At 61.9% G+C, this 43,046-nt stretch carries 39 protein-coding genes, 1 other RNA gene and 1 riboswitch; of the genes, 26 read left to right on the plus strand and 14 right to left on the minus strand.

The window, feature by feature from the left end; genetic code table 11:
- Positions 1-197 precede the first annotated feature (197 nt).
- Complete coding sequence (locus tag GE027_RS18675; protein ID WP_153558742.1) at positions 198-956, plus strand: hypothetical protein; 759 nt, start codon at positions 198-200, stop codon at positions 954-956.
- Positions 957-1,055: 99 nt separating this feature from the next.
- Here the strand turns inward: GE027_RS18675 and GE027_RS18680 are convergent, their stop codons facing one another.
- Positions 1,056-1,556, minus strand: a complete 501-nt coding sequence (locus tag GE027_RS18680; protein WP_153558743.1) for an acetolactate synthase — start codon at positions 1,554-1,556, stop codon at positions 1,056-1,058.
- Between the two features lie 96 nt (positions 1,557-1,652).
- Between GE027_RS18680 and GE027_RS18685 the strand changes: the two genes are divergently transcribed.
- Positions 1,653-2,045, plus strand: a complete 393-nt coding sequence (locus GE027_RS18685) for an acyl-CoA thioesterase (protein ID WP_153558744.1) — start codon at positions 1,653-1,655, stop codon at positions 2,043-2,045.
- 61 nt (positions 2,046-2,106) lie between these two features.
- Here GE027_RS18685 and GE027_RS18690 read toward each other — a convergent pair whose 3' ends face one another.
- Genes GE027_RS18690 through GE027_RS18700 form a run of 3 tightly spaced genes read right to left on the minus strand, consistent with a single transcriptional unit; the run spans position 2,107 to position 4,891 of the window.
- Positions 2,107-2,682, minus strand: a complete 576-nt coding sequence (locus GE027_RS18690) for a hypothetical protein (RefSeq protein WP_153558745.1) — start codon at positions 2,680-2,682, stop codon at positions 2,107-2,109.
- Entirely contained in the window at positions 2,679-4,634 is a 1,956-nt protein-coding gene (locus GE027_RS18695) for a sodium/solute symporter (RefSeq protein ID WP_153558746.1), read from the minus strand. Before GE027_RS18695 ends, GE027_RS18690 begins: the two co-directional genes overlap by 4 nt.
- Positions 4,631-4,891, minus strand: a complete 261-nt coding sequence (locus GE027_RS18700) for a DUF485 domain-containing protein (protein ID WP_153558747.1) — start codon at positions 4,889-4,891, stop codon at positions 4,631-4,633. Before GE027_RS18700 ends, GE027_RS18695 begins: the two co-directional genes overlap by 4 nt.
- Positions 4,892-5,086: 195 nt before the next feature.
- On the opposite strand from GE027_RS18700, the gene GE027_RS18705 reads away from it, so the two are divergent.
- The gene (locus GE027_RS18705) at positions 5,087-6,121 is read left to right on the plus strand and encodes a ThiF family adenylyltransferase (protein WP_153558748.1); all 1,035 of its coding nucleotides are present in this window, start codon (positions 5,087-5,089) and stop codon (positions 6,119-6,121) included.
- Positions 6,122-6,125: 4 nt separating this feature from the next.
- On the plus strand, positions 6,126-6,605 hold the full coding sequence (gene moaC / locus GE027_RS18710) for a cyclic pyranopterin monophosphate synthase MoaC (protein ID WP_261344069.1): 480 nt from the start codon (positions 6,126-6,128) through the stop codon (positions 6,603-6,605).
- On the opposite strand, the gene GE027_RS18715 is transcribed toward moaC, so the two are convergent.
- Complete coding sequence (locus GE027_RS18715; protein WP_153558750.1) at positions 6,602-8,116, minus strand: Gfo/Idh/MocA family protein; 1,515 nt, start codon at positions 8,114-8,116, stop codon at positions 6,602-6,604. The two genes, moaC and GE027_RS18715, sit on opposite strands and share 4 nt — an antisense overlap.
- A 179-nt stretch (positions 8,117-8,295) precedes the next feature.
- Between GE027_RS18715 and acpS the strand changes: the two genes are divergently transcribed.
- The 5 genes from acpS to GE027_RS18740 all read left to right on the plus strand — a co-directional run bounded on the left by acpS (position 8,296) and on the right by GE027_RS18740 (position 14,007).
- The gene (acpS, locus tag GE027_RS18720) at positions 8,296-8,679 is read left to right on the plus strand and encodes a holo-ACP synthase (protein WP_153558751.1); all 384 of its coding nucleotides are present in this window, start codon (positions 8,296-8,298) and stop codon (positions 8,677-8,679) included.
- Between the two features lie 60 nt (positions 8,680-8,739).
- Entirely contained in the window at positions 8,740-9,366 is a 627-nt protein-coding gene (locus GE027_RS18725) for an amino acid kinase family protein (RefSeq protein WP_153558752.1), read from the plus strand.
- A 113-nt stretch (positions 9,367-9,479) separates the two neighbouring features.
- Positions 9,480-11,771, plus strand: a complete 2,292-nt coding sequence (locus GE027_RS18730; protein WP_153558753.1) for an LTA synthase family protein — start codon at positions 9,480-9,482, stop codon at positions 11,769-11,771.
- 242 nt (positions 11,772-12,013) lie between these two features.
- On the plus strand, positions 12,014-12,949 hold the full coding sequence (locus tag GE027_RS18735; RefSeq protein ID WP_153558777.1) for a sugar phosphate isomerase/epimerase family protein: 936 nt from the start codon (positions 12,014-12,016) through the stop codon (positions 12,947-12,949).
- A 14-nt stretch (positions 12,950-12,963) separates the two neighbouring features.
- On the plus strand, positions 12,964-14,007 hold the full coding sequence (locus GE027_RS18740; RefSeq protein WP_153558754.1) for a peptidase M42: 1,044 nt from the start codon (positions 12,964-12,966) through the stop codon (positions 14,005-14,007).
- A 113-nt stretch (positions 14,008-14,120) separates the two neighbouring features.
- Here the strand turns inward: GE027_RS18740 and GE027_RS18745 are convergent, their stop codons facing one another.
- Entirely contained in the window at positions 14,121-15,074 is a 954-nt protein-coding gene (locus GE027_RS18745; RefSeq protein ID WP_153558755.1) for a sugar phosphate isomerase/epimerase family protein, read from the minus strand.
- A 261-nt stretch (positions 15,075-15,335) separates the two neighbouring features.
- On the opposite strand from GE027_RS18745, the gene GE027_RS18750 reads away from it, so the two are divergent.
- The 5 genes from GE027_RS18750 to GE027_RS18770 all read left to right on the plus strand — a co-directional run bounded on the left by GE027_RS18750 (position 15,336) and on the right by GE027_RS18770 (position 20,045).
- Entirely contained in the window at positions 15,336-16,013 is a 678-nt protein-coding gene (locus tag GE027_RS18750) for a zinc metallopeptidase (RefSeq protein WP_153558756.1), read from the plus strand.
- A gap of 82 nt (positions 16,014-16,095) precedes the next feature.
- Positions 16,096-16,935: an MBL fold metallo-hydrolase gene (locus GE027_RS18755; RefSeq protein ID WP_153558757.1), complete on the plus strand. Its 840-nt coding sequence runs from the start codon at positions 16,096-16,098 to the stop codon at positions 16,933-16,935.
- Positions 16,935-18,098 (plus strand): radical SAM family heme chaperone HemW, encoded by a 1,164-nt coding sequence (hemW, locus tag GE027_RS18760; RefSeq protein ID WP_202617468.1) that lies wholly within the window; start codon positions 16,935-16,937, stop codon positions 18,096-18,098. The genes GE027_RS18755 and hemW overlap by 1 nt, the downstream gene beginning before the upstream one ends.
- 135 nt (positions 18,099-18,233) lie before the next feature.
- A complete protein-coding gene (locus GE027_RS18765) occupies positions 18,234-19,196 on the plus strand; it encodes an alpha/beta hydrolase (protein WP_162006815.1) in 963 nt (320 codons plus the stop codon).
- 18 nt (positions 19,197-19,214) lie between these two features.
- On the plus strand, positions 19,215-20,045 hold the full coding sequence (locus tag GE027_RS18770; protein ID WP_153558759.1) for a biotin--[acetyl-CoA-carboxylase] ligase: 831 nt from the start codon (positions 19,215-19,217) through the stop codon (positions 20,043-20,045).
- A gap of 148 nt (positions 20,046-20,193) precedes the next feature.
- On the opposite strand, the gene GE027_RS18775 is transcribed toward GE027_RS18770, so the two are convergent.
- The 3 genes from GE027_RS18775 to GE027_RS18785 are packed head-to-tail and all read right to left on the minus strand — an operon-like array spanning position 20,194 to position 22,492.
- Positions 20,194-20,631, minus strand: coding sequence for a 6-pyruvoyl trahydropterin synthase family protein (locus tag GE027_RS18775; RefSeq protein ID WP_153558760.1), 438 nt, complete (start codon positions 20,629-20,631; stop codon positions 20,194-20,196).
- 19 nt (positions 20,632-20,650) lie between these two features.
- Positions 20,651-20,998, minus strand: a complete 348-nt coding sequence (locus GE027_RS18780; RefSeq protein ID WP_153558761.1) for a nucleotide pyrophosphohydrolase — start codon at positions 20,996-20,998, stop codon at positions 20,651-20,653.
- Positions 20,999-22,492 carry a coiled-coil domain-containing protein gene (locus GE027_RS18785; RefSeq protein WP_153558762.1) on the minus strand — a complete coding sequence of 498 codons (1,494 nt, stop codon included), beginning with the start codon at positions 22,490-22,492 and terminating at the stop codon, positions 20,999-21,001.
- Between the two features lie 141 nt (positions 22,493-22,633).
- Between GE027_RS18785 and GE027_RS18790 the strand changes: the two genes are divergently transcribed.
- Entirely contained in the window at positions 22,634-23,308 is a 675-nt protein-coding gene (locus GE027_RS18790) for a sigma-70 family RNA polymerase sigma factor (RefSeq protein WP_153558763.1), read from the plus strand.
- 134 nt (positions 23,309-23,442) lie between these two features.
- Positions 23,443-25,047: a serine/threonine-protein kinase gene (locus GE027_RS18795; protein WP_153558779.1), complete on the plus strand. Its 1,605-nt coding sequence runs from the start codon at positions 23,443-23,445 to the stop codon at positions 25,045-25,047.
- An 838-nt stretch (positions 25,048-25,885) separates the two neighbouring features.
- Here the strand turns inward: GE027_RS18795 and GE027_RS18800 are convergent.
- Positions 25,886-27,004, minus strand: a complete 1,119-nt coding sequence (locus GE027_RS18800) for a hypothetical protein (RefSeq protein WP_153558764.1) — start codon at positions 27,002-27,004, stop codon at positions 25,886-25,888.
- Positions 27,005-27,243: 239 nt separating this feature from the next.
- Between GE027_RS18800 and GE027_RS18805 the strand changes: the two genes are divergently transcribed.
- From GE027_RS18805 to GE027_RS18815, 3 genes are all read left to right on the plus strand, one after another.
- Complete coding sequence (locus tag GE027_RS18805) at positions 27,244-27,711, plus strand: VanZ family protein (RefSeq protein ID WP_153558765.1); 468 nt, start codon at positions 27,244-27,246, stop codon at positions 27,709-27,711.
- Between the two features lie 59 nt (positions 27,712-27,770).
- An RNA gene (gene rnpB, locus GE027_RS18810) (RNase P RNA component class A) lies at positions 27,771-28,210 on the plus strand.
- A 115-nt stretch (positions 28,211-28,325) separates the two neighbouring features.
- Entirely contained in the window at positions 28,326-28,790 is a 465-nt protein-coding gene (locus GE027_RS18815; RefSeq protein WP_153558766.1) for a PA2169 family four-helix-bundle protein, read from the plus strand.
- A gap of 503 nt (positions 28,791-29,293) precedes the next feature.
- Here GE027_RS18815 and GE027_RS18820 read toward each other — a convergent pair.
- The 3 genes from GE027_RS18820 to GE027_RS18830 all read right to left on the minus strand — a co-directional run bounded on the left by GE027_RS18820 (position 29,294) and on the right by GE027_RS18830 (position 34,006).
- Positions 29,294-30,784, minus strand: a complete 1,491-nt coding sequence (locus GE027_RS18820) for a nicotinate phosphoribosyltransferase (protein ID WP_153558767.1) — start codon at positions 30,782-30,784, stop codon at positions 29,294-29,296.
- 124 nt (positions 30,785-30,908) lie between these two features.
- Complete coding sequence (locus GE027_RS18825) at positions 30,909-33,554, minus strand: prolyl oligopeptidase family serine peptidase (protein ID WP_153558768.1); 2,646 nt, start codon at positions 33,552-33,554, stop codon at positions 30,909-30,911.
- Positions 33,461-34,006 (minus strand): NUDIX hydrolase, encoded by a 546-nt coding sequence (locus tag GE027_RS18830; RefSeq protein ID WP_153558769.1) that lies wholly within the window; start codon positions 34,004-34,006, stop codon positions 33,461-33,463. The genes GE027_RS18825 and GE027_RS18830 overlap by 94 nt, the downstream gene beginning before the upstream one ends.
- Positions 34,007-34,196: 190 nt before the next feature.
- On the opposite strand from GE027_RS18830, the gene GE027_RS18835 reads away from it, so the two are divergent.
- The 6 genes from GE027_RS18835 (at position 34,197) to GE027_RS18860 (ending at position 39,726) form a co-directional block, all read left to right on the plus strand.
- Entirely contained in the window at positions 34,197-34,925 is a 729-nt protein-coding gene (locus GE027_RS18835) for a zinc ribbon domain-containing protein (protein ID WP_153558770.1), read from the plus strand.
- Positions 34,926-35,026: 101 nt separating this feature from the next.
- Positions 35,027-35,650: a PAQR family membrane homeostasis protein TrhA gene (gene trhA, locus GE027_RS18840; RefSeq protein ID WP_153558771.1), complete on the plus strand. Its 624-nt coding sequence runs from the start codon at positions 35,027-35,029 to the stop codon at positions 35,648-35,650.
- A gap of 84 nt (positions 35,651-35,734) precedes the next feature.
- On the plus strand, positions 35,735-36,940 hold the full coding sequence (locus tag GE027_RS18845) for a 2,3-bisphosphoglycerate-independent phosphoglycerate mutase (protein ID WP_153558772.1): 1,206 nt from the start codon (positions 35,735-35,737) through the stop codon (positions 36,938-36,940).
- Between the two features lie 323 nt (positions 36,941-37,263).
- Positions 37,264-38,973 (plus strand): tetratricopeptide repeat protein, encoded by a 1,710-nt coding sequence (locus tag GE027_RS18850; RefSeq protein WP_153558773.1) that lies wholly within the window; start codon positions 37,264-37,266, stop codon positions 38,971-38,973.
- Positions 38,974-38,977: 4 nt separating this feature from the next.
- Positions 38,978-39,145: a hypothetical protein gene (locus GE027_RS18855; protein ID WP_153558774.1), complete on the plus strand. Its 168-nt coding sequence runs from the start codon at positions 38,978-38,980 to the stop codon at positions 39,143-39,145.
- A gap of 122 nt (positions 39,146-39,267) precedes the next feature.
- A riboswitch (guanidine-III (ykkC-III) riboswitch) is annotated at positions 39,268-39,331 on the plus strand.
- A gap of 68 nt (positions 39,332-39,399) precedes the next feature.
- A complete protein-coding gene (locus GE027_RS18860; RefSeq protein WP_153558775.1) occupies positions 39,400-39,726 on the plus strand; it encodes a DMT family transporter in 327 nt (108 codons plus the stop codon).
- Here the strand turns inward: GE027_RS18860 and GE027_RS18865 are convergent.
- On the minus strand, positions 39,685-40,398 hold the full coding sequence (locus GE027_RS18865; protein WP_237607653.1) for an RluA family pseudouridine synthase: 714 nt from the start codon (positions 40,396-40,398) through the stop codon (positions 39,685-39,687). The genes GE027_RS18860 and GE027_RS18865 overlap by 42 nt on opposite strands.
- A gap of 181 nt (positions 40,399-40,579) precedes the next feature.
- Between GE027_RS18865 and GE027_RS18870 the strand changes: the two genes are divergently transcribed.
- Complete coding sequence (locus GE027_RS18870; protein WP_153558776.1) at positions 40,580-42,907, plus strand: M1 family metallopeptidase; 2,328 nt, start codon at positions 40,580-40,582, stop codon at positions 42,905-42,907.
- The last annotated feature ends 139 nt before the right edge of the window (positions 42,908-43,046 follow it).

Consider the following 43,046-nt stretch of genomic DNA (forward strand, 5'->3'; position numbering starts at 1 on the left):
ACCACTGATCACAGGCTGGAAGCCTATGCCACTGTTTAGAGGCTGGAAGCCTATGCCACTGTTCACAGGCTGGAAGCCTATGCCACTGCCCGACTGGGCTGGACCGCGGGTGGCGAGATCTGCTAGACCCGTTCATTTGCGGTCCAGGCCCCGTGTTGCCCGGGTTTCCCCACCTACCGACCTTCGAATCCATGACCATGAGACGAATCCGTCAGTTGTCTACGGCGACCCTGCTGTTTGGTGTCTTCGCTACCGTCGCTCCGGCGATCGAACCGGCTTCGCTGCCCTCCGGGCCCTCGTTTCGCTTGGAAACCGAGATCTACCAGAACAAAGCCAACGAACCATCGGCGCGGCATAAGATCCTGTTCGACTCCGGCGTCATGTACGACCTGCAGGAACAGGGAGGCAACGTGCACACCGTGTTCGATCCGGCGCGAGGCCGGGTCATCCTGCTGCACACCACACAACAGGTTCAGACGGAGATCTCCACACAGCACCTGATCGACATCACCGCCCAGCTGAAGGTGGCCGCCCAGCAACACGGTAAGAGCGAGTCGTTCGGGATCGATGCCGAGGTGAAGCAGACCGGCGAGGAGTACACAGTCGCCTTTGGCAATTGCCGCTACCACACGACGACGCAGCCGGCACCACGAGCGGAACTGGCGGCGGCCTACCATGAATTGACCATCTGGGCGGCTCGGCTGAACGCCCTGCGCCGCGTCGGCACACCGCCCTTCGGCCGCTTGGCCCTAGGGCACAAACTCGCCGCCGATGGCCGTCTGCCGCTGGACATGACGCTTTCGATCGATCGCGGCGTCAGCCAACAACACTACCGCGCCCATCACCTGTTGCTGGAACAGCTGTCGGAGCTGGATCGACGCGCGATCGCGGCCGTCGGCGAACAACTAGCCAGCTTCCAAAAGGTCTCGCTGGAAGCCTTCCCCAGCGACGATTAGTGGTTGGTCCCGATATAACGTTCGAGGAGCCGACCTCGTCAGAGATTGGATCGAAGTAGCGGGCCGGTCCAAAGTCTGGCGACTTCAGCTACGGGCGGCCTACTCGATCGTGTCGTCGTGCAGGTCATCTTCGGTGACGATGCGGAAGCCCTTGTTGTTCAGGGTTTCCATCGCCAGGTCGATGTTGTCGACCATCAGGGCGACGGCCGGTTCGCCGGTGGGTCGAGACAGCAGCGGGTAGGCCTGAATGATATTGATCTCGGCGGCCAACAGGGCCGTGCACACACGCAGCAGCGGTTGGGGCCCGTCGGGCAATTCGACTCCCAGCAAGTCCGTTTCGATGATCGCCAACCCGGCCCGCTCGAGCAATTCGCGGCCCCGCTCACAATCGCTCAACACCAACCGCACGAAGGCGCATTCGGCCGAATCGTTGATCGACAAAGCGACCACGCGGATCCCGGTTCCCTCAAAGCGGCGAACCACTTCTAATAGTTGCCCGACGCGGTTCTCCAAAAACACGGTGAACTGCCGGATCGCTGGAAAATCCCGTCCGCGCATGGTGCTCAGGTTGCTGTTGTCCGATCCTTCGCCAATGTTCATCGCCTACTCGGTCTTTGGGGGTGGTGCGGAAGGTGGCGGACAGTTTAGGCGCCGCACCGGGTGCTGGCAAATCCCATTTCTCATTGTCCTCGTCGCATGCTTACCGAATTTACACTGCAGTTCCGAGTCGAATACTTCGAAACCGACGGCCAACAGCGCGTCCATCACGGCATCTATCTGAATTACTTCGAACGGGGACGGGTCGAGATGTTGCGAGCGGCCGGGATGAGTTACAAGGCGCTCGAAGCGACCGGGTTGATGTTGGTCGTCACCGAGATGAACGTGCGTTATCACGCGGCGGCGGAGTTTGACGATCTGCTGCGACTGACGACTCGCGTGCTGGCGGCCAAAGGCGTACGAATGCGGTTCGACTACCGCCTCCAGCGCGACGACGAATTGATCGTCACCGGCGACTCGACAATCGCCTGCATCGACCGCAGCGGTCGGCCTCGCCCCTTGCCCCGCGAGCTCCGCCTGCCCCGCGGGTAAGGTGCCAGGACTCTTTTTCGCCAGCGGGCCCCCAGAAACCGTCCCGACACCTTAAACCACCCTAAAATTCGGGGGAGTGGGCGCGTAGGTAGTTGACCACGTGGGGGCGGGTCATGAAGTACCACAGCAGCGCCGGATAGATCAGTCCGATACAACCCCCGATCGTTCCGCCGACCATGCCGCCCACCGCCGCGGCCATCTGCTCTCCACCGCCCATCTGCTGCATCATAGGCACCATGATTAAGACCACGTTGAGTACCGTCCCAATCAGCCCAGACACGATCGCATAGATCGCGTAGCCGATCGAGAACTTGCGTCCCCAGTCCTTGTCATTCAACAGGCCAACTCCCGCGGCGACCAGAACGATCGTGGCCACCAGGCCCAGCGGAATCGTGACGATCGTAAAGACGCGGTAGGCGGGACTGTTCATCGGATTGTCTTCGGGCATTTCCATCCCGGCGGCCATCGGCGCAAATAAGCCGACCACCGCAACGCTCAGTCCGCAGATCCCCAAGGCACCGAAAATGATATTCAGGATGCCAAACACCGTAATCGACGTGGGCTTGGCGGATCCAGCCGGCGGTAGGGGCGCACCGGCGACATTGGACTGATAAGGATTAGGGGGCACCTGGCTCATGGCTGCGTCTCCGCTTCAGGACGATCCGACGCGGTCCACAACGAGACCACGATCAGGGTAAGAAAGGCCAGCGGGATGGTCACGATTCCCGGCTGTGTGAACGGAGCGATTGCCAGTTCCGGATCCAGCCCGTAGACCTGCTTGTAGGTGTCGCTGCTGAGCAGGATCCAGCCCAGTGAGCTGACCATTCCGACGATCACGCTGGCGATCACGCCCTGGCGCGTTGTGCGTTTCCAGAACAGCAGCATCACTAGGGCCGGCAGATTGGCGCTGGCCGCCACACTGAACGCCCAGCCCACCAAATAGCTGACATTCATCTTCTGAAACGCAATCCCTAGGGCGATCGCGATGGCTCCGACGACGATGGCCGCGGTCTTGGCGACTCGCACCTGCTGGGCGTCGGTCATCTTCAGCCCCCAGTAACCGCTGAGCAGGTCGTGGGCCACCGCGCCACTGGACGCCAGAATCAGCCCGCTGACCGTCCCCAGCACGGTCGTAAACGCGATGGCCGAGATCACCGCGAACAACCACTGGCTGATACTGCGTGCCAACAGCGGCGCGGCGAGGTTATTCGATTGGACATCCAGCGCGCCGCTGGTCATCGCCCCCAGTCCCAGATACAGCGTCAGCACATAGAAGATGCCGATGCTGGCGATCCCCACGATCGTGCTCTTGCGGGCCGCGGCTCCATCCTTGACGGTGTAGTAGCGGATCAGGATATGAGGCAGCGAGGCGGTGCCACAGAACAAGGCCAGCATCAGGGACAAAAAGTTCACGCGGTCGCGTATTAATTTCCCTGGATCGTCGGTGGATTCGCCTCGGATGCCCGCGAACTTCGGGTGCTCGCCAGGTCGCAGCACCCGGCTGCCGTCGGTGGGCTTCTGATAATAGATCGTCGTCGACGTGCCGTCGCCGTGCCACACGGTCCAGTCACCCCACAGCACCAGTTTGCTGTCCTGCAGGACGTGAAAGAATTCCAGCGGGCCGACCGAACCGGTCGCCTGCTGGCCATCGGGCAATTCGGTGACGTGTCCGACCGGATGCAGCACGCGTTGACCCTCCTCTTCGCCCAGGGGCAGGCCGCCGATCAACGTCGCTCCGTCCAGGTCGGTCACGCTTTGGGCTTCGTGCAGGATGGTTCCCTGATCGGTCGAGTGCAGGGAGTACACCGTGTAACCGCCGTCTTCGTCGCGGAGCCGGACCACGGGGAATTCCTGCCAGCCATCGTCGGCCGGCAATACGGCTCGACCATCGATCGATTCGGCCTCCAGCTCCGCATCGCTCAGCGGTCCGATCACTTGCAGGGCGTGGCCATCGACGCCGCCGGGTTGGACCTCGAAACCGCGTGAGAGCACCATCACGGTCAGCACCAAACTGAACACCACCAGCAGCGAGCCCTTTAGAAACTGGACCCAGGTGGTCGAAACCATGCCGGCGGTGATCACGATCAAGATAACCACCGCGCCGACCATGACCACACCCGCCCAGTACGGCAGCCCCATCAGCGGCTGGATCAACGTACCGGCGCCGACCATCTGTGGGATCAGATAGAAGATGCTGACCGCCAGGGTACTGATGCCAGCGGCCAGCTTGATCCCCGGCGAATTGAATCTGCTGTCCAGAGCATCGGCGAAGGTAAATTTCCCCAAACGCTTCATCGGCTCGGCGATCACGAACAGGGCGACGACCCAGCCGGCCAGGTAACCGATCGAGTACAGGAAACCGTCGTAGCCGTAGGCGGCGATCATCCCGCAGATGCCCAGGAAGGACGCGGCGGACAGGTAATCGCCGGCGAAGGCGATGCCATTGACCGCCCAGGGAATCTGGCCGTGAGCGGCGAAGAACCCGGCCGAGGAAGTGGCTTTGCGGCCCAGATAGAAACTCAGCCCCACGGTGCCCAGCACGAAAACGACGAAGATCGCCACCGTCTCGAAGGAATACTCGTAGATCATACTCGCTCCTCCGGTTCAGCCGCTTCGCGGCGGCACATCACGCCGTACAACATGGCCAGCACGAACGCGGCGATGATCAAGCCAAAGCCGTACAGGATCGCCAGGTTCAATCCGCCCAGCGGACGCCATTCCATCACCGTCGGCGAGAAAGCGCACAGCATCATGAAGCCCACATACAGAACCAGGTAGACGGCAAACAGCCACCATCCCAGGCGTTGGTTATAGGTCCGGTTATCGTTTGCCACCATCTTTGCCATTCGCCAAGCCACCTGGGGCCACCACGACGACTCCGGGCGTTCCCAAGACAAGTCATTCGCGGTACTGTGCTTCAGTGGTTCTCTCTGGCGTCCCTGTTCACGAGTGTTGAAAGTTTATGAGGATCGAAAGTTGCGAGCCCTTATTGTGTTTGCCCGAGTGTAACAAGTAAACGAGCCCAGGTTGATCTTCGGAACATGTCTTCTTCTTCTCGATACGATCGCCAACGTCGTTTTGCACCGATTGGCGAAGCTGGACAGGCGCGTCTGAGCAAGAGCCACGTGGCTGTGCTGGGCTGTGGAGCCCTGGGCAGCGTGGCCGCGGAGATTTTGGCGCGGGCCGGCGTGGGCACGCTGACGTTGATCGACCGCGACACCGTCGAATGGTCCAACCTCCAGCGACAAGCCCTGTACACCGAAGCGGACGCGGAGGCGGGCCGCGCCAAAGCCGACGCGGCGTGCGAGCACCTGAAAACGATCAACAGTTCGATCACCTACCACGCCCACGCCGTGGACGTGACAGCGGAGAACATCGCCGAGCTGCTGAGGGATGCAGATTTTGTGGTCGACGGCAGCGACAACTTCGGCATCCGCTTCCTCCTGAACGACTACTCCTTGGAGCGTTCGCTGCCTTGGGTGCATGGCGGCTGTCTGGGGGCGACCGGCCAAGTGGCGTTGTTCAGCGGCATGGGCCAGCCCTGTTTCCGTTGTCTGGTCCCGGCTCCGCCGGATGCCGCTTCGGTGGAAACCTGCGAGACGGCTGGCGTCGTCGGCGCCGCGACGCACTCGATCGCCAGTCTCGAAGCGATGGAAGCGATCCGGCACCTGACGATGCCGGAAAAACCCGCCGCTCCTCCGCCGGTCTTGTCGCTGGACTTTTGGAACCACCGGGTTCGCCAAATCAAAATCCCGCGATCCCGCTGCCCGGCCTGCAGCGACGGACATCGCGATTTTCTGTACGGCGATCTGGCCGCTGCCGCCGACCGCAGCGCCGTGCTGTGCGGCAGGAATGCCGTCCAGGTGCAGGGCGAGAACCGCAACAAATTGGATCTGGTGCACATGGCGGAGCGTTGGCAGACGCTGGGTGCTGTCGACCAGAACGCCTTCTTCGTGCGTTTGCATCTGCCCGATCAATACAGCGTAACGCTGTTTCGCGATGGGCGGGCGATCATCACCGGAACCGAAGACTTGAGCGCCGCCCGCAGCTTGTACGCACGCTACGTAGGAGGGTAACCCCATCAGTTCGACGCATTTCAATTCCGACGGCGAAGCCCGCATGGTGGACGTCAGCCAAAAACCCACGACCACCCGCGCGGCCACGGCCGAAGCCTGCATCGTGATGCTGGCCGGCACGCTGGAGATGATCCAGCGGGGCACGCACAAGAAAGGCGACGTCCTGGCCGTCGCGAGGTTGGCGGCGATCATGGCCACCAAACAGACGCAGCAATTAATTCCGCTGTGTCACGCGATCCCGATCGAAGCGGTCGAGGTGACCTTTACGCCCGACACGGAAACCGCTCTCTTGGCCTGCCGGGTCACCGTTCGCACCACTGCCAAAACGGGCGTGGAGATGGAAGCGATGACCGGAGCCGCCATGGCCGCCTTGACGGTCTATGACATGTGCAAATCCGTGGACCGAGACATGGAAGTCCGAGCCGTGCGGTTGCTTGCCAAGACCGGCGGCAAGAGCGGCGATTACCAACGAGACAGCGATTAGACCTTGTCGCCGGTGGGGCAAACGAACGGCGCACGATACTCCCGCGTCAGCATTTCGTTGGCCGCATCGTTGTTGGTAAAGCGTTCGCTGTCCGGATCGAACTCCAACATCGGGCCCAGCGACAGCGGCGTCGCTTCCAGATCCACGCCGTTGTCACGCAGATGCTGGACGGTTCGTTTCAGCGTTGCTTCGTCATCATCCAGACTGGGGATCGTGTTCAGGGCGGCCGAAATTTCATCGGGCGATGCCGCGTTGGATTCACCCAAGTAGTAGGAAATATTGCCCAGGTGGCTCAGTCCTGCCGACAGGTGTCCGCACAGCGCGTCCGAGGAAAGGCTGCTCGCATCGCGGGAGAAGCAACCGTCGACAAAGTTGTCGAAGTGATCCGCACCGCCACCGAACGTTTTGATCTCGTTCAGGTCCTTGTCATAAGCCACACAGCGATTGTAGCTCAGCTGGGCCAGATAGCCTTCGGTGCCATAGAAGACGACGCCGATCTTGTTTCCACGCGTGCTCTGGAACAACCGGTTCAGCAGTTCGTCGGCCGAATTATCGACGCTCAGGCCGCGGGTTTCAAAGACCATGCACTTGTCGCCATAGTCGAAGACGGTGACTTCGGTGTTGGGCGTATCGCCGGCATCGACGTAATTGGGGTCTTTGCGTTCGGCCTTGTAACCCAGGCGTCCGCCGTAGGTCAGGATCCGATTGGGATGGCGTTCGACACCCAGCCCCCAGCGGGCGATGTCGGTTTGGTGGGGACCTTGGTTGCCCGAGTCGCCATTGCCGTACAAGCGTTGCCAGTGCCAATCGTAATGGAACCGCTGGCGCGTCAGCTTGGGATCGGTGTACGGTGCCGGGCCGCTCCAGAGGTTAAAGTCGACATTGTCCGGGATCTTGTAATCTCCCAGCGGGCCAATGGACTTACGGCGTTTGTAGCACAGACCGCGGGCGAAGCGGACATCGCCGATGCCGCCCTCGTGCAACCATTTCATCGCCTTGGCGACCGCCGGTTGGCTGCGGCACTGGGTGCCGACCTGACAAATGCGGTTGTATTTCTTAGCCGCTTCGACCAGGGCCCGGCCTTCGGCGATGTTGTGGCAAATCGGTTTTTCGATGTAGGCGTCTTTGCCCGCCTGCATCGCCCACACGCCACACAGGGCGTGCCAGTGATTGGGCGTCGCGGTGCTGATCGCGTCGACGCTTTTGTCGTCGAAGACGCGCCGCATGTCCGCAACCACTTCGGGACGGCTGCCCTGAACCTTCTCGATCTGGTCGGCGCGGTTCTTGGAGTGCGCCGGATCGATGTCAACGACGTAGGTGATTCGCGTATTGGGGTTCTTCAGGAATGCGTTCACGTGGGACCCCGCGCGGCCGCCCGCGCCGATGATCGCGACACTCATCTGTTCATTGGCCGACTGAGCCCAACCACGAACGGGAGCCGCCGCGAGGGCAGCGGTTGCCGACGAGGCCATCAGGAAGTGACGCCGATTCAAATGCTTGGCAGAAGCCATACTCAACTCCGGAGGGAAATTTGGTGGGAAGGCGGGTTCGGGCAAGCCAAACCGAATTCGGATAGATTAAGAAGCGGCTATTCTAACACAGAACCGCCGGCAAGGGACCACAACCGCCCGTAATCAGCACGCGGCACCGGCCCCCGCTCCGGTTCGCTTCTCCTCGTTATGGGTACCGGATGACCATTCATCGGCTGGGAACACATATCGTCGAATGCGCACGCATCGCCAACATGATTCGGCAACACGGTGAATTGTTCTTGGAACGCGTCTACACGGCTGACGAAATCGAATACTGCCACGGTCACGGCGCACCGCACTACCTGTACGCATCCCGCTGGGCGGCCAAGGAAGCCGTCCTAAAATGCTTGCTGACGCGGACCGCCGCCGGCATCCGCTGGACCGATATCGAGGTCGTGATCGACTGCGACGGAGAGCCTCGCGTCCTGCTGGCGGGCCAGGCCAAAATGGCGGCCGAGGCCATCGGGATCGTAGACATTCTGCTGACGATGGCTCACTGCCGCACCTATGCCACCGCGACGGCCATCTCCCTGCTGGATTGAACCACTTGCTGGAATGAACCGCATGCCGCTCCCACGCCCCCCGATCAGAAAAACGCCAGCATGATTCGCGTGATCAAACTGGGAGGCAGTCTGTTGTTGCGACGAAGTCTTCCCAGCGATTTTTCCTCCTGGTTGGCCGGCCAGGCCCCGGCGGAGGCAAACCTGTTGGTCGTCGGCGGCGGGGAGGCGATCGACAGTCTGCGGCGGTTGGATTCGGTTCATGCTCTGGATCCAGTTGCCATGCATTGGCGGTGCGTTCGAATGCTGCGGTCCAGCTTTGAGGTGCTGGGCGAGTTGCTGCCGGAGTGGCAACGCATCGAAACCGCGGCGAGTTTCCAGCGATCTTCGCGTGACCGGGCGTTCGCAGGTAACACGCTGGTGGCAATCGATTCTTTCTTCACACCGGCGTCGGAGGCGGCCGAGCCCGAAGGTGGGCTGGCGGCGGACTGGAGCACGACGTCCGACGCGATCGCCGCGGTGCTGGCCAGGCGAGTGGGAGCGGGCGAGCTGGTGCTGCTGAAGGCGTGCCGGATCGAGCCGGAGAAGACACTCGCCCAGCACGTTCGCGATGGCGTTGTGGATCCCCAGTTTCCGCGAGCAGCACGGACGATTCCCAGCGTCCGGATCACGATGTTGAAAGAACCCAAAGAACCCAAAGAATCAATTTCTTCCAATCTATCCCTTTAATTGGCCTGCCCCCCACTTGATGCCGATACCTCAAAGGGCTTAGCCCTGCGAGGGGGCTTGCGCTCTCGCCATTCGGGCAGGATCGGAAGCGGACAGGTAAAGGGACGCGGAGCATGGACGGACATCGGGACAATCGCCAGCAGCAACAGCGTTTTCTTCGAGGTCTAGAAGAGCATCTTTGTACCGCCCTCACATGGTTGTTCCTCGTGGGCCTGTTCATGCTCGGCCGCGTGCTCTGGATCCTCATGCTGCGAGGCTATCTGACCGGCGATGCACCGGTATCCGACATCCCACTAGCCCTGCTGCAAGGATTCCGCGTCGACGCCGTCGTCGCAACCTATTTATTGCTACCGACCATCGTCGTCGTGTTCGTGGGCTTTCCATTCGCCTGGAGCCATCGAGTGGCCGCGGTGCTTCGAGCTGTGCCGGTCGCATTTGTTTGCCTTACTTTTCCGTTGCTTGCCGTCGGCAGCGTTCGCTACTTCGAGACCTTCGGAGACACTTTTAACATTCGCGTCTTCGATGTCCTTGCGGGAAACGTTCACCACGTGTTCGACATCGCCGTGAAACAGTACCAACTGGCGACGTACTTGCCGCTTTCGCTGGTCGTTTCGGGGATGCTCTGGAGCCTATATCGGCGGGCGACGAGGTCGCGGCCGGCGCTACCAGGATGGGTACGCGCCCGGCGTTGGAACCGCACGGCTCAGATCGGCCTTGGAACCTGCCTCGCCCTGCTTACGGCAATGTCCTTGCGAGGATCGATCGGGCTGAGGCCGCTGATGCATCGCGACTCGTGTGTGACCTCGCAATGGGTGCTGAACCAAGGCGTGCTGAATCCGTATTTCGCGATCAAATGTGCGTGGAAGCAGCATCGCCGGGCGGTCCGATTCGAAGTCGGTCAAGACTACCTTCAGCGTATCGATCTGCCGACCGCTAGCCGTCTCGTCTCGCAGTACACGGCGACCTCCCAGCCTGACTGGTCGCCGGGAACCGACTGGTCGCCGGGAACCGCACCGGAAACCGGCGGTGATTCGTCGCAAACCTTTATCACCGCGCAAGCGCCGATCCCCCAGCGCCCCGTACCGCTTGCGGGGCGGTCCGCACCGCTTGCCGGACGCGACCAACATCCCATCAATTTCCGGCACCCAGTCGTGGCAAGACAGGCCGCCGGGCCCAAAAATGGGCCTCCCAGTCATGTATTTATTCTCTTCATCGAAAGCTACGATGCCTGGCCGTTCTTGGACGAGTACCGACCGCTGCACCTGGTCGAAGAAGGTCGGCGTCTTGCTCGGCACGGGTTGCATCTAGCGAGTTTTCTTCCAGGGTCCGACAATTCGGTCGATTCTTTCATGGTGGCGGTGCAGGGGCTGCACGACACCCATAAATACAAGCAGCAAAAACTACCCACCTCGTTCCCGACCACCTTCCAGCGTTTGGGATACCGAACGCGGAGCATCAACGCCTTTGGCATTCACGCCGATACCGGCAAGCAGATGATTGAGCAACAGGGCTTCGAGGAAGCGTATTTTTGTCACGACATCCAGCCCGGTGGCGAGACGAATCACAATACGGTCCACGACCGTACCCTGTATCGATTCGTGGAAAGCCTGGCGTTCGACCGGCCGACTCTGAACGTCATCTACCCGCAGTCCTACCACGCGCCGTTCGACCTGGACCTAGCCGCCGAGGGTTGTATCCTGCCGCCCTATCCGGCTGAACTCCGCTCGCCCAACAATCATGACGAGCGACAACGGCGTCTCGCCTACGGACACCTCAAGTACAGCGACCGCTGCATGGGCGAGTTTGTGGCGAAAATGATTCGGCGATTCCCGCGGGCATTGTTCGTAATCACAGGAGATCACTTCTGCCGCAATCCGATTTCCAAGGACATGGGGATCTACGAGCAGTACGCCGTACCGCTGATCCTATACGGGCCGCAGATTCTGCAGGGTCATCGCTTTCCCGAGCGCGCTGCGGGCAGTCACCTCGATCTCGTCGCTACGGTCACCGAACTGACCGCGCCGGCTGGGTTTCGCTACCATGCGCTCGGTCACAATTTGCTGAAACCGCGGCAGCATTCGGTTGCTGTCGGGACCGACCACGTCATCCTCGGCCGTTCGATCTTTTGTCTCAAAGGCAGTGGGCGGCGGGAGAATTTGCCGTGGAACGCTTCGCCCCCCGGTTCCAGCCCATCGTCGGTCATCACGCTTGGCCAAGCCAGGCGGGTCCACGATGCATTTCATGGCTTGAGCTATGCATTGGCCAAAGACGCGCTTACCAACGGCGTGCCGGCAACCGCCGAAGCGCCGACGACGGACGCGATGCCTTCGCCAATCGAAGGGGGCCCCTGGTCCATGGACCGATTCGCCACAGAGACCGGGTCGCCGGCGACCACACGGCGGTAACAGCTCATCAGGTGCGGGCATCGGGCCGTGGCCGAACGCTGCAGCGTGGCCGCCGCCCCCCTCCTGCGTCCCCGCGGCGGCTACCACCCCGGGCTCCAGTCCGAGTACACTGGTTGCGTGCATTACGAGGACGAAGGGCGTTCGATTAACATAACGGCCCTGCGCAGCTCGAGACCGCGAGTGTTGCCGCGGTGACGCATCCTACCTACGTACGACGTAAAACCTTCCTGTGGAGTGACGCAATGACCTCTCGCCGTTCGTTTCTAAAAGCCGCGACCGCCGCGTCTGTCGCCGCCGGCCTAGCTCCTCGCTGGAGCTTCGCCGAGGACAAGCAACCCAGCCTGACCGCTCGCAGCGTTCAAGCCGCCAGCGACAAATGGCTGCTGAAGACGCTGAAGATCGGCATGGTCGGCGTGCCGGGATCGTTGACCGACAAGTTCAAAGCCGCCAAACAAGCCGGATTCGATGGGATCGAATTGAGTGCTCCCGGTATCGACCTGGATGCCGCGCGGCGCGCGATCGACGAAGCCCAGCTGCCGGTCGACGGCACGGTCAACGGCACCCACTGGCAGATTCATCACACGGACCCCGATCCCAAGGTTCGCCAGCGAGCGCTCGAGAGCCTCAAGAACGGCATTCGTGAAACGGCGGCTCTGGGCGGCGATACGATCCTGTTGGTTCCCGGCGTCGGCGGCGACGGACCGGCCGACGAGATCTTCGATCGTGCGGTCAAAAACATTCGCGAAGCGCTCGAGGACGCGGACAAATACAACGTTAAAATCGCGATCGAGAACGTCTGGAACCAGATGCTGTACGATCACGACGGCGACGCCACACAGACGGCCGACCAGTACGTCCGCTTTGTCGATGCCTTTGATTCGCCGCTGGTCGGCATGCAGTTCGACATCGGCAACCACTGGAAGTACGGCGACATGGCGGCTTGGATCCGTCAGCTGGACCACCGCATCATCAAACTGGATGCCAAGGGATTTTCTCGCGAGCAGAATAAATTCACCAAGATCGGCGAAGGTGACCTGGATTGGGTTTCGGTCCGCCAGGCGCTCAAGGATATCCAGTTCACCGGCTGGGTGGCTGCCGAGGTCGGCGGTGGCAATATGCAGCGGTTGAAGGAAATCAGTCAGAACCTTGACGACCACTTGGTCAACGAACCGGCGTAAGGTCCCTGGGTTCTTTGGACGACTTCCTGCACCTGTTGCGGTCCCTGATTCGCGAACCCTCGGTCGTCGGCATCGAAGACAGCTTCTTCCGCGTGCTGCGGCGGGAGCTGGAGGAATTCGACGTCTCGATCCGTCGCTACCATGGTCTGTTGGTGGTCCAGGGTTCCGATCCCGCCAGTTTGTACCTATCGGCACACGTCGACCGACATGGGCTGCTGTGCACCGGCCCCAACGAGTTTCAGTATGCGGCGTTCATCGCCGCAAACCGAGGTGAATTGACGGGCGATTCGATCTCCGAACAGTTCATGGAGACGGTCGCCGGCCGGTTTCGTGACCAACGCGTCCAGGCCCACGTGCCGTTCGTGGGGTCCTACCTCGGCCAGGGACTGATCAAAGAATCCTACGTCTGTCCCCGGCGGCGGAACCTGATTTTTGAGATCGACGGTTTGGAGTTCCTCCAGCCCGGCATCCCGGTGTCCTTTGTCGATCGCTTGCAAGTCGATTCGACATATCTTTCGGCCCAGCTGGACAACGTGGTTTCGGTGGCCATGCTGATCGAATTGATCCGTCGCGGCTTTCGCGGCACGGCCTTGTTCACCGCCGGTGAAGAATGCGGCCGCAGTTGGCGGTACGTCGTGGAATGGTTCCAGCGTCAGGACCTACGAACCGACCGCTTGGTGGTCCTGGACACCAGTCCGTTTCCCACGCTGGAGGACTTATCCAATCAAGCGGTGGTGCTGCGCAGCAAGGATGCGACCGCGTCATTCGACGCCGCGATGACCCAGCGGCTCCGTCAGCTCTGCGACCGGCTCGGCATCCCCTACTGCTTCAAAGATCAGTACGTTGAAACGCTGAATCGCACTCGCGAGAAACCGTCGTCGCTGGGCCGCACCGAACTGGGCCGCGTGATCGCCGCGACCGACGGCCAGCTGCAGGGCACCACGCTGCAGTTGCCCACGTCCGCCTACCACACGGCCAGGGAGACGGCCGAAGTGGCCAGCGTGCGAGCGATGCTACGGCTGCTGGGCGAGTTATGCGAACTGCCAGTGGCATCGTAGCCGCAGTCGCCAGACTTTGGAGGGTCTGTGTGGCGGGCCGGCCAACAATTGCTTCGTCCAAACTCTGGCGAGTTCAGCTACCTGTTTGTCCGAACTCTGGCGAGTTCAGCTGCCTACGGTGCGGGCAACACGGCACGCATCTTTTCCAGGCCCGTCTTGGCGACCTCCAACGCGTCCTGCTGCCAGTACTGGGGGTTGAACAGTTCCAGCGAGAACACGCCCGCGAAACCGTGCTGGATGAGCTGCGTGATGGATTCCCGCAGCGGACAGACGCCGTCGCCGGGATACACGCGATCCTTGTCGCTGATCGTTTCTCGCGGTGGGTCGGCCGGATAATCGTTGATGTGAAAGACGTGCATTCGCGACGCTTCGATCATCAGCAACCCGGCAAAGTCGCTGCCGCCTTTGTAGATGTGATAGAAATCCGGCAGCACGCAGGCATCGCGGTGGCCGGCTTCGACCGCCACGTAGGCCAATTCTCCCAGTCGGCTGAGCGTCGGCGAGAACCCCCACAGTTCCAGCTGCGGCACCACGCCTTCGGCCGCCCCCACTTCCAGCAGCGCCCGGTAGCGCCGCGCGATCGTGGGCAGATCGGGCCGGTCGTCGTTCGGGCCGTGAGCGCCGACGGGCGGAGCCGCGATTCGCTTGCCTCCGATTTCGGCCAGCAGCCCCATATCGCGCCGCGCCGTTTCTAATCCCGCGGCCCGTTGCTCGGGATCGTCGACAATCCAACGGGCAAACCCGATCGCGCTCTCGACCGTCAGACCGCTGTCCTCCAGCTGTTTTCGCAGGTCGCTGGTTTGGCCTCCGTCTTCGACGTACTTCTGCAGGTCGCCCAGCCACGGTTCGATCGCATCGTAGCCGGCTTGGGCCGCGATCCGGATCTGTTCGGGGACCGTCAACTTCTGTCCCCGCAGCGTACTGGTATTGAGACACAAGCGGAGGGGCGGGACGGCCAGCGACTGCGTCGACGCGCTCCTGTCGGGCGAGGGGTCTGCGGCAGACGACAGGGCGGTTCCAGCGACGCCCGCGGCGACGGCGGCGGCCAAGAGATCACGGCGTTTCATAAGCGTTGGGTCGAACAAAGGGATTTCAGATCCGGTTGGGGGGGCGGCGGGTTCGGAGGGTTGGTACGAAGGGTACGGCGGGTACGGCGGGTTCGGAGGGTTCGAAAATTCGCAGGCGAAGGGACGGCAAAGCCAGGAATCGCCTCCGAGTATATTCGCGTTTGCCCGGTTCGGCACGCCAATTGCCTTATTGCAACCGCGGTGCCTCTTGACTGTCAGGAAGGCAGCCCTGTTCTTGCCGGATGCATTTTCGACGCGATTATGTTCTTTTTCGACATTCAGTATCTTCTGTTCATCGGGCCATTCTTTCTGCTGGGCTTGTACGCCCAGTGGAAGGTCAAGTCGACGTTTGCCAAGATGGCCGAGGTGCCGGCCAAAATGTCCGGTGCCCAGGCCGCCCGTGTGATGTTGGATTCGGCCGGCTTGCACTCGGTGCAGATCGAACCGGTCAGCGGCCACCTGTCGGACCATTATGATCCGCGTGGCAAAGTGCTGCGGCTGAGTCCCGAAGTCTACAACGGTCGTTCGATGTCGGCCGTGGGGGTCGCTTGCCACGAAGCCGGCCATGCCATGCAGGACGCCCAGCAATACGTTCCCCTGGTGATTCGCAACGCCGCGGTCCCGACCGCCAATATCGGCTCCAACCTGGGGATCTGGATGTTCTTTGGCGGGATGCTGTTGGGCCAGCCGTGGTTGGTCTACCTGGGCATCCTGGCGTTTGCCGCCGTGGTGTTCTTTCAGTTAATCAATCTGCCGGTGGAGTTTAACGCCAGCACGCGAGCCAAACGCCAGTTGGTGGCCCAGGGAATCATTTCCGACTACGAGTCGCAGTATGTCGCCCAGGTGCTGAACGCCGCGGCGCTGACCTATGTGGCCGCCACGCTGCAAGCTGTTGCGACCCTGGTTTACCTGATTTTCCGCGCCTCCGAACGCCGCTAGGCTGCGTCTGGTTTTTCGCTTCCGGTCCGGCGGTTATCTTGACGCGTTTGCACTCGAAACAGGTAGCCGGTCCGGACGATAGATGGTCGAAAACATCCCGCTGAAATCCCATGTCGCCCATGGAATGACGATCGAAGGATACTCGCGGGCGGCGGTCCAGAGTTGTTGGCGAATCCCGGAACTGAAACTGGGCTTCGACCTGGGGGTCCAGCCCTGGGACTTCATGGGTACCGCCACATGGTTCGTCTCCCACACCCACCTCGATCACATCGCCGCGCTGCCGGTCTACGTTTCCCGGCGGCGGATGATGAAGATGGATCCGCCGACGATCTACATGCCAGCGGCGAACGTGGACGGTTGCCTGCAGATGCTGCGCACCTTCGGCCGCCTGGATCGCGGGTCGATGCCCTGCGAGATCATCGGCGTCCGCGACGGTGACGAGATCGAATTGAGCCGCGAGCTGGTCGTCCAAGTGGTCCGTACCTATCACACCGTACCGTCGGTCGGTTACGTGGTGCTCGAACGCCGCAAAAAACTGAAACCGGAATACCGCGATCTGGAGGGTCCACAGATCCGCGACCTGCGCTTGCAGGGCGTGGAAGTTTCGGCGGAAACACGGATTCCCATCCTGGGTTACACCGGCGATACCTCGCCGCCGGGTTTGGACAAGAATCCGATCTTCTATCAGGTCCGTACGTTGATCACCGAGATGACGTTCCTGGCCCCGGATCATCGCAAGGAGAAGATCCACAAGCACGGCCACATGCACCTGGATGATTTCGTCAACCGACGCGACCGCTTTGAGAACGAATTGATCATCGCGGCTCACCTCAGCACGCGATACACCCAGCGGCAAGCCGAACATTACCTTCGGCAATCCTGTGCGGACATGCTCGACGGTCGCTTGATGCTGTGGCTTTGATGATGTCCACGGCCTCGGAAACCAGCCGTCCCCCATCGTGGCCCTCGCCCACGGCCGCCTACATCCACATTCCGTTCTGCCGGCACCGTTGCGGGTACTGCAACTTTTCGGTCCTGGCCGGCCGGGATGATTTGGCGGATCGTTTTCTCGAGGCGCTGCGGTGGGAACTGTCGCGGCTGGAGCAACCGCAGACGGTCGACACCCTGTTCATCGGCGGTGGGACGCCGACGCATCTTCCGCCGGCTTGGTTGGAACGTCTGCTGCAGTTGCTGGCCGACTGGTTACCGCTGGCCGACGACGGCGAGTTTTCCGTAGAAGCCAACCCCGGCGACATCGACCGTCCGCGGCTGGAACGGCTCCGCGCCGCCGGCGTCAACCGCATCAGTCTAGGCGTCCAATCCTTTGCGGCCGACAAACTGCGAATCCTGCAGCGAGACCACGACGAAGCTCAGGCGCGGACGGCGGTGGAACAGGCTGCCGAGGCGCTTGGCAACGTCTCGATCGACCTGATTTTTGCCGCCCCCGAAGAAACGCTGGAAGGTTGGCAGCGAGACCTGGCGATCGCAGCCGAACTGCCGATCACGCACCTTTCGACCTATGCCCTGACGTTCGAGAAAGGCACCGAGTTTTGGACGCGGCGAGCTCGCGGCGGGCTGCGTCAGGCGGATGAAGACCTGGAGCTGCAGATGTATCAATACGCCCGGCAGGCGGGCGCCGCAGCCGGACTAGCACAGTACGAGATCTCCAATTTCGCCCGGCCCGGGCGGCAGTGCCGCCATAATTTGGGCTACTGGCGGGGCCGCCCCTGGTACGGATTCGGCCCCGGCGCTACCGGCTTTCTCGCTGGCCAGCGACGGACCAATCATCGCAGCCCGACCACCTACATCCGGCGCTGCCTGGACGGTTCGGACCCCGCCCAGGAATGCGAAACCATAACCGTCGAACATTGGGCCTATGAACGAGCCGCGTTCGGCGTGCGGATGATCGAGGGCGTCGATCTAGAAGCGATCCGGCTCGATACCGAAGTGGACCTCCGCAAGACGCGTTCTCAGGAAATCGCCGACTGCCGACGCTGGGGATTAGTGCGATTAGAGGGCGAACATTTGCAACTTACCGAAAAAGGAATCGCCGTCGCCGATACGGTTTCGGCCGCTTTGTTGTAAAATGGGGGTTGTTCGAGTGTCGCCTTTCGCTCCGCGAAAGTTGCGAAGGACAACTACTTTCGCGGAGCGAAAGGCAACACTCGCGATGGACTCGAACGATTCGATACCCGCGCACCCCCCCCGATGAGGACAACGATGCAAACCAACATCCTGGCGGTCGCGGCTGGGCTGCGACGCTGCGTAGCTCTGCCCGTGCTGTGCGTGGTCGCGTTTGTCGGCTTGCTGTGTTTCACGCCCCAGGCTCAAGCACAGCGGCCGCCGCGCCGGGCCGCCGAAAAGAAAGAGCCGCCCTTTGAGGTGGTCGCCATCGAGACCAAGGATGGTGTCCGCTTGCGAGCCGCGTACTTTCCATCGGACAAAGGCAAAGATGCCGTGCCGGTGATGATTGTACATGAATGGGGCGGCCAAGCCGGGACGTACCTGCCGCTGGGGTTGGCCCTCAAGAAGGCCGGCTGTGCGGTGCTGATCCCCGACCTCCGCGGCCACGGTGGCAGCATGACCTATCCCGGTCGCGCAGGTCAGGACGAGACCTTTGATCTCGGCAAGATGGGGCCTGCCGACGTCAGGCGGATGCTGACGATGGACCTGGAGTCCTGCAAAGCGTTCCTGAAAGAAAAGAACGACAAAGAAGAATTGAACTTGAACGCGCTGACCTTGATCGGCGTTAAAGAAGGCTGCGTCCTGGCACTGGAGTGGGCCGTGACCGACTGGAACTTTCCCAGCATCGGGGCCCGCAAACAGGGGCAGGACGTCAAGGGATTCGTGCTGATTTCGCCTGAGCAGATCCACAAGGGACTGCGTGTGGAAACCGCCTTCCGTGATCGCTTCGTCTGGCGTCTGCCCACCCTGGTCGTCGCCGGGACGGGTTCGGCCGAAGCCAAGGACGCCGACGCGATCTACAAGCGACTGGTCAAACTGCGGGCCCGTGTGAACCGCGGCGACGCCGACGGTTTGGAGCTGCACATGGCCAAAGCCAATGCCAGCGGAGCGGCGCTGCTGCGAGCCGAACCCGAAGTGACCACGAAGATCGTCGAGTTCGTGCAGAACGAGATCATCGCGAACATCTTGAAATATCGCTGGGTTTCCCGCGCCGAATAGGGTTACTGGACTGCGGTCATGGACGATAGCCAAGCACGCTCGGCAGCCTCCCGATCTCCGGCTCCGCCGGTGGACCCGCTGGGCAGGCAGGCTCTGGAGCAATTGTTGCGTGAGGGCCATTGTCGCGACGCGATCCAACTGGCCGAAGCCGCTTCGACCAATTCCATCGCCCTGCGGCAACAGCGTCCCGTCGATCGCCTTCCACTGCTGGTCCTGGCCGATCGACAACTCGCCGGCCGGGGACGGATGGGGCGGCAGTGGTACTCCGACGACGGCACACTGACGTTCTCGCTCAGACTGGCCGCCGACACATTGCCGCTGCCGGCCGAGCAGCGACCGTTGGTGGCGTTGGCCGCCGGGATGGGCGTCGCCGACGCGGTCGAATACTGCGTCAGTCCCACGCGTCCGCAGATCAAATGGCCCAACGATGTTTACCTGGGCGGACGCAAGGTCGCCGGGCTGTTGGTGGAAACCACCGACGAGGGCGCGGCAATCGTAGTCGGCGCGGGCTTGAACGTGACCACCGACTTCAGCCGCGCACCGGCCGAGGTCTCCCAGCGAGCGACTTCGATCGCCGCTGTCGCCAGTGGCGGGCTGTCGCGTTATGGCCTGCTGCCCCGCGTGGTCGCCCAGATGCTCTCGCGCATCGATCAACTTGTCTATCAACGGGCGGATTGGTTGGCGGATTACCGGCTGCGCTGCATGTTGACCGGTCGCGAAGTGATTCTCCGCCGCCCCGACCGGAACGTCCGTGGCGTGGTCGTCGGGATCGACGAACACGGAGCCTTGTTGTTGCAGACACCGGCCGGTGCCCAAGCCGTACACGCTGGCGAGATCGAACTGGTATAAGCGTGCCGCAGTCCAGGCCAGGGCATCACGCTCGCTCTGGCGAGGTCTTTTTCTTTTTTCTTCACAGGCTGGAAGCCTATGCCACTGGTTCACAGGCTGGAAGCCTATGCCACTGGTTCACTATGCCACTGGTTCACAGGCTGGAAGCCTATGCCACTGGTTCGGCGGAGACTTCGGCGCAGCTCTCTTCGGATTCCCAGATCACGACGCGTTTGGCACGCGCCCCGGTGCCTTCCAGCATCTCGGGACAGGCGACCTCCAGGAGGTATTTCGCCAGATTCTCGGCGGTGGGATTGTAGGGCAGCTCGAAGACGCGGTGCGGGTTGGTCGAACGGATCGCCTGCAGGGCTTCGCTGTCCTGATCCCACAGCAGGAACGCGTGATCCCAGTGTTCGTCCAGCCAACCTTTGCAGCGGATTTTCAACAGTTTGAAATCGATCACGCGCCCGACCTCGTCCTGTTTGTCCGCCACCACATGGAACTCGGCGACATAATTATGGCCGTGCAGATTGACGCATTTGCCGTCGTGATTCAGCAGACGATGACCCGCGCAGAACGTAACGCGTCGCATCACGGTCAATGACATAGAACGATCCTAAGGGTTGCTAGGGATTTTGGAGTTTTGGATTATCGCGGTGACGCCGGGCGTCCCGCAGGGTTTTCTTTTCCAGATTGCGTGTCAGGGCGGTCTCGAGATCGATGCCCGATTGGTTGGCCAGGCAGATGGTCACGAACAACACATCGGCCAGCTCGTCGGCCAGATCTCCCGGCGTTTGTCCCGCCTTGTAGCTCTGCTCGCCCTCGGTCCGGGACAGTACGCGAGCCACTTCGCCGACCTCCTCGACCAACTGAGCCAGATTGGTCAGCGGATCGAAGTAGCGGACACCGAGCGTCTGGATCCACTGGTCGACCTCTTGCTGGGCCCCGCGCAGCGACAATGCATCCTCGGACATCTAGGGTTGCTCTCTCGATTCGGGCGGCGGACGCAAACGGTCGAAGTACTGCCGCACGGTGCGGCGGTGGCCGATCGGCAACGGTTCGCGCTGTAACACCGCTTCGGCTTGGCGGCGATACTCCTGATACTGCTGGGCGTAGGCTTGCCGAGACGAGGTTCCTTCGAACTGGGTTTCGTCTTCCCCGGCCCGCTGACGCTGGCCACCGGTGGCGGCCTGTTGGCCCGTAATCTGTTCACGCTGGCGCTGCGAATCCAACGGGTCGGCTTCGCCCTGATCCGGCTGGCCGGCCGTGCCGCGTCCCCACTGCTGCGAAGCCCGATCGGATTTTTGGTTGCTGTCACCGGGCTGGTTGCCGCCCTGGTTGCCCCGAGCCTGAGCCTTGGTTTCGGCCACCTGATTCAACTGCGCCGCCATGCTCTGGTCGACTTGCTGTTGGGTCGCCTGCCTCTGGGCCATGTCCGCCAACTGGCGGAGGGCCTTTTGGGTTTCGGCGGCGTCTTGTTGCTCGAGCGCCTGCTGCAGTTGTTCCGCCGCTTGAGTCGCGTCGCCGGGTTGTTTGCCGCCGGCCTCCTCGATCTGCTTTTTCAGGTTGTCCGAAACCGCTCGCCGCTGGCTATCGGAGATCCGTTCGGGATCGACATCTCGCAGCTGCTCCGCCGCCTGCTCGAATTGGCCGTCGCGCAGCGCGCTAGCGGCCTCCTGCAGGGCGTCGGCGGGTTCGATCGCCTCGGCCAACTCCTGCAGCTCCTCGGCGTGGCCGGCTGCGGCCAGTTGTTCGCGAGCCTGCTCGATCGCCTGCTGCATCTCCGACAGGGTTGCCAGTCGCTGGCGCGGATCCGCGCTGGCCTGCTGTAGCTGCGTCGACAATTCGTTTAATCGCTCCTCTAATTCCAGCAATTGCTGACGCTGCTGATCGGAGAGTGGCTGGGTGAGCGATTCGTCCAGAGCCGCTTGCAGCGAATCCTGCAATGCCATCGCCGTGCCGTCCTTGACCGAGGCACCGACCGCGACCGCGTCTCGGTCCAATTGGCTGTAGAACACCAGTAATCCGATGGCCAGGGCCATTGTCGCGGCGGTTCTCACGGCCGCTCGCGAAGGGTCGATGGGTACGCAGTCGCCTGGGCGCACTTTGCGCAGGTGCAGCACCGTATCGGCCACCTGCAGACGCTGCAGCGGATCCGGATGCGGTAACGTCGCAAACTGCAGGGCCGAAGCCGTGCGGTCCTTCATGGCATAATACTGATCGATCGCCGCGGCAGCGTCGGCCGGTCCGAAGCGTCGGCCGGCCGCGACGGCCACAGCGACGATCCAGGCGATCGGCGGCACCGCGAACGACCAAACGGGGACAGGAGCGGGTACCCAGCGAGCGACCAACACCAGCAGCATCGTGGCGGCCAGCAGCGGCACGAGCGCGAGGGAGGCCACGTGCGTCACATGCCGCAACCACATTCGCCGCCGCACGGCTGACAACAGGGTGGAGAGAGGCTGCATGGGTTCGCGAAACAAAACAGAAACAAATAAAAGGCTGAAGGGCCGCGGCACTTGGGGACGGCGGCCACCTGCCACCGTTGAGCATACCAGGGCACCGTCGATGCGGTAAGATATGGAAAACGCTTCCATAAGGAACCTCGAATGGCCAAATCGATCTGGCCTCAGTCCGATCAAACCCGCGATCTACTGGCCGCGGCCAAGCGTGGCGACGACGAAGCGATCAACCAATTGCTCGATCGCCATCGTGATCCCGTCCGCCGCCTTGTCCAGCTGCGTCTGGACCGCCGCTTGCAACAGCGGGTGGACGTCAGCGACGTGGTCCAGGACGTGTTGCTCGAAGCCAACGGTCGGTTGCAGGCCTACCTGGACAATCCGGTCATGGCGTTCCATCTGTGGCTGCGGCAAATCGCTTGGGACCACATGATCGACGCCTACCGCCGGCATCGCCGCAGCGCAAAACGCAATATGGACCGCGAACAACCGTTGGCCGCTCCGGCCGGCCCGGACCACAGCACGATCCAGCTGGCGGCCCAGTTGGCCGGCCGCGAAATCACCCCCCAAGCCGCCGCGGTCCAGCGTGAATTGGCCCAGCAGGTTGAACAGGCAATTGCCCAACTGGATGAACCGGATCGCGACATCCTTATCATGCGGCACTACGAGCACCTCTCGAACCAGGAGGTCGCCGAGGCGCTGCAGCTGACGCCGCCGGCCGCCAGCATGCGATACCTGCGAGCGATGCGTCGTTTGCGCGAACGCATGGATGGCTCCGCTGGCGATCCGCCTTCGGCGGTTCCCAAACGATCGGACCAGGCGTGAACGAAGCAGAATCACAACCGCGCGAGCCCGTAGATCCGGCGCAGGAAGGCGAGCCCGCAGAGCCCGCGCAGGAAGGCCGCGAAGACGTCTCGCACAACGCCCGGGAACTGCGGTTGGCGACGGTCCTGAGCGAGATGAGCGACCGGGTTGCCGAAGGACAGGCCATCGATCTGGAACAGTGGTGCGAGGACCATCCGGACCTCGCAGCGGACCTGCGTCAGTTGTGGGGAGCCGTCCTGGTGGCCGACGCCACGGGCGTAGCGCAAAGGCCTCGGGCTGCGTCGAGCACTGCGGGCGAACCGGCCGACGGCGGTCTGTGGCAGCCGATTGCGCTGCCCACCCGAATCGGTGACTACCTGTTGCTGGAGGAACTGGGGCGCGGCGGGATGGGCGTAGTATTCTTGGCCCGGCAGATCAGCCTGGACCGCGAGGTCGCCGTCAAGATGATTCTTCGCGAACGCCTGGCCAGCGACGCCGACCGCCAACGGTTCCTGGCCGAAGCCGCCGCGACCGCACGCCTGGAACATCCCAATATCGTACCGATCTACGAGGTCGACGATATGGATGGTCGACCTTTCTTCAGCATGAAATACATTCATGGTTTGACGCTGGCCGACCGGCTTCACGAAGGTCCCCTGCCCCAGCGGGCCGCCGCCAAGATCGTGGTTCCGATCGCCCGCGCGATCGCCGAAGCCCATCGACACGGCATCCTGCACCGCGACATCAAGCCTTCGAATATTTTGCTCAGCGACGACGGGCCGCCGATGATCACCGACTTCGGCTTGGCCAAGCAGGATCACGCCCCGCACAGTTTGACGCAGAGCGGCATGATCCTGGGGACGCCGGCTTACATGGCCCCCGAACAAGCCGCCGCCCGCCGCGAACAACTGGGACCGGCCAGCGATGTGTACAGCCTGGGCAGCGTGCTGTACCACGCCCTGACCGGACGCGCGCCGCTGATCGCCGACACGCCCGTCGAACTGATGATGAAGGTGATCGAACAGGATCCGCCGCCGCCGCGAGTGCTGCGTCCGAACCTGAATCGCGACCTGGAAATGATCGTCGTCCGCTGCTTGCAGAAACCACCGGACCTGCGCTACCAAGACGCCGATCAGTTGGCCGATGATCTCGAAGCGTTCTTGAACAACGAACCGGTGGCCGCCCGCAGCGGACGCTTCAGCCAGATCGTGGCTCGGATGTTTCGCGACACGCACCACGTGACCGTGCTGGAGAACTGGGGCGTGCTGTGGATGTGGCACTCCCTGGCCCTGCTGATCGCCTGTTTTTTAACTTGGCTGCTGCAGCAAAACGGCGTGCAGAACCGCATTGCCTATGGGATGCTGTGGAGCGTCGGCCTGGGAACTTGGGCCGGCGTGTTTTGGATGCTGCGACGACGGCTCGGACCGGTCACCTTTATCGAACGCCAAACCGCCCACGTTTGGGCGGCCAGCATGATCGGCGTGATGGTGCTGTTTCCGCTGGAGTGGTGGATGCAGTTGCCGGTGCTAACGCTGTCGCCGGTTTTGGGCATCGTGACCGCGATGGTCTTTCTGATCAAAGCCGGCATGTTCAGCGGCGCATTTTACCTGCAATTCGCAGCCTTGCTGGCAACCTCGATCGCCATGGCGCTGTACCCGCAAGCGGCTCACTTGATCTTCGGCGTCGTCGCCGCGGTGTGTTTCTTCGTTCCCGGACTGAAGTACTCCCGGCAACGCATCGAAAGCCAACAGCGGCCGTAGTGTCGCAGTGTCGCCTTTCGCTCCGCGAAAGTAGCTTAGAGGAACCGTTCGGCAATAACTCCGTTGTATGCGGAATAGCCCAAGTTGCGTGCTGCGATACCGGCCGACTAGCGATGGACCGCTACGGATGGAAATGCGGTACCCTGGACGGATTCCATGAGCGGAGAAGGCTTTGCTCGGAATCGCGGAGCGCTGGCATGCGGTAGCCCCAGGCGCGAGCCTGGGGAAACGCAGCCGCACCATCCGCCAAGCCCTGGAAGGGCGACATGAATCAGTCCGTGTCAACAGGCGGGGGCGGCTACCGTAGTTCATGCCGTCCCTCCGGGACTTGCGCGGTGGCGGGGTGTCCGGCCCCTGGGTTGGCACCCAGGGCTACCACATGTCGCCACTGCCGTGGCTGCCACGCCGCAATTTCGTTGACCATACAACGCTCGGGCGAATGTTGAGAAATGCCGAAATTATTCCCGAACGGTTCCTTAAAAAACTCTGGACTACTTTCGCAGTGTTGCCTTTCGCTCCGCGAAAGTAGCTTAAAAAACTCTGGGCTACTTTCGCAGTGTTGCCTTTCGCTCCGCGAAAGTAGCTTAAAAAACTCTGGGCTACTTTCGCAGTGTTGCCTTTCGCTCCGCGAAAGTAGCTTAAAAAGAAACTCTGGGCTACTTTCGCAGTGTTGCCTTTCGCTCCGCGAAAGTAGCTTAAAAAACTCTGGGCTACTTTCGCAGTGTTGCCTTTCGCTCCGCGAAAGTAGCTTAAAAAACTCTGGGCTACTTTCGCGGAGCGAAAGGCAACTCTGGGCTACTTTCGCGGAGCGAAAGGCGACTCTTCACAAACGACAACCCTAGGCGGGCTCGCCTTGCGGTGCGGTGTCAGCCGCGGCCGCGAGGTCTTCCTCGATGTCTTCGACCTCCTGGCCGTTGGCGTCGCGCCGCAGCAACAGATAAATCCCTCCGACCAACGCCCACAGCTGGACGACCGAGAACACGGCGGGCAGGCGCATCACAAAGGTTTCGCTGACCCCCGCCCAGGCTCCTCCGTCGGACGTGGTGCTCACGAACCCCGAAGCGATGTTCCAGCCGGCCAAGCAAACCGCCGAGACAAACGCTACGGTCACGTAATGGATCGCAAACGCCGCGAGCAGATAAACCGCCAACGCCACCAATCGCCGCAGCGTGTACTCGTACCCGCGACTGAGCGCATCGAAGACATCGCAGTTCCGCTCGGTTAACACTGCGGCCCAGGCCAGCGGCACGGCAAACGCCGAACCGATGGCCAGGGTGCCGATCGCAACCAACACCGGCGCGGTGGCCAGCATCACCAAGTCCGCTCCCAGGACGGTCAGCCGCATCAACAGGCCGACCAGCCAATAGCCCGCAGCCAACAGGATGATGGCCAGCACAGGGATCAACGTCACCGCCGCCAAGGCAAGAAAACGCTGTCGGATCAATCGCAGGCAAGCGGCCAAACCGGTCGAGCGTCGCTCGGCACAACTCGTAATGCTCGCGCGCAGCACGATGGCCACCGGGACGAGCCAGATCGCATACGTTGCCAACTGCATCACCAGCAGCTTCCATCCCGAGGAGCCGCCGCGGTAACCCACCAAGGTCGCCGCCGGGCTGAGGCTGTACCGCGTCGCCTGCTGCCAATAGCGGTGCGATGCTGCGGCCAGCACCGGCGCGGGCTGCCCTGCCGGGTCGGCAGGGCTGACCTGGCCGGGCCAGCCCATCGCGGCACCGGGCGAAACGGCGATGCCTCCGGCGACGGCGTTGTCCGGCGAATCCAGCTGGGCATGCACGGCGGCCGAGAGCCAATAGGCGGCACAGGCGACTAACATTACGGTGAAGGAGAACGCCGGCTGCACACAGCGCAGCAAGACCAGCGGAGAAATCGCATCGGACCAGCGGTAAACGGTCGGCAGGCGAGACGGAGAGGACTCGAGGTTTCGGGCGGATTCAGTCACCGGACGAAGGATCCTGTGGCAGGTGGCGGGGAGATCCCCTTCAAAATCAGAAGTCCCCGTCGACGACTGGGGACGAGGTCGCCGCATGGCGTGGCCGCCAATTTTGACCGGCCTGCCCGGAAAACTCCAGGCCAAGGCGACAAAACCGGCGATTGGCATGGCTCATGCGTTAATCATTCTGGTAGCCTTCCCGCAAACGTTCTCTGACAAACCGGTAGACGACCGCCAAAGACTCACTGATGCAAATCCTGACTCGCCTGACTCTGTTCGGCATTCGCTTGGCCCCGATCCTGTTAGGTGTGTACTGGATCCTGCTATTTACCGGCACGCATCTGCCCAGCGTTCCCATGCCCCAGGTCCAGCACCTGGACAAGGTACAGCACTTCGTGGCCTTTGCCGGCTTGGCCTTCCTGTTGGCCTGGGCGATCCCCGCCCACCAGCGGGACCCGCGAACCAAGATGATCTTCGCATTCCTGGTGGCCATTTGCTACGGGTTGTTCGACGAGCTGACGCAGCAGTTTGTCGGTCGCCATACCGACATGATGGATTTCGCAGCGGACTGCGGGGGTGCCCTGATGGGTGTCTTGATCTATCGCCTGGCAAAACGGATTCTGTTTCCGCCCAGCCCCACAGACCGCCGAGGCCAATCGAGCCGCTCCACGGTGGACCAGTCGCCGCCGGTTGAGGAGCAGCGCCGCGTCGCCTGAGTAACCGACTCGCCCCCGGGACAAGCTCGACACGCGTGTTAGAATAACTCGGCAGAGTATGAGCAGGTGGGACGATCGCTCGCCGTCGACCGCTTCGGCGCGACGGCGGGAGGAAAGTCCGGGCACCGCAGGGCAGGGTGGTCGGTAACGCCGACCGGCCGAGAGGTTAGGGCAAGTGCAACAGAAAGCAAACCGCCGAACGACGCGGCGAGCCATCCGGCCCGCGGCGTGCGTGGTAAGGGTGAAACGGTGCGGTAAGAGCGCACCAGCGATCAGGGCGACTTGATCGGCTGGGTAAACCCCACCCGGTGCTAGACCAAACAGAGGGCACGAGGGGCCTGGTTCCTCTCGGCGAAGCGGCCCGCGTCGCGATGACCCTTGGGTAGGTCGCTCGAGGCGACGAGCAATCGTCGTCCCAGATAAATGATCGTCACTTCGCCGCCGCGGCTTCGGCCCGGGCGGTGGAGCACAGAACCCGGCTTACAAGCCTGCTCATACTTTGTTTCTTTTCCGGTTCGCGGGCAGCACAAACTGGCACAACGGTTGCTGCGTCCTGTTCCCGCGACGTGCAGGCGGCCGCACACCTGTCCCTTCCGGAAATAGGAAATCCATCGATGCCTCTCGAGACGACCGATTCGCTGAACCGCCAAACGCTGGAAGCCCTTCAGGAACTCACCCAACTGAACATCGACTCGGCCGAAGGCTTTCATGCCGCCGCCGAGGACTGTGGCGACATCCGCATCAGCCAGCTGTTCGTCGCCCTCGGTACCGAACGCAAACAGCAAGCGGCGGAGTTGCAGAAGTATCTGTTGGCCAACGACGTGACGCCCTGCCGCGAAGGATCGACCGTCGCGGCGTTGCATCGGGCTTGGACCGCCATCCGCACGGCGCTCTCCGGCCACGATCCCCATACCGCTCTGTGCGAAGCCGAACGCGGCGAGGATCGCATCAAGGGCCGTTACGAGCGGGCGCTGCGCGAAACCGCCGGCAGCGCCGTCAACGATGTTCTGATGCGCCAGTATGCCCAGGTTAAATCAGCCCACGACCGCGTCCGAAATCTCCGCGATCAACTCGGCTGAGACAGCCGAGCGACGCTGTGGCATAGGCTTCCAGCCTGTGGGCAGTGGCATAGGCTTCCAGCCTGTGGGCAGTGGCATAGGCTTCCAGCCTGTGAGCAGTGGCATAGGCTTCCAGCCTGTGAGCAGTGGCATAGGCTTCCAGCCTGTGAGCAGTGGCATAGGCTTCCAGCCTGTGGGCAGTGGCATAGGCTTCCAGCCTGTGAGCAGTGGCATAGGCTTCCAGCCTGTGGGCAGTGGCATAGGCTTCCAGCCTGTGGTCCGAAGCTTGGCTCTGCGAGCCGAGCCAGAATTCGTCGGGAGTCGCGGAGCGACGGCATATGGAACATCCTCGCATCTTGCAGCGTCAGCCGAGGACTTGCGTCGCTCAAGCCAAAGGTCGTCGCTTCGCGACTATCCATGGGGTTGGGTGCCCGCGACCTGGGATTATCATCCCAGGCTATCGACGGTCGTTGCTTCGCAACTGGCGATCGGTTCGACAGTCGTTCGGCTGTCCGGGAGCCGAGCTATTCGTCGGCCGGGCTGGCCGAGCTACTGCCGTGGCGATGTTTGGCGATCATCGTGTCGCGCATCGTGTTCAATTGCCGCTCCAAGCCCACCGGATACGGATGTGGATTCAGCAAACGCCGCGTGCTGGCGTGGAGCCTCGCCACCTGCTCGAGCGCTCGCCGACGCACCGTCTCCAGGCCGGGCGTTTCGTATACGATGCCACCGCCGCGCACGACCGGTACCAGCAAGTCCTCGTGATGGCAGTCCGTCGACGGTGTCATCCGGCGCAGCGGATCATTCGGATCGATCACCGTCGGCGGCTCGGACACCCCAAGTTGTTCGTCGTAGATCATGTCAGCAACCAACCGTTCGTCGTTATGAAACCGTCGCACCTGTTGACGCCCGGGAATCGTGGTTTTGATCCGTTGCTCGGACAATTTGATTTTCGGCTGCCAATCACCGCCACCGGTGCGCAGTGCACTGAGCTTGTAGACACCGCCTAGCGCCGGTTGATCAAACGCGGTGGCCAGTTTGGTGCCGACGCCCCAGACGTTGATCTTGGCACCCTGATACAGCAGACTCTCGATCGTGGTTTCGTCCAGATCATTCGAGGCCACGATGACCGCATCGGGAAACCCGTGCTGGTCCAGAATCCGGCGGGCTTCGATGCTCAGGTAAGCCAGGTCGCCCGAATCCAAGCGGATGCCGACCATCTCGTGCCCCCGCTGGCGCAATTGTTTGCCGACCTCGGCCGCCTTGTGCACGCCTTGCAAAGTGTCGTAGGTGTCGACCAGAAAGACACAGTTGTTGGGCAAAGCTTCGGCGTAGTTCACGAACGCTTCCAGTTCGTCGTCGAACGACATCACCCAACTGTGCGCATGCGTACCGCGAACCGGAATCCCGTACAACTTGCCGGCCAGCACGTTGGACGTGGCTGCACAGCCGCCGATATAAGCCGCCCGGGCTGCGGACAAACCGCCGTCGATTCCTTGCGCCCGTCGCAGCCCGAACTCCAACACGCCGTCGCCGGCAACGCCGCAGATGCGGGCCGACTTGGTGGCGATCAGGGTTTGAAAATTCATGATATTCAACAGCAGCGTTTCCAGGATCTGACACTGCAGCAACGGTCCGGTCACCCGCAGCAACGGTTCATTGGGGAACACGACGGTGCCCTCCGGGATCGCATCGATGTCGCAGTCCAGTCGCAGCTGGCCCAGGGCCTCTAGGAAAGCCGGTTCGAACAGCGGCCGTCCGTCGTTGCCGGTTATCTCACTCAGGTACCGGCAATCGTCGGGCGTAAAACGAAACTTCTCTAAGATCTCCAGCACCGTCTGCAGCCCCGCACACACGGCATACCCGCCGCGGAAAGGAGCTTCGCGGAAGAACAGATGGAAGGTGGCATCCCCGACCGCGTCGCCGCGTCGCCAGTATCCATAGGCCATCGTCAACTGATACAAATCAGTCAGCAGAGCCAAAGAATGACCGTATAAGCGGTGGATGTTGTTCATCGCGAATCGTTCCTATACAAAGCCTGTGGCACTGCTCACAGGCTGGAAGCCTATGCCACTGCTCACAGGCTGGAAGCCTATGCCACTGCTCACAGGCTGGAAGCCTATGCCACTGGTGACCGAATCAGGGGCTGCGTGGTTCACGGTTCCAAAGGTGACGGACGAAGAAATCGGCGCGGCGCCGCCGCCCATACTCGCTCTCCCCGACCCCATGACCTCCGCCGGGGAACACGACCAGATCGAAGTCTTTGTCGGCTTTGATCAGGGCATCGACGACCTGCATCGTACTGGCCGGATCCACGTTCCGGTCCAACTCGCCCACGGTCAACATCAGCGCACCTTCCAGCCGATGGGCCCGCGTCACGTTGGACTGCTGGGCGTAGTGCGGCCCGACGGGCCAGCCCATCCACAGTTCGTTCCACCAGATCTTGTCCATGCGATTGTCGTGACAGCCGCAATCCGCCACGGCGGCATGATAAAAATCGCCGTGGTTCAGCAAGGCCCCGAGCGCACTTTGTCCGCCGGCCGATCCGCCCCAGATACCCACCCGCCCAAGATCCATCTCCGGGATCTGCTCGGCGGCCCGACGCATCCACGCGATCCGATCCGGAAAGCCGCTGTCGGCCAGGTTCCTCCAACACACGTCGTGAAAGGCTTTGGAGCGATGGGAGGTGCCCATGCCGTCGATTTTGACCACGATGAACCCCAGATCCGCCAAATCCGCCAAACCGCGATGCAGCCCGAAAGATTTGGGCACGAACGCGCTGTGCGGACCGGCATAGATGCCTTCCAGAACCGGATACGTCTTACCGGCCTGAAAGCCGCGGGGACGAATAATGATGCCGTGGATGTCCGTCTGTCCGTCGCGTCCCTTGGCGACGAACCGCTGCGGCGGCTGCCAACCTTTCTCGAGCAACGGCGTCCAGTCGGCGGCCGTTAACTGACAAATCAAACGTCCAGAACGCATGTCGCGCAGCTGTGTCACCGGCGGCAGGTCGACACGACTAAATCGCGTGATCAAGAACTTCTGCGTCGGCGATTGTTCCCACTGGTGGTTGCCATCGCCGTCGGTCAACGGCGTGATCGCTGCGTCGTCCAGCGACACCCGCAACAGGTGTTTCTGATAGGGGTCCTGGTCGGGGTAGTAGCCACCGGCGACGATCCACATTTCGCGTCGCTGGGCATCCACACGCTCGACGTCTCGCACCACCCATGGCCCCTTGGTCAATTGGCGGATGGTTCGCCCGGTCTGTTGGTCGATCAGATACAGATGGTTCCAGCCATCGCGCTCGCTCATCCAAATCAATTGGTCGCGATCATCCAAGTAGTGCAAGAATTGTTTGCCGGCGTAATCGACAAACGTGTCGCTGGTGTTCTCCACCAACACGCGGGCTCCGCACGTCGCCGGATCGACTTCGATCACGGCCAACCGCTGGTGGCCGCGTGCGTTGTAAACAAATCGAAACGCCGAGCTGTCTTGCTTCCAGTTAAAACCTTTTAGGGCAAACGGATTGTCGAACAGCGCGTCGTCGACGGCGCGCAGCGTTTTCGCTTCCGCGTCGCAGAGATAGGGGCGAGGATGATCGAGCGCGTCGCCCGGCTTGGCATACGAGAACTGATGCACCCGCGGCTGCAGCCGGTCCTCAGGGGCCGATTCAACGATGGTCACCTGCCGCGGTTCGACGCGTTCGGTGCGCAGCAGTACGCAGTATCGTGAGTCAGGCGACCAGAACACGCGGCCGTCGAAGGTGCCCTCGCCCGGTTCCGGCTGCAGGACGTGCCGCGAGTCTGGATCAAACGGGTCGTTCGGCTGCGGCTTGCCGGTCGATTCCAACACCACTTTGCCGTCGTCGATGCGAATGCGGTACCGACCGTCGGGGGACGTATCGCCGTGGCGTCCCGGTCGACGCGGCCGGGAATCGGCGGCGCGCTCGAGCGGCAGCGGCGGCGGAACCTGTTCGGTGATGAAGAACAACCCAGGCGTGTCGACCGCCTGCACCGCGGCGAGCGGCTGGGCGTCCTGGTCGACGATCACCCAAACGTGGTTGGCGAAGGTGTGTTGCGAACGTCGACGTCCGGGCTGCAGCGTGCCATAGGTTCGCAGGTCCCCTTGGGCGTCCAACCATTTCAGGGTCACCGGTTCGTCGCGTTGGTTGACGAACGTAATATTGGTTTCGGGTCCGCCACCGCGGACGCGCTTCAAACGGCGCATCGCCGGCAGGCCGTCGCGGGCACCGTCGAGCGCAGCCGCAGCCTCGGTGGCCGTGCGCAGCGTGTCGCTGGCAAGATCCAGCTGATACCGCTGGCCGGCGAACGAAAAGCTGAGGGTGGAAACGTCGTCGGCAAACCGCATCCCGTCCAGCGGCAAGGCGTCGGCATCCAGCGTGGTCCCGGCACGCTGGCTCAGCTGTTCTGCTAGTTTCCGATGATCGAAGGCCGGTCGGCGGCTGCCCTCTTGCGTGTCGACCAACAGGAACCGGTGGGACTCTAGCGACGTCTGTTCGCGGAACCACAACCAGCGATCCTGCGGATCGATCCAGTGCAGCCGTGGGCGCTGGTTCAAAACCTTGCCGCCCAGCTCGCTGCGGGCCCGCTGGACCCATTCATATTGGGCGGCGGTGCCTTGAGCCCAGCCGACGGTCGGCAACGAACCGCACGCCAACAGCACCAGCGTGATCAGGACGAGCAGCGTCCCACGGTGCGAAGGTAGGTTCGCAGCGCCCGACGATTCGATTCGAAAGCCATTTGCGACAACACGTTCTCGTTGCATTCACACCATTCCCAGGAGGTGACTTCGGCCGCGGCAGCGGTGATGGGTTGCCGGAGATCGACGGTGCAGACAAAGAACACGTCCAGCACCGGCAGCACCACGCCGCGGTAGTCGTAGGTATTGGGGTACGTCACCAACATTTCGTACCCCGTCAGGTCCAGCCCCACCTCTTCGTGAACCTCTCGCCGCAGGGCCGCTTCGGCCGTTTCTTGGGGATCGATGAAGCCACCGGGCAGGCCGTACTGGTCCTGTCCCGGCGGTTTAGCGCGGCGGATCAACAGCACTCGGCCCTCGGCATCGGCGATGATCGCCCCAACCGCACTGACGGGCCCAAAGTGAAACACAAAGTCGCAAGCGGTGCAGTGAAACGGGTTCTGGCCCTGTCCGTCACCGGCCGCCCCGCAGCGCGGACAGTAGCGGAAGGCTTCGGCCAACGGGATCGTCTGCGTCATGGCGGTGGTCAAAAGGTGGATGGCGACGGGAACCCAGGGCAGGGCGGATCCATTCTAACAGGCCGTTCAGATCCCGGCAGCTCGCCGGTGCACGCCGTGGGTCCTTGCAAAAACCCGACCTGTAACACAATCTGTTAGAGAGACGGTAACCGAAGCGGTTGCCAGGGAACTTCTTCCGAACAGGTGAACTATGTCCGACGCAAGTGGCTCGGCCGAATTGTTGCGCACCCTGCATCGACTTCACCGCCAGATCAACGACCTGCAGGGACAACTCAACCGCGGACCGCGGCAGCAGAAAGCTGGCGAAGCGGCGGTGCTGGCCAGCCAGCAGGCGCTGGAGGACGCGGAGAGCACCCTTAAGCAGGCCCGGATGGCGTCCGACGAAAAGCAGTTGCAGCTGAAGAGTCGCGAGCAACGCGTCTCGGACACCCAAGCCAAACTGAACACCGCGGCCAGCAACCGCGAATTCGACGCCTTGAAAGAGCAGATCGCCGCGGACCAGCAAGCCAACGACGTGCTCAGCGACGAGATCCTGGAATCGCTCGAGCAGCTCGATCACCTGCAGGAGGTCGTCGCCCAGCGGCAGGCCGAGCTGAAGCAGAAGAAACAGGACCTCGAGGGGCTCGAGAAACAGATCGCCGCTCGCCAAGCCAAGCTGGAGCCGGAACTGCAACGCGTCCGCGGCGAGCTGGAGGAAGCCGAAGAGTCCCTGCCGGACAACATGCGGCAGGACTACCAGCGGGTGATCACCGCTCGCGGCGAAGATGGGCTCGCCCCGGTCGAAGGCGATTCCTGCGGCAACTGTTATCAGAAACTCACCCCGCAGGTGATGAACCAGTTGTACCTGAGCCACTACGTGACGTGCCCGGCCTGCGGGGCCTGGATCTACTTGGCCGAAGACCGTCGGGTCCAGAAGTGAACACTGCGGCGGAGCCTCCTCAGCGGCGGTCGACCGCCCCAGCGCGGCGGTCGACCGACCCAGCGCGCCACAGCGCGGACCCGCCCGTCTTCCTGGACCCCATGCAGGACGAATGGGCCAACACCCTGACCCATGCCGCCTCCTGCCTGATCGCGGTGATCGCCCTGGCCCTGATGGTTTGGTCGGTCCAGGAAAAACCCTGGGGACTGCAGGTGGCCTGCGTCGCGTACGCCTGTTCCGGGGTGGCCGTATTCCTGTTCTCGACCTTGTCGCACGCGATCTACGAACCGCACATGCGGACGCGGATGCGGGCCTGGGACCAGGGCACGATCTACCTGATGATTTCGGGCACCTACACGCCATTTGCCTACAGCTACGGTGGCTCGGTGCAGGTTCCGTTGCTGTTTTTTCTGTGGCTGTTGGCCGGCCTGGGGTTCGCCTCCAAGGTTCTGCTGAAGTACCGCGTGCACGGGATCGGAACGACCACCTACCTGCTGTTGGGCTGGGCACCGGCGGTGGTGTTAGGGCCGCGTGTCCCCACGGCCTGTCTGGTGTACATGGCGGCCGGCGGCTTGATTTACAGCGTGGGCGTGGTGTTCTTGGTGCTGGACCAGCGGCGGCGGTTCTTTCATGCCGTCTGGCATCTGTTCGTCTTGACTGCCGCGGCGGTGCACTACGTGGCGATCCTCAAGTTCGTCGTGCACCGCGTCGCGGTGGACTCCTGAGCCAGACTGCTACCGCGCCGGGGCGAGATTTGGTAAACCTATCGGCCCTGAAAAACAGCCTCAAAACCGGAGACCCCGTCGACCATGGATATGCATCAACTGACTCGTAGCCTGCAGGTCAAAAACGATTCCAAGATCGTGATGCTCGTAGGCGATGGCCTAGGTGGGTTGCCGATGCAACCCGGCGGCAAGACCGAACTGGAAACCGCCTCGACCCCTAACCTGGATCGGCTGGCCACCGCCGGCGTTCAAGGGGCGAGTATTCCCGTGGCACCCGGTATCGCTCCGGGCAGCGGACCGGGGCACCTGGGCCTGTTCGGCTATGACCCGCTGCAGTACCAGATCGGTCGCGGAGCCCTCGAAGCGACCGGCATCGGGTTCGAACTCCAGCAGGGCGATGTGGCGATTCGCTGTAACTTCTGCACGATCGACGAGAACGGCTTGATCACCGACCGCCGCGCCGGCCGGATTCCCACCGAACAAAGCGCTCCGATCGCCCGCAGCCTGCGCCAGATCGAAATCCCCGGCGTCGAGATCTTTGTCGAACCCGTCAAGGAACACCGCTTTGTGGTCGTTTTCCGCGGCGAAGGCCTGCACGGCGAAGTCGACGACACCGACCCGCAAGCCACCGGCGTCGCGCCGCTGGATCCGGTCGCGAGAGACGAAGCCAGCCAGAAAACGGCTGAAGTGGCCAAGGAGTTCCTGCGTCAGGCGCGCGAACTGCTCAAGGACCAACCCCACGCGAATTTCCACACCATGCGCGGGTTCGCCGCCAAGCCGGACCTGCCGACGTACGAGGAAGTGTACGGTCTGCGAGCGGCCGCGATCGCCGTGTACCCGATGTACAAAGGCCTCGCCCGGTTGGTCGGAATGGACATCGTCGGCGAAGCTCAAACGCTGGACGATCAGATGGATGTGCTGAAGCAGTCCTGGGACGACTACGACTTCTTCTTCATCCACTACAAGTACACCGACAGCACGGGCGAAGACGGCAACTTCGAAAACAAGGTCAAACGCACCGAAGACCTCGATGCGATCCTGCCAAAGATCGAAGCCCTCGAGCCGGACGTCTTGATCGTCACCGGCGACCACAGCACGCCGGCTTTCTTAAAGAGCCACAGCTGGCATCCGGTGCCGACGCTGTTGGTCAGCGACTGCTGCCGGCCGGACCCCCATACCAGCTTCTCCGAATCGACCTGCATCACCGGCGGGCTGAGCCAATTCGAAGCCAAGTACCTGATGCTGTTGGCTCTCTCGAACGCCGGCCGGATGGGCAAGTACGGAGCCTAAAGGAATGGGCGGGGACAGCGCACGACCGTGAAGCCACGCTAGCGGACCGACAACTGAGGTCCCTCCGAGTTTGCCGGGGCACGAAGGGCGGCGTTTGGATCCGACCAGCGAACCGGTGACGGCAAGCTGGCGGACGACGCGTTGCGTGAAGAACCCGCCGAGCCCAAGAAAGGGCGAATCCTTTGAGCGTCGCGTCTGCTTGGCTGCCAGTGCGGGTCGTGTCGCGGAACACCATGAACTCTTTTGACTAACCCATGGCGGCGTCGCCTCGTAAAATGGAAAAGGATACATGAAGGTGCCTTACCAAAACGGAGGCTGGAACAATGACTCGTTTGGATTGCGACTGGATCGTCCGCGTGATTCTCTTTGTCGTCGTTTCCGGCGGCGTTTCGGCTTGGAGTCAATCTCCGTCGCCCGGTTCGATCAGTGACGAGACTCCGGCCCGAGCCGAGACGCCGCTGCTGGTTGGTATCACGGTGCATCGGCGAAGTGTCACGACGGATTCGGCGGACGCACAGAGATATTTCGATCAGGGGTTGAACCTCGCATATGCGTTTAATCATGACGAGGCGATTCGCTCGTTCGAACAAGCCGCGCGATTTGATCCGAACTGTGCGATGGCCTGGTGGGGAATCGCGCTTAGCAACGGGCCGCACATCAATAACCCATCGATGGACAGGTCGCGGTCCATCGCCGCTTGGACCGCCCTGCAGAAAGCCAAGGCCAAACGGACGAAGGCATCTTCGGTTGAACTTGCGCTGATCGAAGCGGTTGGCGACCGCTATGTGGCAGACGCCGAAGCGAACATCGCGCAGCGCGACACACTGAACCGGCAGTACGCCGAAGCGATGCGGCGAGTCCACGAGCGGTTTCCCGACGACACGGACGTTGCCGTGCTGTACGCCGAATCGCTGCTGGATCTGCGTCCCTGGGACCTGTGGTCGGACGACGGCCAATCGAGACCGGAAACGCCGCGGGCACTTGCGCTGCTGGAAGGCGTGATGGCCAGGCAGCCGAATCACCCGGGCGCGAACCATCTGTATGTTCACGCCGTCGAGGCGTCGCCAAATCCGGAAAAGGCAACGGCTGCCGCAGACCGGTTGCGGACCTTGATGCCCGGTTCCGGTCACATGGTTCACATGCCCGCGCACATCGACGTGCGTATGGGAAATTGGTCGCAAGCCGCTGTTCAAAACGAACAGGCGATCACCATCGACGCGGTGTATCGCCAAGCATCGCCGCGTCAAGCGTTCTATACAATCTACATGCTGCACAATCCGCACTTTCTTTCGTTCGTCTGCATGATGCAGGGCCGCAAGGAACGGGCGCTCACTGCCGCACGCAACGTGCTGTCCTCTGTCCCGCAAGAATTCCTTAAACAATCGCCCCAACATGCCGACCCGTTCCTCTCGATCGAGTACCAGGTCATGGTTCGCTTTGGTTTGTGGGACGAATTGCTCGCGTTGCCCGCGCCGCCGAAGGAGTTGCCAATCACGACCGCGATGTGGCGTTTCGCCCGTGCCACGGCACTGGCGGCGAAAGGCCGCATCGCCGACGCGGAACGCGAACAAATGTTGTTCCGCCAGGCGATGGAGGCGGTCCCAGAAGAAACAGTCGGGGCCATAAACCGTGCCCGTGACATCTTGAAAGTCGGCGACCACACATTGGCCGGCGAGATCGCCTTTCAAAAGGGAGACATTGATACGGCCGTCCACGAACTCAAAAGAGGCGTCGCGGCGGAAAGGGAACTCTTATACATGGAACCGCCCGAGTGGATTCAACCCGTGCGGCATTCGCTCGGCGCCGTGCTTGTCACGGCACAGCGTTGGGACGAGGCGGAAAAGGTCTATCGGGCCGATCTGGCCGAATGGCCGGAAAACGGTTGGTCGCTGCACGGATTGTCAAACTGTCTGAAATCGCAGGGCAAGACCGCGGAGGCCGAGGCCGTTTTAAAACGTTTTCGCGCTGCTTGGGCTGAAGCCGACACGACGATCGATACGACCTGCTTGTGTGTCGGCAAAGAAAACGAGTAACGACATGACGCCGCGAACTGTCGAGATCGCCTCCGTCGTGTTCTGCATCAGTCTGTTCGTCGAGGATATCCGGCTGCGTACTACGGAACGCTTTCGGTCCCTAACGAACTCGCCAGAACCGGCGGGTAAGCCGGCAGGTTTGCGCAGCGGCAATGGGATCTCCGGCGATTGAGGATGAACTGCATATGGAGTAAGATCCGCCCGACCGATCACGAGCCCTGCTGAGCACAAGCACGATCGGTATGCGGAGCCAGAACTAGTCCCGTCCGGCGGAGCCGTTCTTGCGCCGTACGTGAAATGGGCAATGAACTTCCCCGGACGAGACGCGCCGTACCCGGTCAAGACAAGACGACGCAGCAGGGACCGAAACACGTGGTTTCGTCCCGGTTTGGCAACTTCAATAGAGAGTTACCCAAGGCGTCGACAATGGAATCGTGGAAAGCGTGGCTTTTGTTAGTTGCGGCCGGCATGCTGGAGACTGGCTGGGCGGTGGGGCTGAAGTACACCGCCGGGTTCACTCGGCTGTGGCCTAGCCTGTGGACCGGGCTGGCCATGGCGGCCAGTATGTTCCTGTTGGCTGTGGCCATCAAAAAGCTGCCGATCGGAACGGCTTACCCGGTCTGGGTCGGGATCGGTGCCCTGGGCACCGCGCTGTTCGGGATGGCGTTTCTTGACGAGCCGGTCACTTGGAGCCGCAGCCTGTTTCTGATCCTACTCGTGCTGTCGATCGTGGGACTCAAGATGAGCAGCTGAAAACACGCTGGGGTCGAACCCCAGCGCACGCCAGGTTTTCGACGGCGGGCTTTGGAACTGCATCGGTTCGCGGCGCGTGGGGTGATTGATTTGCAGAGAATGCGAATGCAACGCGATCCCCTCGGGCATCCGGCTGGTCGCGCCGTACTTGCGGTCCCCCCATACGGCATGTCCGCGAGAGCTGGCCTGCACGCGGATCTGGTGCTTGCGGCCGGTCAGCAATTCGATGCTGACCAAGGTTCGGTCAGCTTGGGTTTGCAGCACATTCAGGCGCAAGCGGGCTTCCTGGGCTTCGGCCGTTCGTGGCGAAACGCAGCGCATGCGATGAGCTGCGTCGTCCTTGCGAACGTGATCGGTCCATTCGTATCGCTCGCCGTCGAGGGCACCTTCCAAAACGGCTAGGTAAGTTTTCCGGGGTGCCCGTTTGCGAAACTGGTCGGACAGCCGCGAAGCCGCCTTGCTGGTCCGGGCCAGCACCAGGACGCCGCTGGTGAATTGATCGAGCCGGCTGACAATTCCTACGAACACGTTGCCGGGTTTGTTGTATTTGTGTTTCAGGTAGTCCGCGGCCCAGGAGTAGACCGTGGGCCGGCCGCCATCGGCGCCCATGGTGGCGACTCCGGCCGGTTTATCGACGACCAATAGATGGTTGTCTTCGTAAAGGACGTGCACAGCGGCGACACTCGAACCGGTCCCGGACAGGCCGCTATGCCGGTCCGGGAGCGGGCAAAGGAGGACAAGAAGGGCGAACAATCGTCCGCAAGCCGCGCCGACGGACGTGATTCTGCGGACTACAATAGAGCGAACATTCTAGACTCTGAATTTCCTGCCCCGCATCCCCGCTTTACAATCCATGCGATCACTTACGTTTCTAGTTTGCTGCTTGGCCGCAACGTCGCTGTTGGCCCAACCGGTTCCCAACAGTAAATTCGGCAATCAACCGGATTATTTTCGGCAACTGGAAGAATGGTTGCCCACGCCCAACGTCTACCGGACGGCTGCCGGCGAACCGGGCCCGCAGTACTGGCAGCAGCGGGCCGATTACGAGATCGACGTCACGCTGGACGACAAACGCCAGCGGCTCGAGGGCACCGTCCGGATCCACTACCACAACCGATCCCCGCACTCCCTGCGGTACGTGTGGTTACAGCTGGACCAGAATATTTTCCGGCCCGATTCCGATGCCGTCGCAACGGCCGAAGCTCCCAGCTTGGGGGATCGCGTCCAGTTCAACGTGGTGCGGAGCCTGTTGGCCCGAGAAACGTTTGAAGGCGGCTACAAGATTTCCCGGGTCGCCGACGGTGAGGGTAACGATCTGCCCTACACGGTGGTCAAGACGATGATGCGAATCGATCTGCCCGAACCGGTCGAACCCGGCCAGTCGACTCGGCTGGCGGTCGATTACGGGTACAACATCGTCAATTCCGAATTGATCCGAGCTCGCAGCGGTTACGAGTACTTCGAGGACGATGACAATTACATCTACGAAATCGCGCAGTGGTTCCCCCGTGCGGTTGCCTTCACCGACTACACCGGGTGGCAGCACAAGCAGTTCCTCGGTCGCGGCGAGTTCGCTCTGGAACTGGGCGATTACAAGGTCCGAATCACCGCTCCGGCGGATCATGTCGTGGCCGCTACGGGCGTGCTGCAGAACCCCTCGAACGTGTTGACCGACGACCAGCGTACGCGGCTGGAGGAGGCTCGCAAGGCCGAGGAACCGATCTTCATCATCACGCCGGAAGAGGCCAAAGAGAACGAAAAATCTCGCAGCAAGAAAACCAAGACCTGGGAGTTTCACGCCGACAACGTCCGCGATTTCGCGTTCGCCAGCAGCCGCAAGTTCATCTGGGACGCGGTCGGTCACGGGGGTGACGACGACGTCGTGATGGCCATGTCCTACTACCCCAACGAAGCCGAACCGCTGTGGAGCCAGTACTCCACGCACGCGATCGTGCACACGCTGGAAGTCTACAGCCGCTACACCTTCGAGTACCCCTATCCCACGGCGATCAGCGTCAACGGTCCGGTGTACGGAATGGAATACCCCATGATCTGCTTCAACGGGCCGCGGCCCGAAGAGGACGGAACCTATTCCAAACGCACCAAATACGCGTTGATCTCGGTGATCATCCACGAGGTGGGTCACAATTACTTTCCAATGATCGTCAACAGTGACGAGCGACAGTGGACGTGGATGGACGAGGGCCTGAACACGTTCCTGCAGTACGTGTGCGAGCAGGAATGGGAGGAGGACTACCCCAGTCGTCGGGGCGAACCACAGGACATCGTCGGCTATATGCGCAGCAGCGGTCAGGTGCCGATCATGACCAACAGCGAATCGATCCACCAATTCGGCAACAACGCCTACTCCAAACCTGCGACCGCCCTGAACGTTTTGCGAGAAACGATCCTGGGCCGCGAACTATTTGACTTTGCCTTCAAGGAATACGCTCGGCGGTGGAAGTTCCGACGGCCGACCCCGGCGGATTTCTTTCGCACCATGGAGGACGCCTCGGGCGTCGACCTGGACTGGTTCTGGCGAGGTTGGTTCTACAGCACCGATCACGTGGATATCGGGATCGATTCGGTCAAACTGTACGTGATCGACTCGGGCGATCCCGACGAAGCGTCGGACCGCAAACGCCGCGAACGCAAGGCACGGCCGAAAACCCTGTCGCAGCAGCGCAACGCCGACCTTCCCAAACGCCTGGACCTGTTTCCGGGACTGAAGGATTTTTACAACACCGACTACGATGACTTGGAGGTTACCGAGGAATCGCGAAAGGCGTTCCAGCGGTTCGTCGAAGGGCTGAGCCCCGAGGAGAAAAAACTGCTGAAGCGGAAGTCGAACTTCTACGTCGTGCAGTTTTCGAATGTCGGCGGCGTGGTGATGCCGATCGTGCTCGAGATCCATTATGAGGATGGCAGCAGCGAGGTCAGAACGTATCCGGCGGAGATCTGGCGGCGCGATGGCAAACGGACCAGCAAACTGATCATCAGCGACAAGACGATCCAGCGTTTGGAACTGGATCCTTTCCGGCAAACGGCCGATGCGGGCGAAGCCAACAATCACTGGCCGCCGAAGCTGGTGCCCAGCCGCTTTAAACTGTTCAAAAGCGACAAGAGCAAAAACGAGATGCAGAAGGCCAAGGATCGCGAGAAGAAGGCCGAGAAAGAGTAGCTCGGCTGTCCCAGCCGAGAGCGATTTTTGTCACGGCTCGGAGAGCCGTGCTACTATTCACAGGCTGGAAGCCTATGCCACAAAGATAGGGGTAGGGAAGCCCGGTTGAGCCGGGCTCCCCTCCCTCCGAACCGTGCGG

It is taken from the genome of Roseimaritima sediminicola, from assembly GCF_009618275.1.
GTDB lineage: Bacteria > Planctomycetota > Planctomycetia > Pirellulales > Pirellulaceae > Roseimaritima > Roseimaritima sediminicola.

Coding starts and splice junctions, on each gene's coding strand:
- GE027_RS18675 (WP_153558742.1), top strand. CDS start 198: ATGAGACGAATCCGTCAGTTGTCTACGGCGACCCTGCTGTTTGGTGTC.
- GE027_RS18680 (WP_153558743.1), bottom strand. CDS start 1,556: ATGAACATTGGCGAAGGATCGGACAACAGCAACCTGAGCACCATGCGC.
- GE027_RS18685 (WP_153558744.1), top strand. CDS start 1,653: ATGCTTACCGAATTTACACTGCAGTTCCGAGTCGAATACTTCGAAACC.
- GE027_RS18690 (WP_153558745.1), bottom strand. CDS start 2,682: ATGAGCCAGGTGCCCCCTAATCCTTATCAGTCCAATGTCGCCGGTGCG.
- GE027_RS18695 (WP_153558746.1), bottom strand. CDS start 4,634: ATGATCTACGAGTATTCCTTCGAGACGGTGGCGATCTTCGTCGTTTTC.
- GE027_RS18700 (WP_153558747.1), bottom strand. CDS start 4,891: ATGGCAAAGATGGTGGCAAACGATAACCGGACCTATAACCAACGCCTG.
- GE027_RS18705 (WP_153558748.1), top strand. CDS start 5,087: ATGTCTTCTTCTTCTCGATACGATCGCCAACGTCGTTTTGCACCGATT.
- GE027_RS18715 (WP_153558750.1), bottom strand. CDS start 8,116: ATGGCTTCTGCCAAGCATTTGAATCGGCGTCACTTCCTGATGGCCTCG.
- acpS (WP_153558751.1), top strand. CDS start 8,296: ATGACCATTCATCGGCTGGGAACACATATCGTCGAATGCGCACGCATC.
- GE027_RS18725 (WP_153558752.1), top strand. CDS start 8,740: ATGATTCGCGTGATCAAACTGGGAGGCAGTCTGTTGTTGCGACGAAGT.
- GE027_RS18730 (WP_153558753.1), top strand. CDS start 9,480: ATGGACGGACATCGGGACAATCGCCAGCAGCAACAGCGTTTTCTTCGA.
- GE027_RS18735 (WP_153558777.1), top strand. CDS start 12,014: ATGACCTCTCGCCGTTCGTTTCTAAAAGCCGCGACCGCCGCGTCTGTC.
- GE027_RS18745 (WP_153558755.1), bottom strand. CDS start 15,074: ATGAAACGCCGTGATCTCTTGGCCGCCGCCGTCGCCGCGGGCGTCGCT.
- GE027_RS18750 (WP_153558756.1), top strand. CDS start 15,336: ATGTTCTTTTTCGACATTCAGTATCTTCTGTTCATCGGGCCATTCTTT.
- GE027_RS18755 (WP_153558757.1), top strand. CDS start 16,096: ATGGTCGAAAACATCCCGCTGAAATCCCATGTCGCCCATGGAATGACG.
- hemW (WP_202617468.1), top strand. CDS start 16,935: ATGATGTCCACGGCCTCGGAAACCAGCCGTCCCCCATCGTGGCCCTCG.
- GE027_RS18765 (WP_162006815.1), top strand. CDS start 18,234: ATGCAAACCAACATCCTGGCGGTCGCGGCTGGGCTGCGACGCTGCGTA.
- GE027_RS18770 (WP_153558759.1), top strand. CDS start 19,215: ATGGACGATAGCCAAGCACGCTCGGCAGCCTCCCGATCTCCGGCTCCG.
- GE027_RS18775 (WP_153558760.1), bottom strand. CDS start 20,631: ATGTCATTGACCGTGATGCGACGCGTTACGTTCTGCGCGGGTCATCGT.
- GE027_RS18780 (WP_153558761.1), bottom strand. CDS start 20,998: ATGTCCGAGGATGCATTGTCGCTGCGCGGGGCCCAGCAAGAGGTCGAC.
- GE027_RS18785 (WP_153558762.1), bottom strand. CDS start 22,492: ATGCAGCCTCTCTCCACCCTGTTGTCAGCCGTGCGGCGGCGAATGTGG.
- GE027_RS18790 (WP_153558763.1), top strand. CDS start 22,634: ATGGCCAAATCGATCTGGCCTCAGTCCGATCAAACCCGCGATCTACTG.
- GE027_RS18795 (WP_153558779.1), top strand. CDS start 23,443: ATGAGCGACCGGGTTGCCGAAGGACAGGCCATCGATCTGGAACAGTGG.
- GE027_RS18805 (WP_153558765.1), top strand. CDS start 27,244: ATGCAAATCCTGACTCGCCTGACTCTGTTCGGCATTCGCTTGGCCCCG.
- GE027_RS18815 (WP_153558766.1), top strand. CDS start 28,326: ATGCCTCTCGAGACGACCGATTCGCTGAACCGCCAAACGCTGGAAGCC.
- GE027_RS18820 (WP_153558767.1), bottom strand. CDS start 30,784: ATGAACAACATCCACCGCTTATACGGTCATTCTTTGGCTCTGCTGACT.
- GE027_RS18825 (WP_153558768.1), bottom strand. CDS start 33,554: ATGCAACGAGAACGTGTTGTCGCAAATGGCTTTCGAATCGAATCGTCG.
- GE027_RS18830 (WP_153558769.1), bottom strand. CDS start 34,006: ATGACGCAGACGATCCCGTTGGCCGAAGCCTTCCGCTACTGTCCGCGC.
- GE027_RS18835 (WP_153558770.1), top strand. CDS start 34,197: ATGTCCGACGCAAGTGGCTCGGCCGAATTGTTGCGCACCCTGCATCGA.
- trhA (WP_153558771.1), top strand. CDS start 35,027: ATGCAGGACGAATGGGCCAACACCCTGACCCATGCCGCCTCCTGCCTG.
- GE027_RS18845 (WP_153558772.1), top strand. CDS start 35,735: ATGGATATGCATCAACTGACTCGTAGCCTGCAGGTCAAAAACGATTCC.
- GE027_RS18850 (WP_153558773.1), top strand. CDS start 37,264: ATGACTCGTTTGGATTGCGACTGGATCGTCCGCGTGATTCTCTTTGTC.
- GE027_RS18855 (WP_153558774.1), top strand. CDS start 38,978: ATGACGCCGCGAACTGTCGAGATCGCCTCCGTCGTGTTCTGCATCAGT.
- GE027_RS18860 (WP_153558775.1), top strand. CDS start 39,400: ATGGAATCGTGGAAAGCGTGGCTTTTGTTAGTTGCGGCCGGCATGCTG.
- GE027_RS18870 (WP_153558776.1), top strand. CDS start 40,580: ATGCGATCACTTACGTTTCTAGTTTGCTGCTTGGCCGCAACGTCGCTG.